Genomic DNA, 54,844 nt, shown 5'->3' on the forward strand with positions numbered 1-54,844 from the left:
CGTGATCGCGGCCGCCTTCCTCGCGCTGATCAAGACGAAGGTGATCTATGTCGATGACAAGATCGCCGCCGCGCGCCGATGGGTGCCGATCCTGATCGGCATCATGTCGGGGGCCTTCGCCGCCTATCTCGCGCTCAAGGGCCTCAAGCACCTGTTCAAGATCACGATTGTCGAAGCGGTCCTGATCGGCCTCGTCGTCGGTGTCATTGGATGGCTCGTCACGATCCCGATGATCCGCCGCCAATCCGAGGGGATGGAGAACCGCAAGAAATCGCTCAAGACGCTGTTCGGCCTGCCGCTCGTCGTCTCTGCCGCGCTGCTGAGCTTCGCCCACGGCGCGAATGACGTCGCCAATGCGGTCGGCCCGCTCGCGGCCATCGTGCACACGGTGGAGCAGGGCGATATCGCCGCAGAGGTCGGCATCCCGTTCTGGGTGATGGCTGTTGGCGCGCTGGGGATTTCCGTCGGCCTGCTGCTGTTCGGGCCCAAGCTGATCCGCCTCGTCGGCAACGAGATCACCAAGCTCAACCCGATGCGCGCCTATTGCGTGGCGCTTTCGGCGGCGATCACGGTGATCGTGGCGTCGTGGCTGGGCCTGCCGGTCTCCTCGACCCATATCGCGGTCGGCGGCATCTTCGGCGTCGGCTTCTACCGCGAATGGCACGCCGAGAAGCGCGCCCGCGAGCTGGGCATCCGCAAGGGCAAGCCCGTCCCGCCGGAAGAGCGCAAGCGCCGCCTTCTGGTGCGCCGCTCGCATATGATGACGGTCGCCACGGCGTGGATCGTCACGGTGCCGGCCTCGGCTGCGCTCTCGGCGGTGGTCTACCTGATCCTGAACGCGATCACCTGACCGCTCAGACCATGACCTTCATCGCCTGCTGCTGGCCGACCTCGAAGACGCGCTTGTAGCGGGCGATCTCGTCCTCCGGGCCCATCGCCTTCGCGGGATTGTCCGACAGCTTCACCGTCGGGCGCCCATCGGCCTCGACCGCTTTGCACACAAGGCTGAACGGCGCGAGCGCGTCATTCGGCACCAGCCCGCGGAAATCGTTCGTCAGCAGCGTGCCCCAGCCGAAGCTGACCTTCACCCGACCGGCGAACTGCGCGTGCAACTCGCGGATCTTGTCGACGGTCAGCCCGTCAGAAAAGATCACCAGCTTCTGGCGCGGGTCCTCGCCGCGGGCTTTCCACCAGTCGATCGCGATCTCGGCCCCCGTCGCCGGATCGCCCGAATCGATGCGGATGCCGGTCCAGCCCGCCAGCCAATCCGGCGCATGGTCGAGGAATCCCTTCGTGCCATAGGTGTCGGGGAGGATGATGCGCAGGTTGCCGTCATGCTCTTCGTGCCAATCGGCCAGCACCTTGTAGGGGGCCTTCGCCAGTTCCGCATCGCTATTGGTCAGCGCCGCATAGACCATCGGCATCTCATGCGCGTTGGTGCCCACCGCTTCGATGTCGCGGCGCATCGCGACCAGACAGTTCGAGGTGCCGGTGAACGCGCCGCCTTCGGAGATGTCACCCAGCCCTTCGAGCATCGCCTGCACGCACCAGTCCTGCCACAGGAAGCTGTGCCGCCGCCGGGTGCCGAAATCCGCGATCCGCAGGTTGTCCAGCTCCCGCAGCGCCTCGATCTTCTCCCAGACCTTCGTCATCGCGCGCGCATAGAGCACCTGCAGCTCGAAACGTCCCATCGTGTTCAGCACCGCCCGGCCGCGCAACTCCATCAGGATCGCGAGCGCCGGAATCTCCCAGAGCATGACCTCGTGCCACTTGCCCTCGAAGGTCAGCTCGTACTGCCCGTCGCGCTTTTCCAGATGGTAGGGCGGCAGTTGATAGTCCTCGAACCACTCCATGAAATCCGAGCGGAACATCTGCCGCTTGCCGTAGAACGTGTTGCCGCGCAGCCAGGTGCTTTCCCCGCGCGACAGTTTCAGCGAGCGCGCATAGTCCAGCTGCTCGCGCAGTTCCGCCTCGTCGATCAGCTCCGCCAGCCGGATCGACTTGCTGCGGTTGATCAGGCTGAACTTGACCCGCGTCTCCGGCTTGTTGCGGAAAATCGACTGACACATCAATAGCTTGTAGAAATCCGTGTCGATCAGAGACCGCACGATCGGGTCGATCTTCCACTTGTGGTTATAGACGCGGCTCGCGATGTCGACCATGGATCAGGCCTCCAGCTTCACACCGGCAGAGCGCATCTCGCTATGCGCCTCCTGCAGCGACCCATCGAGGTCGATCGCCCGGCAGGCGCCTTCGATCACCGTCGCGCGGAAGCCCAGCTTCGCCGCATCCAGCGCCGACCACGCGACGCAGAAATCGGTGGCGAGCCCCACGAAGGTCAGGTCCTCGACGCCCCGGTCACGCAGGTAGCCCGCAAGCCCGGTCGGTGTCTTGTGGTCGTTCTCGAAGAAGGCCGAATAGCTGTCGACGCCGCGCCGGAACCCCTTGCGGATGATCAGCTGCGCCCGGTCCACGGCCAGATCGGGGTGGAACTCCGCCCCCTTGCTGCCTTGGACGCAATGATCGGGCCAAAGCGTCTGCAGCCCATATTCCATATGCACCTGCGTGAAGGGCGCGCCGCCTTCGTGCTGGCTCGCGAAAGAGGAATGGTCCGCCGGGTGCCAATCCTGCGTCAGCACCACGGTGTCGAACTCGGTCATTAGCGTATTCACGCGCGGAAGGATCTCGTCGCCCTCCGACACCGCCAGCGCGCCGCCGGGGCAGAAATCGTTTTGCACGTCGATCACGATCAGGGCTTTGGTCATTTTGTCTCTCCCGCAGGGTCTCTCCATGGGTAGGGCGCGGGCCCCACATGGTCAACGGCTCTTGCCTAACGCCCCCGCACGGCGCTAATGCGGGGCCCATGTTCACCGTTGCCGCCCTTTACCATTTCACCCGGTTCGAGTCCCCCGAGGCCCTGAAGGCCCCGCTGGCGAAGATCGCCTGCGCGCATGGCGTGAAAGGCTCGCTCCTGATCGCGCGCGAAGGGATCAACGGCACCATCGCAGGCACCCGTGAAGGGATCGACGCGGTGCTGGCCCATATCCGCAGCTTGCCGGGCTGTGCCGATCTGGAATGGAAGGAAAGCGCGGCCGAGGAGATGCCCTTCGGCAAGATGAAGGTGCGGCTCAAGCGCGAGATCGTCACGATGGGCGAGCCCGATATCGATCCGAAGGCCCGCGTCGGCCATTACGTCGAGCCGCAGGACTGGAACGCGCTGATCTCCTCGCCCGACACGGTGGTGATCGACACGCGCAACGATTACGAGATCGAGATCGGCACCTTCGAGGGCGCCATCGACCCCGGCACGAAATCCTTCCGCGAATTTCCGCAATGGTGGCGCGACAATGCGCATCGCTTCCACAACAAGCGCGTCGCGATGTTCTGCACCGGCGGCATCCGCTGCGAGAAATCGACGAATTTCCTGCTCTCGGAAGGGGTGCCCGAGGTCTATCACCTCAAGGGCGGCATCCTGAAATATCTCGAAGACATGCCCGAAGACGGCTCGCTCTGGCAGGGCGATTGCTTCGTCTTCGATCAGCGCGTGAGCCTGCGCCACGGGCTGAAACAGGGCGATTACGACAGCTGTCACGCCTGTCGCCGCCCGGTCTCCGCGGAAGACAAACGCCATCCCGATTACGAGGAAGGCGTCTCCTGTCACCGCTGCATCGGCGAATATTCCGATGCCGATCGCGACCGCTTCCGCGAGCGCGAACGTCAGATGCGCCTCGCCGCCGAGCGGGGCGAAGCGCATCTCGGACGCGATTAATTATCCGCGCAGACCTGCGTCAGATCGTTGCAGCCTTGCGTGACGGTCGGAGCCCCGGTGGTCGGGAAGTCCAGACGCGGCAGCGAGAAATCCCCGATGCCAGCCGATGCGGCGGTCGCGCCAAACACAGACAGAACAAGGGCGTAAGCGAGGCGTTTCATAGCGGTTCTCCATAACTGAACTACTTGGTTCGGAATTGAATATGAACCGTTCGGTTCGGAAATCAAGACCAAATGAACTGAACGGTTCGAAAAACTGCCTTGCACTGGGCGCAACTCGGCATATTTTAGAACCGTTCTAAAAAGAGGGCCTCCCATGCTTCCCGGTTTCGCGTCACGCCGCCGTTTCGACGATCTCACTGAACAGGAAGTGCTTGCGCTCGCGATCTCCTCCGAGGAGGACGACGCCCGCATCTATCGCCAATATGCCGAACATCTGCGCGCCGAATTCCCAGCCTCCGCGAAGATCTTCGACGAGATGGCGAAAGAGGAAGACGAGCATCGCCGCCTCCTGATCGCCCGGCACACCGAACGCTTCGGCGATGTGATCCCGCTGATCCGTCGTGAACATGTCGCCGGCTTCTACAACCGCAAACCGATCTGGCTGACGAAGAACCTGTCGCTCGACACGATCCGCGGCGAGGCCGAGGCGATGGAGCGCGAGGCGGGCAAGTTCTACACGCTGGCCGCCCAACGCAGCTCGGATGCCAGCACCCGCGAGTTGCTGGGCGATCTCGCCGCGGCCGAACTCGGTCACGAGCAAAAGGCCGAGGAGCTGACCTCGACCCACCTGCCCGAGAGCGAAAAGGAAGAAGAGGACCGTCAGGCCCACCGCCAGTTCATCCTGACCTGGGTGCAGCCGGGCCTCGCCGGGCTGATGGACGGCTCGGTCTCGACCCTCGCGCCGATCTTCGCCACCGCCTTCGCGACGCAAAACCCCTGGACCACCTTCCTCGTGGGCCTCGCGGCCTCGGTCGGCGCGGGCATCTCGATGGGCTTCACCGAAGCGGCGCATGATGACGGCGTGATCTCGGGCCGCGGCTCGCCGATCAAACGCGGCATCGCCTCGGGCGTGATGACCATGCTGGGCGGCCTTGGCCACGCGCTGCCCTACCTGATCCCCGATTTCTGGACCGCCACCACCATCGCGATCATCGTCGTGTTCATCGAGCTCTGGGCCATCGCCTGGATCCAGAACCGCTTCATGGAAACGCCCTTCCTGCGCGCGGCCTTCCAGGTCGTGCTCGGCGGCGCGCTGGTCTTCGCAGCCGGTGTCTTGATCGGTGGCGGCTGACACAGCCTTACCTCCGACCCGCGCGCCAGCGGCACATGCGGGACGCTCCGCGGGGGATATTTGAGCCAAGGCGAAAACAGGCGCTTTGCCTTCGGCTTGGCAAAAATATCCCCGCCGGAGGCTTCCCGACCCCGCCACGGGCGCGCAGACCTCATTCCATAGCTGGCACTTGCCAAAACCGCATGCTAGCCCTTGGCCATGCTTGAGATCTTTCTGAAGACCTTGCCCTTTTTTGCCCTGATCGGGCTTGGCTGGTTCGCCGGACAGATCCGCTTTTTCACCGCCGAGGCGACCGCGTGGCTGACGAAATTCGTCTTCTACTTCGCGCTCTCGGCGATGCTGTTCAAATTCTCCGCCAATCTCGATCTGGCCGCGCTCGTCGATCCGCAGTTCATCCTCGCCTATCTGACCGGATCGGGCGCGGTCTGGCTGATCACTTTCGCCGTCGCCAAGGCGCGCAAGCTGCCCACCGCGCTTTCCGCGATGGAGGCGCATACCTCGATGACCGGCAATACCGGCTTTCTCGGCGTGCCGATGCTGGTGGTGCTGCTGGGACCGGCGGCGGTCGGGCCGGTGCTGATGGTGTTGAGCTGCGATCTGATCGTGTTTTCCTCGATCATCACGATCTTCATCACCGCCGCGCGACACGGGAAGGTCTCGCTCGCGCCGATCGCGCTGGGGCTGGTGAAGAACCCGATGATCGTCTCGATGGTGGCGGGGCTCGCCTGGGCCGGGCTGAAGCTGCCGATGCCGGGCCCGCTGTCGGAATTCGTGACGCTGTTGGGCGCCGCCGCGACGCCCGGGGCGCTGTTCGCTATCGGCGCCTCGCTTGCGGGCAAATCGGCCGAGAAGCCCGCGCCGGCGGTCTGGCTGTCCTTCGGCAAGCTCTTCCTGCACCCGGCCGCCATCGCGATCACCTCGCTTCTGATCTTCGATGTCGATCCCTTCGCGGCAGGCGTGATGATCGCCGCCGCTGCCCTTCCTGTCGCGGGCAATGTCTATATTCTGGCGCAGCATTTCGGGGTGGCGCCGCAGCGCGTCTCGGCGTCCATCCTCGTCTCGACCGCCGTTTCGATCCTCACGGTTCCGGCGGTCATCCATTGGGTTCACGGCTAAGGAGGCTTTGATGAAAACGATCTCGGAAAACCGCTGTTTCGGAGGCGTCCAAGGCGTCTATTCGCATGCGTCGAAGGTCAATGATTGCGAAATGACCTTCGGGCTGTTCCTGCCGCGAGAGGCCGAGGACGGTCCGGTGCCGGTGCTGTGGTATCTCTCGGGACTGACCTGCACCCATGAGAACGCGATGACCAAGGCGGGCGCGCAGGCTTTCGCGGCCGAGCACGGGATCGCGCTCGTGTTCCCCGACACCTCGCCGCGCGGCGAGGGCGTGGCCAACCACGAGGATTACGATCTGGGCCAAGGCGCGGGCTTCTATGTCAACGCGACGCAGGACCCGTGGGCGCCGCATTTCCGGATGTGGGATTACATCGCCGAGGAATTGCCGAACGCCATCGACGCCGCCTTCGAGATCGACCCCGAGCGGCAGGCGATAACCGGCCATTCGATGGGCGGGCATGGCGCGCTGACTCTGGCGATGCACCAGCCCGAGCGCTTCCGGTCCGTCTCGGCCTTTGCGCCGATCGCGAACCCGACGCAAAGCGACTGGGGCCGCAAGCAGTTCAGCGCCTATCTGGGCGACAACGAGGCCGCATGGGCCGCGCATGACGCGACGCTACTGGTCCGCGAGCGCGGATTTGCGGGCGAAATGCTGATCGACCAAGGCGGCTCGGACCAGTTCCTCGATCTCCTGAAGCCCGAGGCGCTGGCCGAAGCGATGGCCGCGCGCCGTCAGCCCGGCACTTTCCGGATTCAGGAAGGTTACGATCACAGCTACTATTTCGTCTCGACCTTCATTCCCGATCACATCGAGTTCCACGCCGAGGCGCTCTGGGCGTGATCTGGGTCGACGCGGATGCCTGCCCGGTGAAGGCTGAGGCCGAGAAGGTCGCGACCCGTCTCGGCGTCAAGCTGATGCTTGTCTCCAATGGCGGGCTGCGACCCTCGCCCAATCCGCTGGTCGAGATGGTCTATGTCGATCAGGGGCCGGACGTGGCCGATATGTATATCGCCGAGCGGGCGAGGGTCGGCGATGTGGTCATCACCAATGACATTCCGCTGGCGGCGAAATGCGTCGAGGCGGGCGCGCGGGTACTGCGTCCCGATGGCGAGGCGCTGACCCCCGCCAATATCGGTAACGTCCTGGCGACACGGGATTTGATGGCGGATCTGCGCTCCGCCGATCCGTTCCGGCAGGGCGGCGGCAAGCCGTTTTCCAAGGCCGACCGGGCGCGGTTCTCGGATGCGCTCGACCGGGTCGCGCGGGCGGCAGCAAGAGAGGTTAAGAATGGTTAAGGCAGTTATCTTCGACATCGGTAACGTGCTGATCGAATGGCAGCCGGAGCGGCATTACGACCGGATCATGCCGCGCGAGACGCGCGAGCAGATGTTCGCGGAGGTCGATCTGCACGGCATGAATGACGAGATCGACCGCGGCGCGCCGTTCCGCGAGACGATCTACGCATGGGCCGAGAAATACCCGAGCTGGCGCGATGCGATCCGGCGCTGGCACGATGATTGGATCGAGATGGCCGCGCCCGAGATCCCGCATTCCCTGCGTCTGATGAAATCCTTGCAGGCCAAGGGGATGCCGGTTTTCTCCCTGACGAATTTCGGAATTCAAAGCTACGATTTCGCGGCCACGCATTACCCGTTCCTGCGCGATTTCGACCGGGATTTCATCTCGGGACATATGGGCGTCACGAAGCCCGACCCGAAGATCTATCAGATGGTCGAGGACGCGTCGGGGCTGTCCGGCTCGGATCTGATCTTCACCGATGATCGTGCCGACAATATCGCGACCGCGCACACGTTTGGCTGGAAGACGCATCTGTTCGACGGGCCGGAGGGCTGGGCGCGGCGGCTGGTCGAGGAAGGCCTGCTGGAGGAGGCGGAGGCCGCATAAGTTCGACTTATGCAGCCGCCGCGAAAATAAGGATAACTTATCTCAGGCGCGTTTCGCGACCGCGACGCCCAGAAGCTCGAGCACCTTCGCCTCGATCTGCGGCGCATCCATGCCTGCCGAGTGATACATGTCCTCGGGCGAGGCGTGGTCGATGAACGTGTCGGGCAGGACCATCGAGCGGAACTTGAACCCGTGATCGAAGACGCCCTGCTCCGACAGATATTGCGCGACATGGCTGCCGAAGCCGCCGATCGCACCTTCCTCGATACAGATCAGCGCCTCGTGTCCGGCGACCAGACGGTCGATCAGATCGGTGTCGAGCGGTTTGACGAAACGTGCATCGGCGACAGTCGGCGCAAGGCCGCGGGCCTGCAGCGCCTCGCGCGCTTTCAGCACTTCGGCGAGACGGGTGCCATAGGACAAGATTGCGACGCGCGCGCCTTCCGCGATCATCCGGCCCTTGCCGATTTCCAGCGGCACACCTTCTTCGGGCATGTCGACGCCCATGCCTTCACCGCGCGGATAGCGGAAGGCGATCGGGCCGTCATCATATGCTGCGGCGGTGGCAACCATATGAACCAGCTCGGCCTCGTCGGCGGCGGCCATCACGACCATGCCGGGCAGGGACGACATGAAGCCCACATCGAACGAGCCCGCATGGGTCGCACCATCCGCGCCCACCAGACCGGCGCGGTCGATGGCGAAGCGCACGGGCAGGCGCTGGATTGCGACATCGTGGACGATCTGGTCGTAGCCGCGCTGCAGGAAGGTCGAGTAGATCGCGCAGAACGGTTTCATTCCCGAGGCGGCGAGACCGGCGGAGAAGGTGACGGCGTGCTGCTCGGCGATGCCCACGTCGAAGCAGCGGCGCGGATAGACGCCCGCGAATTGCTTCAGCCCCGTGCCATCGGGCATGGCGGCAGTGATGCCGACGATCTTCTCGTCTTTCGCGGCTTCCTTGATCAGGCTTTCGGCAAAGACCTTGGTGTAGCTCGGCGCGTTGGAGGGCGATTTCTTCTGCTCGCCGGTGCTGAGATCGAATTTCGCGGTGGCATGACCGCCATCGGGGCGGTTCTCGGCCGGGCCGTAGCCTTTGCCCTTTTTCGTCACCGCGTGGATCAGGACCGGACCGGTCGCGCGGGCCTTGAGCGTGCGCAGCAGCGGCAGCAACTGGTCGAGATCGTGGCCATCGACCGGGCCGACATAGGAGAAACCCAGCTCCTCGAACAGGGTGCCGCCCATGGCGATGCCCTTGAGCATTTCCTTCGCCCGGCGCGCGCCTTGCTGGAACGGAACGGGCAGCAGACCGACCGCGCCTTTGGCGGCGGATTTCAGGTCCTGCAGCGGGGCCTCGGAATAAAGCCGGGTGAGGTAGGACGACAGCGCGCCGACGGGCGGGGCGATCGACATCTCGTTGTCGTTGAGCACGACGAACATGCGTTTGCCCAAGTGGCCCGCGTGGTTCATCGCCTCGAAGGCCATGCCGCCCGACATCGCGCCGTCACCGATCACGGCGATCGCGTCGCCCGTTTCGGCGCCCAGCTCGCGGCCCATCGTGAAGCCGGTCGCGGCCGAAATCGAAGTGGAGCTATGGCCCGCGCCGAACGGATCGTAGGGCGACTCGGAGCGCTTGGTGAAGCCCGACAGCCCGCCCTTGGTGCGCAGCGTGCGGATGCGGTCGCGGCGCCCGGTCAGGATCTTGTGCGGGTAGCACTGGTGGCCCACGTCCCAGACGATCTTGTCGCGCGGCGCGTCGAACACGGCATGCAGCGCGACCGTCAACTCGACCACGCCCAGGCCCGCACCCAGATGCCCGCCGGTTTGCGACACGGCCGAGATGGTCTCGGCGCGCAATTCGGTGGCGAGCGTTTTCAGCTCGGGATCGGAAAGGCCTTTCAGATCGGACGGCAGTCGCACCTTGTCGAGGAGCGGCGTGGCCGTTTGGTCGTTCGGGTTATCGCTCATTGGCTGCCCCCTAGGCGCGCTACATCTCGCGGGAGATAACGAAACGCGCAGCGGCCCGCAAGTTTTCCGCTTCCTCGCCGTAAGGCGAAAGCGCGTCTATGGCTTGCTCGATCAGCTCGCCCTCCCGGAGCCGCGCGCCGGTGAGGCCGAGCAGCGAGACGAAGGTGGCTTTTCCGGCCTCGGCATCCTTGCCGACCCGTTTCCCGGCGGCCTTTTCGCAACCCGTCACATCTAGGATGTCATCGTGAATTTGAAAGGCCAGACCGACCGCATCGGCGAAATCGCTGAGGGGGCCCTCGTCCTCGCCCGCGAGGATCGCGCCGGTGCGAGACGCGAACGAGATCAGCGCCCCGGTCTTGCCCGCCTGCAGCGCGGTGATCTGGCTGAGCGAGAGCGGATCGGTGGCGCTTTCGGCGGCGATGTCGAGCGCCTGACCGTGGCCCATCCCAGCCGCGCCGGAGGCTTTCGCAAGCGCGAGGCTCAGCGCGATGCGCCGCTCTGCCGGGCCGAGGACGGGGTCGGCGCAAAGCTCAAACGCAAGCGTCTGCAACACGTCGCCGGTCAGCACGGCGGTGGCCTCGTCCCATTTCACGTGAACTGTCGGCTGGCCGCGGCGCAGATCGTCGTCATCCATGCAGGGCAGGTCGTCATGCACGAGGCTATAGGCGTGCAGCGCCTCGACCGCGGCTGCAGCGGGCATCACCTGCGCCTCCGGGATGCCGAAGATCGCGGCGCTTTCGATCGCGAGGAAGGCGCGCAGGCGTTTGCCGCCCTGCAGCGCGTAATGCATCGGGGCGCGCAGCGGCCCCTCGGGCTGGCGCGCCACGGCGGCATCGAGCGCGACCTGAACGGTCGTATGCACCTCTTTCAAACGGGAGGTGAACATTTACAGACCTTCGGCGGGGGTCGTGCCTTTCGGAGCGCCGTCGGCATTGAGCGTGATTTTCTCAACGCGCGCCTCGGCCTCTTTCAGAAGCTTGGCGCAATGCTCTTTCAGCTTGGCGCCGCGCTCATAGAGTTTGATCGACTCGTCCAGGGGCACGTCGCCATGTTCCAGTTTGCCCACGACTTCCTCGAGAGCCTTCATCGCCTCTTCGAAGCTCAACGCGTCAATATCGCTCATCAATCTGCATTCCCGGTGATATGTCGTCCAATAAGGCTCTGACGCCCGGGTTCCTGCAAACCATATCCGGCTCGCGGAGTCGAGATCACCCCGCGAGACCAGTGCTATCGTGAACGTCTTATCGCCTATTTCTGAAGCGACTCAAGATATGTCGCGAGTGAAAGGACGCGCCCGCGCGTGGCCAGAACGTCGGTGTAATACGGCGCACCGTGTCCGCCCTGTTCCATGAAGACATCGCCGAAGACCGGCATCGGCCCGCCATGCGCCCGCACGCCCGTGCGTCCGTCGATGATGTGGATCGCCTTGAGCATCGGGAACTCGCCGTCATTGGCGGCGGCAAGGCCGGTCAGATCGGCGGGTTTCACGTTCAGATATTCTGCCATCGGCCCGGTGCCCGTGCCATCGTCGCCATGACAGCTGGCGCAATATTGGCCGTAGAGAGCTTTGCCGACATCGCCGTCCTGAGCGATAGCCGGGGTCGCGGCGAGACAGGCCGCAGCGATGAGGTAAGTGAAGCGCATAGTGTCCTCCCACACAAGTTGACGCATAGGAAGGTTGGGCGCGAAATGAGGCCGAGTCGATGATCGACGTCAATGACGAAGGGCGCTCCTTTTTGCTAAGGAACGCCCCACGAAAAGGGCCATCTCTGTTCGAGATGGCCCTCCGAGATCTACGGAGATGGTCCGGTTAGGGTCCGAAGGATCCAGCCGTCCCAGTCAGGGTTCTTTGCCCCAGGGTTTGCCCTCAGGCCACGGCCCCCCTCACTGTCCCGACACCTCTCTCCACTATCACTCTAGACACTGGACCACCTCCTTTCATGCGTTGCCGTTATCCACAGCGTGCCACAGATTTTGTGTGTGGCAAGAAAAATTACGCAATCCTTGGAGAAAGTTTCGTAACAAGTGCCTTGAAAGGCAGCAGTGCGATCAAAGTCAGGGCAAGTTTGACAAGCCAGTCTGCGGTGGCCAGCGACACCCAGAGCGGCACCGTTGGCCCGAAGCCCAACAGGGGCAGGGTTTCATTGGCCCAGGACACGTCATTCGACGGCTCGAGGAAGATGAGCGCGCTCGAGAAGGCGACCGAGAAGAAGATCAGCGTGTCGAGCGACGCGCCGATCAGGGTCGAGATCGCAGGCGCGCGCCACCAGACACCATTGCGCAGCTTGTCGAAGACGAAGATGTCGGTCATCTGCGCCACGAGGAAGGCCGCGCCGGAGCCGAGCGCGATGCGCAGCGTGACGGCGGGATAGGTGTAGCCGTCGCCCTGCAGCATGATCTGGCTGCCGATGAGCGAGCAGATCACGCCCACGACGAAACCGGCGGCCACGACGCGGCGCGCGGCGCCCGGGCCGTAGACGCGGTTCATCACGTCATTGACGAGGAAGGCGAAGGGGTAGGTGAAGGCGCCCCAGGTCAGCCAGTCGCCGACGAGGAATTGCACCAGGATGTTCGAGGCCACGACGATAATGGCCATGGCAATGATGCCAGGAATATAGCGGGTCATGATGTTCAACCGTTTTTACATGGTAGCGGAGACATGGCCCGGAACCCTCCGGGCAAGGGCGCGCGATACGCGCTCGAACGCGTTGCGTCAATCCTTTTTGGCGGTGCGGCGCGTCTCAGGCAGGACGTATTCCACGATCTCGGTGCGCTGCAGGAACCGGAAATTATCGTCGGAAATCATCGTCAGACGGATCGCGCCACTGTCGTCGCGCCAGACCGCGAGGCCTTCGAGATTGTCGTGACGCCCGGCGCCGGTTTCCAGAAGAACCTCGCCGCCCGAGATCGAGTCGCCGTTGATGTCGAATACCTGAACGCGCGTCCGAAAGCCCAGTAGCCCCCAGAAGTCGCGCTCCAGCAGGTAGAAGCGGCCATCGGGGCCGAAATCCGCACCGACGGGTAGCCAGTTCTCGGAGCGCGGGATGGCGAAGGGTTGATCCCATTTGCCGTCGCGATAGCGCCAGACCGGGTAGGGCCTGTCTTTCGCGCCCGAGCGTTCGGGCATCGTGTAGAGAGTGCCCTGATCGTCGATCGCCAGCGCCTCGAGCGAGGAGTTGTTCTGCATCTTCGCAAAGGCATCCGGGCGCGGCAGCAATTCGGCCGGGCCGCCATCGGTCGGGAAATGCGACACCCGCGCCAGACCCTCGAAGGAGATATAGACCGAACCGTCCGGCGCCAGCGCCAAGCCTTCGCTGTCACCCAGATGACGGGTCAACGCCTCTCCCTTGGAGCTGTGCAGCCAGTTCGGCCCTTGGGTGACCCTCACGTCCTTGATCTGGCCAGCGGCGTCGCGATCGAGATGCCCGCGCCAGATCGTCGTGCGATCCGACTGGGTGACGAAATCGCCTCCGTCCGGTCCCAGCTCAAGCCCTGAAAACCCGCCGAAGACGAACACGCCCGGCATGGTCCAGTGATAGCTTTGCAGGAATTGCGCGCGGGGATGCGGCCCGGCGGGCGCGAGCCCTCCGAGAATGGCCAGCCCCGCACCTGCAATCAGCGCGAGGTAAGAACGGCGCGGCATTGGTTGGGCAGGTCCGACATGACGTAGGTTTTGGCGTTTTTCTTCGGCGGCCCTTTCGGCTTGGGCTTGGCCGCAGTCTTCGGCGGGTTGAGATAATCGGTCACCCACCAGTTCAGCGTGTCGTCACAGCCATCGCCTCCCTTCGACAGCTGCGCCACGGTCGGCTTCTGCGTCTCGCAATAGCGCGCACCGGGCGGGCATTTCAGGCGGACGTGGAAATGGGTGTTGTGGCCATACATCGGACGAATCTTCTGCAGCCATGCGCGATCGTTGCGCGGCACCGTGTTGCACATCGCGATCTTCACGGCTGCGGCGACGAAGATACGGTCGACGCGCGGATCGGCAGCGGCGTGGCGCATCAGCGCGAGGTGCTGCGGCGTCCAGTTGGAATTGGTGTGGCGCTGATCGGCGGTGCGCACCGAGATCGAGGAGATTTTCTCCCGCTGGGCTCGGCTGAGATTCAGGTTCGTCGCGGGCAGCATCCAGATATCGGCATCCAGTCCGATCTGGTGGCTCGCATGGCCGCCGGTCATCGGGCCGCCGCGCGGCTGGGAAATGTCACCGATATAGAGACCGTTCCAGCCCGGCAGCGACGCGGCGTAGCGCGACAGATCCTGCAGGTAGGTCAGCATCGCGGGCTGGCCCCAGTTACGGTTGCGCGACAGGCGCATCGCCTGCCATGTCGGGCCGCTCTCGGGCATGCGCTGGAGGCCTGCGGCGCAGCCACGCGAGTAAAACCCGATGGCCGAAGGCGCCTGCGCCGAAGCGCTCGCCTTGGAGCCGAAAAGTTGGCGGGCGAGCGGTTCGGCGAATGTGGGCGCAGAAATAAGGCTGAAAGAAAGAGCGGCGACGAGAAATTTCGCGATCATGATGAGGGGGGTCCTTCGGGCGCAGGGTCTCCGTGACTTCTCACGAATCCTAGCAGGACCAGCCCCAAAAGCAAAAGAACGATGATCGGTGTGATGCCCGTCGACTGATTTCCGCTTATCTGCGTCGTGATCCCGATGGCGAGCGGCGCGATGAAGGCCGTGGCCTTGCCCGAAAGCGCGTAGAGGCCGAAATGCTCGGTGATCTTTTCCGGGTCGGCCTGACGGACCATCATCGTGCGCGAGGCCGATTGCAGGGCGCCGCCGCAGGCTCCGATCATCCCGCCCAGCACCATGAAGGCGATGTCTGGCAGTTTGCTGTCGGGGGTGACGGCCATTCCGAAGACGCTTTCGCGCGAGATCATCACGATGCCGATCACGACCAGCGTCAGGATCACCAGCGAGGTGATGATGACCATGCGCGGCCCCCAGCGGTCATCGGCCTTGCCGCCGAGCCATGCGAAGGTCGCCCCGGTGATCGTGCCGAGGATGCCGAAGATGCCGATCAGCGTGATCGACCAGTTCAGCACGCCCGCCGCATAGAGCCCGCCGAAGGTGTAGATGCCGTTGAGCGCGTCGCGGTAGAACATCGAGCTGAGCAGGAAAGAGGTCAGCGAGCGCCGGCGCGGCAGCGCCTTCAGCGTCGCGCGCAGTTCCGGCCATGCGCCGCGCAGCGCCGTGCCGATGGGCAGCGCGTCGGGTTTGCGCGGCTCGCGCACCCAGAAGAAGAAGGGGATCATGAAGACCGCATACCAGATCGCGGTGAGCGGCCCGACCGCACGGGTATCCTCTCGCGTGGCGACGTCGAGACCGAAGAGCGGGTCGATCCCCAGCATCGTCTTCCCGGTCGTCGGGCTCGCCTGCAGCAGCAGAAGCATGATGAACAGCGTGATCATCCCACCGATATAGCCGAACGCCCAGCCCGAGCCGGAGATGCGCCCGATCTCTTCGCGGGGCCCGAGGTCAGGCAGGATCGCATTGGTGAAGGTGGTCGCGAATTCCATGCCGATCATGCCGATGGCGAAGCTGATCATGATCGCCATCAGCTTGAAATCGCCCGGCACCGCATACCACAGGCCCCATGCGCCCAGCACATACATCACCGAGAAGACCCAGATGAACGGCATCCGCCGTCCCGAGCGGTCCGCGACCGCACCGAGGAAGGGCGAGCCGAGCGCGATCAGGATCCCGGCGATGCCGACGCCATAGCCCCAGACGGTCTGCGCCGCCGTGCCCGAGCCCATCAGGTCTTTCACGAAGGGGGCGAAGATGAAGGTGACCAGCAGCGTGTTATAGGGTTGGCTCGCCCAGTCGAAGAACCACCAGCCCCAGATGCGTTTCTTCGCCGTGATCATGTCGCCCTCTCCCCGCCGCGCCAGTAATTGCGGCGATCAAGCCCGAAAAGGGACGATCTGGCAAGGGTTTCGACGGGTTAGGCAGGCCGCGCTGGCGGCAGTGTTACATCTGCGGCGGCCAGGGGCGCATGTGGTCGGCCTCGGCCCAGGCGGTCACGAATTCGGGAAGCGGCGGCGAGGTCGCGTCCTGCCCCATCTCGGCCAGAACCTGCGCGGGCGGGATCATACCTTTCTTGGAGGTCACCGCCCCGCGGATCAGCACATGCGAGGTGCAATCTCCGTCCTTCGTGAACATCGCATGTTCGAGCCAGATCCAGCGATCGTCCCAGCCGAGGCAGCGCGAGCGCATCTCGAATTTCTGGAAGGCCTGCACGCGGCGGCGATACCGCGTGGTGTTCCCGGCGACCACGATGCCCCATTTGTTGCGCTTGAGCGCGTCCCAGAGCCCGGTGCGGATCGCGAGCGGAATCCGCCCCAGATCGAAAAGCGTCAGCGTGCGCCCGTTGTTGAGCTCCATCCACAGGTCGATGTCCCACGGCCAGCAGATATGCTGGCTGACATGGGTGCCCGTGATCGGCAACGCCGGGGCGTTGCGGAACTTCACGATCTCTTTGGCCATGCGGATAACGGGATACATGCGCCAAGAGGTGCTGCGCCGCAGCGGGGCGGTCAAGAGAGACGTTACGGAAAATGCGCGCCAGCCTGCGGTTGCAATGGGGCTACGCCTCGCTTACCTGTCTTTGCGATCCAAAGCGGAGGTTTCGATGGTCACGCTCTTTCAGGCCCTGGTGCTGATCCTGAACGTCATCTGGTTCGTCATGATCGCCCATATCATCATGAGCTGGCTTATCAATTTTCAGGTGCTGAACCTGCGCCAACCCTTGGTGGCGCAAATCTGGTTCGGGCTGAATAACCTGCTGGAGCCGATCTACGGGCGCATCCGGCGCTTCCTGCCCGATACGGGCGGGCTCGATCTGGCGCCGCTGGTGGCCTTCATCATCCTGATCATCATCCGTCAGGCGCTGTTCAACAACGCGGCCTTCTTCTACGGCAACAGCTTCTGATGCCAGCGGCTGCGGCAGCCGAGGCACCCGCAGAGCTACTGGCGCGGGTCTGGGGGTTCGACGCCTTCCGGCCCGGTCAGGAAGAGATCGTGCGCGCGGTGATCGACGGTCGGAACGTGCTGGCGATCATGCCGACGGGTGGCGGGAAATCCTTATGTTATCAATTGCCTGCGCTGGCGCGCGAGGGCGTGACGGTGGTGATCTCGCCGCTGATCGCCCTGATGCGCGATCAGGTCCGCGCGCTACGGCAGGCAGGTGTCGAGGCGGGCGCGCTGACCTCGGGCAATACCGAGGAGGAGACCGAAGAGGTCTTCACCGCGATCGACGAGGGTCGGCTGAAGCTTCTCTACATGGCGCCCGAACGTCTGGCCTCGGGCGGGGCGCAGCACTTGCTGAAGCGGGCGGGCGTCAGTCTGATCGCGGTGGACGAGGCGCATTGCGTTAGCCAATGGGGCCATGATTTCCGCCCCGATTACCTGCGCATCGGCGAGCTGCGCCGCAGCCTCGGCGTGCCGCTCGCGGCCTTCACCGCGACCGCCGACGAAGAAACCCGCACCGAGATCGTCACGCGCCTGTTCGACGGGCAGCCCCCCGAGAGCTTCCTGCGCGGCTTCGACCGTCCGAATATTCATCTGGCGTTCTCACCCAAGGATCAGCCGCGCCAACAGATTTTGCGTTTCGCCTCGGCGCGCAAAGGGCAGTCGGGCATCGTCTATTGCGGCACGAGGGCGAAGACCGAGGCTCTGGCCAAGGCGCTGAGCGAGGCCGGGCATCTGGCCTGTCACTATCACGGCGGGATGGAGGCCGATGACCGCCGCGCTGTGGAGACCCGTTTCCAGCAGGAAGACGGGCTGATCGTGGTCGCGACGGTGGCCTTCGGGATGGGCGTCGACAAGCCCGATATCCGCTGGGTCGCCCATGCCGATCTGCCCAAAAGCATCGAGGCTTACTATCAGGAGATCGGCCGCGCCGGTCGCGATGGCGCTGCCGCCGAGACGCTAACGCTTTACGGGCCCGACGACATCAAGCTGCGGCGGTCCCAGATCGACGAGGGGCTCGCCCCGCCCGAGCGCAAGGAGGCCGATCACGGACGTCTCAATGCGCTTCTGGGTCTGGCCGAGGCGACCGAATGCCGCCGGGTGAAGCTGCTGCGCTATTTCGGCGAAGAGGCCGCGCCCTGCGGCCATTGCGATCTGTGCGATACGCCGCCCGAGCTGTTCGACGGGACCGAGGCCGTGCGCAAGGCGCTGTCGGCTGCGCTGCGCTCGGAAGAACGCTTCGGCGCGGGACATCTGATCGAGATCCTGCTGGGCTCGCAGACCGACAAGATCAAGCAATGGGGCCATGACAAGCTGCCGACCTACGGGGTCGGGCGCGATCTGAGCCGTCCGCAATGGCAGGCGGTGTTCCGGCAGATGATGGGGCATGACCTGATCCGGCCCGACGCTGCGCGGCACGGCGCGCTGGTGATGACCCAGACCGCCCATCCGATCCTGCGCGGCGAGCAGTCGATCACCCTGCGCCGCGATCTGGTGGCGAAGGCGAAGACCAAACATGTGGTGCGGACGCTGGTGAGCGACGACGACGCGCCGCTCCTGTCGGCGCTGAAGGCGAAGCGGCGCGCGCTGGCCGAGGCGCAGGGCGTGCCCGCCTATGTCGTTTTCACCGACCGAACCCTGATCGAGATGGCCGAGAAACGCCCCGGAACGCTCGACGAGATGGCCGGGATCAGCGGTGTCGGTGCCAAGAAGCTGGAAAGCTATGGCGCGGAGTTTCTGGAGGTGATCGCGGGCGCGGTGGAAGAGATGCACCCGCTGCGCCGCAAGCTGGCAGGTTCGACCGAGGGGGAGATATACGACCGTCTGGCCGATGCGCAGCGAAATCTCGAACGCGGCGCGGATGGCTATGATCGCCCGCTCTCCTGTTCGGCCTCGACGATCCGCAAGATCGCCGAGACGAAGCCGCGCTCGCGCGATGACCTCGCCCGGATTTCGAACCTGCCCGAGGCGAAGCTCGACCGCTTTGCGGAGGCGTTTCTGGCGGTGTTGGCCGACTACCGCTAAGCGGGTTGGTCGATAGCGGGCGGGCGCGAATCTGCGGGGCGGTCCGACAGGATGCGTTCGGTAATCTCACGCTTTTTCAGCGGCTTGGTCAGGTAATGATCAATCCCGGCGGCGAGGATGCCCTCGCTGTCGCCCTCCATCGCATGGGCGGTAAGCGCGCAGATCGGCACGTGGTCGGCCCCTTCCGCGGCCCGGATTTTGCGCGCCGCCTCGCGCCCGTCCATGCCGGGCATCGAGATGTCCATGAAGATCAGATCGGGCTGGAAGCTGCGCCACAGCGCGACCGCCTCATGGCCGTTATTGGCGAAGCGCAGATCGATATCGAGATCTTTCACCATCTTGGAAAAGACCAGCTGATTGGTGCGGTTATCCTCGGCGGCGAGGACGCGCATCGCGCGCCGCTCGGTCAGGTCTGGCGGCGGGCAAGGGGGCGGTGGATCAGGCGTGGCATCGGCGGCCCGCGACAGGTCCTGCAATGCGCGGAACAGCTCCGAGCGCAGCACCGGTTTTTGCAGGCAGCCGGTGATACCCTCGGCCATCGCGGCCTTCGCAGCCTCCGGGTCGGAGCTGAGCAGCAGGATCGGCACGTCACCACCATCCGCCCGCAGCCTCTGCGCCAGTGCTACCCCGTCGAGCGCGGGCATTTGGTGATCGGTCAGTATCACGTCGAAGGCGCTGCCATCCTCGATCACCTGCAACGCCTCCTCGCCGGAGCGGCACAGCGTCACCTCCAGCCCGTAGGTCTGCAACTGCCGTTCCAGAATGACGCGATTGACCAGAAGGTCGTCGACCACCAGCGCCGCGCGCAGCGTGATCGGCGGGGAGGGGGCGTCGATCGGCTCGATCGGTTCGGCGCGGGGCAGCACGATCTTCAGGCCAAAGCACGAGCCTTCGCCAAGCGCGCTGTCCACCCAGACCTCGCCGCCCATCAGCTCCACCAGTTGGCGGGTGATCGCGAGACCGAGGCCTGTGCCTTCGAATTTGCGATTGGTCTCGGCCTCGACCTGATTGAACTCGCCGAAGACGTGATCAAGCAGCTCGGGCGCGATGCCGATGCCGGTGTCTTCGACGGTGATATGCAGCTCGTAGTGACCGGGCTCGCGTTCGACCCCCACGACGCGGGCGAGGACGTGACCGGCATCGGTGAATTTCACCGCATTGCCCAGAAGGTTGGTCAGGATCTGTCGCATCCGCCCGGGATCGGCCTCGAACCGGGTGGGCAGGAACAGGTCGTAATCCACCAGCAGCTTCACCTCGCGGTCCTTGGCGGAGGGCTGCAACAGCACCATGACCTCGTGCAGGCACCGCTCCAGATCGAAGGGCTCGGGGTAAAGCCGCATCCGCTCCGCCTCGATCTTCGAGTAATCCAGCACGTCGTTGATGATGGTCAGAAGCGCCTCGCCCGACGACCGGATGGTCTCAGCGAACAGGCGCTGTTCCTCGGTCAGATCGGTCTCGGCCAGCAGGTCTGCCATGCCCACGACGCCGTTCATCGGGGTGCGGATCTCGTGGCTCATATTGGCGAGGAAGGCGGATTTCGCGCGGTTCGCCGCCTCCGCCCGGTCGCGGGCCTCGCGCAGTTCGACCTCGCGCGCAACGGCGCCGGTGATGTCCTGCGCAAAGGTGACCAGATCGCCCTGCGCGCCCCATGTGTCGTTGAGCCGGAACCAGCGGCCATCCTGCGTGCGCAGCTCCATCGGGGGGATGTCGGTGCGGCGGATGCGTTCGCACATCTCGAAATGCCAATCGAGCGGGTCGCGCCCCTGCAGGTCGAAGAAGCCGCTTTCTGCCGCGATGCGCGTCACCTCGTCATAGGAGACGCCGGGGCCGATCGCGATTTCCCCTTCGAAGAAGGCCAGAAACAGTTCGTTGGCGGCGACGAGGCGCAGGTCGCTGTCGAACACCGCGAAGCCGTCCGAGATCGAATTGACCGCATGCCAGAGCCGCGCCTGCGCGATCTGGGCGAGCGAATTGGCCCGCTCGAGATCGTCGCGCACGCGGCTGTTTTCGCCCAGCAGGGTTTCGCGTTCGCTGAGCGCACGGGCAAGACCTTCGCGCTGCTCCACCACCTGATCGGAGAGCATGCGCGCGTGCTGGGCCAGCTTCTGGTTGGCGGCGAAGAGCTCCTGGCGCTTCTGCTCCAACAGCTTTTCCGCCGCGAGCCGTCCGCGGCGTTCCTGTGCCAGTTTCTCTGCGATCGCCTTGTGCATGGACGCGGCAAAGCCCCCCTTATGGTCCGGGAGGCAGAGTTGCAGTGCTGCGTGAAATGCGGGTTAACCGCGATGAGGGGCGGGCGAGAAAATCCTTAAATTGTTATGGATTGCCCGCTCGCTTGACCCTCAAAGATCGGGTCTCAGAGACGCTCGATCGAGAGCGCGATGCCTTGGCCGCCGCCGATGCACATGGTGACGAGGCCGTGCTTGCCGCCGGTGCGCTCCAGCGCGTGCAGCGCCTTCACGATCAGGATCGCGCCGGTGGCGCCGACCGGGTGACCCAGCGCGATCGCGCCGCCGTCGGGGTTCACCTTCGACGCATCCAGACCCAGCTCGCGCGAGACGGCCAGCGCCTGCGAGGCGAAGGCTTCGTTGCTTTCGATCCAGTCGAAATCCGAGGCTTGCATGCCGGTCTTTTCCAGCAGCGCGCGCACGGCGGGGATCGGCCCGAGGCCCATCACCTCGGGGCGCACGCCCGCGATGGCGTAGCCGGTGATCTTGGCGCGCGGGGTCAGGCCCGCCTCTTTCGCGGCCTCTTCGCGGGCCAGAACCAGTGCCGCCGCACCGTCATTGATGCCCGAGGCGTTGCCCGCGGTGACCGAGCCGTCCTTCTGGAAAACCGGCTTGAGCGAGCCGAGCTTTTCGAGGCTCGTCTGCTTCGGGTGCTCGTCGGTGTCGAAGACGGTCGTGCCCTTGCGCGTGGTGATCTCGACGGGGGCGATCTCTTCCTTGAAGTGACCCTCGGAGATCGCTTTCGCCGCGCGCTCCTGGCTTTCCATCGCGAAGGCGTCCTGCTCTTCGCGCGAAATCGAACACTCGGCGGCCACGTTCTCGGCGGTCACGCCCATATGGCCGGTGCCGAAGGGGCACGAGAGCGCGCCGGTCATCATGTCGAGCATCTTCGCGTCGCCCATCTTCTGACCGAAGCGGGCGGCGGGCAGGATATAGGGCGATTTACTCATCACCTCGGCGCCGCCGGCCAGTGCGAAATCGGCATCGCCCATCATCAGCATCTGCGCCGCCGAGATGACCGCCTGCACGCCGGAGCCGCAAAGGCGGTTCACGTTCATCGCGGGCGTGCCGACCGGGACGCCTGCATTCACCGCCGCCACGCGGCTGAGATACATGTCGCGCGGTTCGGTGTTGATGATATGGCCGAAGACCACCTGACCGATCTTGTCCGCCGACACGCCCGCCCGCGAGATCGCCTCTTTCGAGACATGGGTGGCGAGGTCGATCGGCGCGAAGCCGGACAGCGTGCCGCCGAACGTGCCGATAGGCGTGCGGGTGCCGGAGAGAATGACGATACCGGTCATGGGTAGCCTCCAATGTTTGGGTCGGCGCGAGGGTAGCGAATGGGCTGAACCCGCGCCAGCAGGGCCACGCGGTTATGACGAGACGTCATTTGGCCGGGCGGTGGGTTGAAACTCTCGGCCAAGAGGACACATTCTAGAAAGCGAATATGACTAGGAGGCCGACATGACTGCCAACCCGATCGTCAAAGGGTTCTGGGATAAACCCACCGGAAGCTGGCAATACGTCTTTCACGACCCCGATACGATGAAGGGGGCCGTGGTCGATCCGGTCTGGGATTACGACCATCAGGCGGGTGCCACGACGCTGGGCAACGCCGAGAAAATTCTCGATTACGTCAAGGCCGAGGGGATCGACGTGGAGTGGGTGCTCGATACGCATCCCCATGCCGACCACTTTTCTTCCGCCGTCTGGCTGGCCGAGAAGCTGGGTGCGAAGCGCGGCATCGGCGAGCGCGTGCGCAAGGTGCAAAGCCTCTGGGCCGAGATCTACAACACGCCCGAGCTGCCGCAGGACGGGCGGCAATGGGATCACCTGTTCGCCGAGGGCGAGACGTTCAGGATCGGCAATCTCGATGTGAAGGTGATGTTGTCGACCGGGCATACGCTGGCCTCGATCACCTATGTCGTGGGCGATGCGGCCTTCGTGCATGATACGCTGATGCAGCCCGAAAGCGGCACGAGCCGGGCGGATTTCCCGGGCGGCTCTGCGGCCGAGCTGTGGGATTCGATCCGGGCGATCCTCGATCTGCCCGCCGAGACGCGGCTGTTCATCGGGCACGACTATCCCGGCGAGGGCAAGGAGCCGCAGACCGGCGCGACCGTGGCTGATCACCGCAAGCGCAACAAGCACGTCAAGGACGGCATCACCCGCGAGGAGTACATCAAGACGCGTGAAGAGCGTGATGCGACCCTGCCGCTGCCGAAACTGATGCTGGCTGCGTTGCAGGTGAATATCCGCGGCGGGCGCAAGCCCGAGGCCGAGGGGGACGGGCGGTCTTACCTGAAAATCCCGCTCGACTATTTCGAGCCGCGGTAACGCTCAGCCGCGCGGCAGTTCGGCCCGGCCCTCGGGCGTGAGTAACCACGCGTCGCGGCCTTCGATGACTGCTGTCGAGAGCGGGTGGCCATAGCCCGCGCCGGAATCGAGATTGAGGCGGTTACCGTAATGGGTGGCCGCCTTGATGTTTGTATGGCCGTGCACGATCAGCGCCCCGTGGTCGCGGCTGTCGGTCAGGAAGGGTTTGCGGATCCACAGAAGGTCATCCTCCACCTGATCCTCCATCGCCACGCCGGGGCGAATGCCCGCATGAACGAAGATCGCCTCGCCGCGAGGGAAATAGGCGGGCTGTCCCGCGAGCCAGTCGCGATGGGCCTGCGGGATGGCGGATAGCTCCTTTGCGACCTCGTCGAGGGGGCGGGTGAACGCGTCGGAGATGCCGTAGCTTTCCAGCGTCGCCTCGCCGCCGACGCGCGGATTGAGATAGGAGACCTCCGCGCTCAGGATCGGATCTTCGGTATAGGGATCGTCGAGGAAACCGAGGAACATCCGGTCGTGATTGCCGCGCAGCACGATCCAGTTCTCGCCGTTTTGCTGACCTTTCATCAGGTAGTCGATCACCCCGGCAGAATCCGGCCCGCGATCGACCAGATCGCCGACATGCACGATCGGGGCCTCTGTCTCGCCGCAGGCCGCGCGATCCGCTGCGATCAGCTCATGCGCGTGCTTGAGCTTGTCGAGATGTCCGTGAATGTCGCCGATCGCATAGGTGCGCATGCCTGTCCCTTCCAATGAAAAGGCCCCCCGCGCGCGGCGGAGGGCCCGGATTCAACCGTTCAGCTAGATCAGCCGAGGACGAATTCCAGCGGTTTGACCTGCTTGAAGCCACCCGAGGTTTTCAGCGCGTCGACCACGTCCTGGCCGACGGCCTCGTCGACATAGGCGATCGCGATCGCTTCGCCGCCCTGCTTGGAGCGACCGAGGGTGAAGTTCGCGAGGTTCACGCCCTTCTCGCCGAGGATCGTGCCGAGTTTGCCGATGATGCCGGGCACGTCGTCGTTGGTGGTGTAGAGCATGTGCTCGCCCACTTCGGCGTCGATGTTGATGCCCTTGATCTGGATGAAGCGCGGCTTGCCATCCGAGAACACGGTGCCCGCGATCGAGCGTTCCTTGCTTTCCGAGACGACGGTGACCTTGATGTAGCCCTCGAAGATACCGGTCTGGTCCTGAGAGGTGGTCGAGATCTGGATGCCGCGCTCTTTCGCGATGACCGGGGCGGAGACCATGTTCACGTCCGGCTGGCTGGCTTTCAGGATGCCCGAAACCACGGCGGCGTCGAGCGCCTTGAGGTTCATCTCGGACGCCACACCGTCGAAGGTGATGTTGATCGCCTTGATCGCATCCTCGGTCATCTGACCGATGAAGCCGCCGAGGTGCTGCGCGAGTTTCACCCACGGGCCCATGACTTTCGCCTCTTCGGCGGTCATCGAGGGCATGTTGAGCGCATTCTCGACCGCACCGTCCAGCAGGTAGTTCGACATCTGCTCTGCGACTTGCAGGGCGACGTTTTCCTGCGCTTCGGTGGTCGAGGCGCCGAGGTGCGGCGTGCAGACCACGTTCGGCAGGCCGAACAGGACGTTGTCGGTCGCCGGTTCCTCGGCGAAGACGTCGAAGGCCGCGCCCGCGACATGGCCCGACTTGATGAGATCGGCCAGCGCCTGCTCGTCCACCAGACCGCCACGCGCACAGTTGATGATGCGCACACCGGGCTTGGTCTTCTGCAGGTTCTCTTTCGAGAGGATGTTGCGGGTCGAATCCGTCAGCGGCACGTGCAGCGTGATGAAATCGGCGCGACGCAGCAGCTCGTCCAGCTCGACCTTCTCGACGCCCATGTTGGCCGCCTTCTCTTCGCTCAGGAAGGGGTCATAGGCCACGACCTTCATCTTCAGGCCGCGCGCACGGTCGCAGACGATGCCACCGATATTGCCCGCACCGATCACGCCGAGGGTCTTGGCGGTCAGCTCGACCCCCATGAATTTCGACTTCTCCCATTTGCCAGCCTGCGTCGAGGCATCGGCTTCGGGGATCTGGCGCGCGACCGCGAACATCATCGCGATGGCGTGCTCGGCGGTGGTGATCATGTTGCCGAAGGGCGTGTTCATCACGATCACGCCTTTCTTGCTCGAGGCTTCCTTGTCGACATTGTCGGTGCCGATACCGGCGCGGCCGACGACTTTCAGGTTGGTCGCGTTTTCGAGCAGTTTCGCCGTGACCTTGGTGGCCGAGCGGATGGCGAGACCGTCATACTTGCCGATCACCTCGGCGAGCTTTTCCTTGTCCTTGCCGAGCGAGGGCTCGAAATCGACCTCGATGCCACGGTCGCGGAAGATCTGGACGGCGGTTTCCGAGAGTTTATCGGAGACGAGAACCTTGGGGGCCATTTTCTGGGCTCCTTGAATTTTCAGAATATCGGGAAAGGACGGGCCCGGAGGCCCGCCAATCTGTCACGGATCACGCTTGCGCGGCGATCTCGGCCTCGAAGGCGTATTCGACCCAAGGCATCAGTGCCTCGACATCCGCCGTCTCGACGGTCGAGCCGCACCAGATGCGCAGACCGGCCGGGGCGTCGCGATAGGCGCCGAGATCGAGGCCCACGCCTTCGGCTTCGAGCCGCTTGGCGACGGCCTTGGCGAAGGCTGCGCCATCCTTGATGCGATCGTCGGTGAACTTCACGCAGACCGAGGTGGTCGACGCGGTCGCCGGATCATTGGCGAGGTTCGCGATCCACGGCTTTTCAGCGCAGAAATCCCACACGACTTTCGCGTTGGCATCGGCGCGGTCGATCAGGCCTTTCAGCCCGCCCACCGATTTCGCCCAGTTCAGCGACACGAGGTAATCTTCGACGCAGAGCATCGAGGGGGTGTTGATCGTCTCACCCTTGAAGATACCCTCATTCAGCTTGCCGCCCTTGGTCATGCGGAAGATCTTCGGCAGCGGCCAAGCGGGGGAGTAGTTTTCCAGACGCTCGACAGCGCGGGGCGACAGGATCAGCACGCCGTGACCGCCTTCGCCGCCCAGCACTTTCTGCCAGGAGAAGGTGGTGACATCGAGCTTGTCCCACGGCAGGTCCATCGCGAAAGCGGCCGAGGTGGCGTCGCAGATGGTCAGGCCTTCACGGTCCGCCGGGATCGCATCGCCATTGGGGACGCGCACGCCCGAGGTGGTGCCGTTCCACGTGAAAACCACGTCGGTGTTGAAGTCGATGGTGGAGAAATCGACGATGTCGCCATAGTCGGCGGTTTTCGTCTCGGCCTCGATCTTGAGCTGCTTGACCACGTCGGTCACCCAGCCCGCGCCGAAGCTTTCCCAAGCGACCATCGTCGCCTTGCGCTCGCCCAACAGCGACCACATCGCCATTTCGACGGCGCCGGTGTCGGAGGCGGGCACGATACCGATGCGGTAATCGGCGGGCACGCCCAGAATTTCGCGGGTGGTGTCGATCGCCTCTTTCAGCTTCGCCTTGCCGATAGCGGCACGGTGCGAACGGCCCAGCGGCGCGTCATTGAGCATTTCGAGGGAGAAACCGGGAATCTTCGTGCAGGGGCCCGAAGAAAAACGCGGGTTTGCCGGCCGCGTAGCCGGAGCTTGAATAGCCATTGCTGGTATCCTTCCAGATATATGCCCTTCGTTGGGGAAGGGTGTCCCGCCGCCGCAGATACGCTCGCGCCCGCTCTGGTGCAAGGAGAATTTTTGGTCTAATGCGCCGCATCAGGTCACGGATACGACATTTGAACCGACATTCCCCAAGGAGCGCGCATGTTTACCGCCACGCTGATCGCTGACCCGAAAGAGGCCAATCTGGATCAAGGCACGCTGGATGCGCTTTGCGGTGCATGGGGCGGCGGCGCGGCGCGTTGGCTCAACCCCAATGTCGCGGCGGAGTTCATGGTGGACCGCGTGCCGTCGAATCGTTGGGAGGCTTGGGAGGGTCTGCAGGGGCTGGGCGTCGATCTGGTCGTGCAGCCCACCGAGGGGCGGCGCAAGCAGATGCTGCTGGCCGATATGGACTCGACGATGATCCAGCAGGAATGCATCGACGAGCTGGCCGATGTGGCGGGCGTGGGCGAGCGGGTGAAAGAGATCACCGCGCGGGCGATGAATGGCGAGCTGGATTTCGAAGGCGCGCTGACAGAGCGGGTGGGGCTGCTGAAAGGTCTGCCCGAGAGCGTGATTTCCGAGGTGATCGAAAAGCGCATCAGCTTCATGCCGGGCGGGCACGATCTGGTCGCGACGATGAAGGCCAACGGCGCCTATTGCGCGCTGGTCTCGGGCGGGTTCACGGCGTTCACCGGCTATGTCGCAAAGACGCTTGGGTTTGACGAGAACCGCGCGAACCTGCTGCTGGTCGAGGATGGCAAGCTGACGGGCGTGCCCTCGCAGCCGATCCTCGGGCGTGAAGCCAAAGTTCAGGCTTTACTGGAAATTTCGGAAAAGCTGAAACTAGATCACGCGCAGGTTATGGCGGTGGGCGATGGGGCGAACGATCTGGGGATGCTGAAGCTCGCCGGTGCGGGCGTGGCGCTGCATGCTAAACCCTCGGTCGCGGCGGAATGCGACATCCGGATCAACTTCGGCGATCTAAGCGCGCTGCTCTACATTCAGGGCTACGCGGTCGAGGATTTCGCCTGACCGCCCTGCCAGACTTCCGTTAGGCGCCAGTCGCCATCGAAATGCACCAGATCCCCGGCGAAGCCCGGCGCGATCCGACCCACCGGCGCGCCGATCGCCTCTGCCGGGATGCGGCTTGCCATTGCGAGCGCCTGTTCCGGTGACACACCCACCGTCTCGATCATGAAACGCACCGCCTGCGGTAGAGACAGATCGGCCCCGGCAAGCGTGCCATCCTCCAGCCGCAGCGCCCCGTCACTGCGCAGGATGCGGCGACCGGCGAGCTCGAATTCCATCAGATCGGACCCGGCGCAGGCCATCGCGTCGGAGACAAGGAAGACCTCGCCCTGCCGTTTCGCCGCCAGCGCCAGCCGGATCGTCTCGGGATGCACATGGATGCCATCCGCGATCAGCCCGACGGAGACCCGCTGCGACAGCGCCGCGCCGACGAGGCCCGGCTCGCGCGAACCCAGCTGACTCATCGCGTTGAAGAGATGCGTGACCATCCGCGCGCCCGCCGCGATGGCCTCCTGAGCCTCGGCAAAACTGCACTCGGAATGGCCGAGGCTGACGACGATCCCGGCCTCGGACAGGCGCGCGATCTGCTCGGGCGTCGCATTGGCGGGCGAGAGCGTCATGATCAGCGCAGGCAACCCGGTCTTCGCCTCCAGCAGCGTCTCGATGTCTTCCTCGTCCAGCGGGCGAATGCAGCCGGGCGGATGGCAGCCGGGGCGCTTGGGGTCGAGATGCGGGCCTTCCAGATGAAGCCCGCCGAATCCCGGAACGCGGGTCACGGCGGCGATGCCTGCCGCCAGCACCGTCTGGGTCGCGGCGCGGGTATCGGTGATCAGCGTCGGCAGGATCGTGGTCTCGCCGAGATGGGCATGCGCGGCGCAGATGGTGGAGATCGTCTCGAGCGTCGCGTGCCCGTCGAGCATCACGCCGCCGCCGCCATTCACCTGCAGATCGACGAGGCCGGGCGCGAGCGTGCCGCCCGGAAACTCGACCACCTCGCCCTCGGGCATCTCCGCGATCGGACACAGCGCCGAAATTCGACCCTGTTCCAGCACAATCGCATGGTTTTCATGGAAGGCGGTGCCGTCGAAAACGCGCGCGCCCGTCAGGATCAGCTTGTCCAAAACGTATCCTCCATCGCCAATGCCAAGGCGCCGTCCAGCGCGTTGCCTTTCGCAGCCCGTTGCGGCCAGTCACCCAGCGCAAGACCTTGCCCAAGCCCGCCGAGCCACGTCACCGGAAGCGGTTCCTCGGGTTGCAGCAGCGCAATCGCTTCGCGGATTTCGGCCTGCGCCGCCTCGCGCACCGCCACGGCTGCAGGGTCGGTCGATTGCAGAATGCGCGGCGCAAACCGCGCCCAATCGGCGGGGGTCGCGTCGAGGCTGAAAGCAATCAGCCCGTTGCGGCCATCCATCTCCTCGAGCAGTTCGCGCAGGAGCGGCGTCACCGGGCAGAACCCGTCGAGCGCACGTCCGGCCCGCATCCCGAGCGCCCGGCCGATCCACGCGCCCGAGCCTTCATCGCCCAGCCGCAAGCCCCAGCCGCCGATGGCATGCTGCTCCCCGTCCAGCTGCCGCGCGAAGAACGAGCCGGTGCCTATGGCCGCGACGATCCCGTCCTCGGGCCCCAGCGCACCGCGCACCGAGGTCGTCACGTCCTGCACGACGCGGGCGGGAAACGGCAGATCTACAGCCAGCGCCTCGGCGGCGGGCGCATGGTTCGCCCCCGCCAGCCCGAGCACCGCGCGGATCTCGCGCGCGTCGATAGTGCCCATCGCGGTTTCGATGGCGGTGAAGATGTGATGGCGCGCCTCGTCATAGTCCGAGGCGATATTCGCAGGGCCGGAGTCGCCACGCCCGATGACGCGGCCAGAACCGTCGGCGAACACCGCCCGGCACCCGCTGCCTCCGCCATCGACTGCAATGAAATGCATCCCCGCCTCCGTTTTCTGCGTAACAGTGCCAAATAGCGGCTCCGAGAGAAAGCGCGTAACGAAATCCGCGCGCGAAACGTCTTGGGGAAAGATCGCATCGCCTCTATCACTGGGGCGTGACCCACGGGAGGACCATGCGCAAACCTCTGATATTCCTTGGCCTGATCGCTTTGGCGGTGATCGCGGCCTTTTTGGTGGCCGATCCCGACCCCGAGCGGCTGCGCGCTTTGCGCGACAGCCTTGCCGCGTGGCGCGAGGCGCATCCGCTGGCGCTGCCCATCGGGTTCTTCGTCACTTACGTCGTGGTGACGGCGCTGTCGCTGCCCTTCGCGGTCTGGTTGACGCTGCTGGGTGCGGCGCTTTTGGGGTTCTGGCAGGGGTTGGTGCTGATCTCTTTCGCGTCTTCGATCGGGGCGCTGCTGGCCTTTCTGGTCGCGCGCTATCTGATGCGCGACTGGGTGCGCGGACGGCTTGGCCCGAGGTTGGCGAAGATCGAGAAGGGTGCGGCGCGCGACGGGGAATTCTACCTGTTCTCGCTGCGCCTGATCCCGGTCGTGCCGTTCTTCGTCATTAACCTCGCCTTCGGGCTGACCCGGATGAAGGGGTGGAAATTCTATGCGGTGTCGCAGCTCGGCATGCTGCCCGGCACCGCGGTATATGTCGCGGCGGGCGCGCAACTGGGTGACCTGAACAGCCTGTCGGGGATCGTCTCGCCGGGGCTGCTGGGTGCCTTCGCGGCGCTGGCGGTGTTTCCCTGGGTGGCGCGCGCGGCGCTGCGGTTCTGGGCACGCAAGCGGGCCTATCGCGGCTATGAGCGCCCGGCGAAGTTCGACCGCAACCTGATCGTCATCGGCGCGGGCGCGGCGGGGCTGGTGGCCTCTTATGTCGCAGCTCAAGCCAAGGCGAAGGTGACGCTGGTGCAGGAAGGCCCGATGGGCGGCGACTGCCTGAATTACGGCTGCGTGCCGTCAAAGGCGCTGATTGCCTCGGCACGGGCGGCAGGCGTGGCGCGCGGCTCCGAGGCGCTGGGCGTACGCGCGGATGTCTCGGTCGATTGGCCGGTGGTGACGCGGCGGATATCCGAGGTGATCGCGCAGATCGAGCCGAATGATTCCGTGGAGCGCTATGAAGGTCTCGGCGTCGAGGTGATCGAAGGTCATGCGCGGCTAGAAGACCCTTGGACCGTGCGCGTGGGCGATGAGCGCCTGACCGCGCGCGGGGTGGTGCTCGCGACCGGCGCGGCCCCGGTGATCCCGCCGATCGAGGGGATCGGATCGGTCGAGCCGCTGACCTCGGACACGCTGTGGGAGTCGCTCGCCGCGATGCCCGCGCCGCCCGAGAGAATGGTGATCCTCGGCGGTGGTCCGATTGGCTGCGAGATCGCGCAGGCGCTGGCGCGGCTGGGCGCGGGCGTCACCGTGGTCGAGGCGGCGGAACGGTTGTTGATCCGTGAAGATACGGAGGCCTCGGATGCCATCGCGGCGGCCTTGCGCGCCGATGGGGTCGACCTGAAGCTCGGCGCGAAGGCGATCCGCTTCGGGCACGATGACAGCAAATGGCTGGAACTGGAGGACGGCTCCAAACTCGGCTTCGACACGCTTCTGGTCGCGGTCGGGCGAAAGGCGCGGCTCGAAGGCTTCGGGCTTGAGGAGCTGGGCATTCCGGCGAACAAGGTGATCGAGACGAACGACTACCTCGAGACGCTGATGCCCAATATCTACGCTGCGGGCGATGCGGCAGGGCCGTTGCAGCTGACCAATGCCGCCGGCCATCAGGGCTGGATCGCGGCGGCGAATTCGCTGGCCTCGCCGTTCTGGCGCTTCAAGGCCCATGCCGCGCCGATCCCGCATGCGGTCTTCACCTCGCCCGAACTGGCACGGGTGGGAATGACGGCGGCGGAAGCCGAGGCCGAGGGCGTGCATCACGAGGTCACGACCTATCCGCTGGGCGATCTCGACCGTGCGCTTGCCGAAGGGGCGGGGCAGGGCTTCGTGCGGATCGTCACCGCGAAAGGCTCCGACAAGATCCTCGGCGCGACGGTTTGCGGGGCGCACGCGGCCGAGGTGCTGGCGGAATTCGCGCTGGCGATGCGGCACGGGCTGGGCTTGGGCAAGATTCTCTCGACGCCGCATATCTATCCCAGCTGGTCCGAGGCCGCGAAGAACGCCGCCGGGCGCTGGCGGCAGGCCCATGTGAACCCGCGCACGCTGCGGATCGCCGAGCGCTTCATGGCGTGGAGGCGCGGATGATCGACGCTGCTCTCCTGCCGCTGCAACGTGCGATGATGCAGCCCCCCGCCGAGGCGTTGGCCGCGCGCGGTATCCGCGCCGATCAGGTGACGGTGGCGGGCTTCGCGCTGGGCCTTCTGGCGATCCCGGCGCTGGCGTTTCACGCCTATTGGCTGGCGCTGGCGCTGATCCTCATCAACCGGATCGCGGACGGGCTCGACGGGGCCATCGCGCGGATCAAGGGGCCGACTGATCGCGGGGCGTTCCTCGATATCGCGCTGGATTTCCTGTTCTACGCGCTGATCCCGGTGGGCTTCGCGCTGGCCGATCCTGCGCGCAACGCGCTGGCCGCGACCATCCTGATCGCGGCCTTCGTCGGCACCGGATCGAGCTTCCTCGCCTTCGCCTCCATCGCCGCCAAGCGCGGGATGAGCACCGATGCCTATCCGACCAAGGGCATCTACTACCTCGGCGGGCTCACTGAAGGGGCCGAGACGATCCTGTTTTTCGCAGCGATCTGCCTGTTTCCGCAAGCCTTCCCGATCCTCGCGGGCCTCTTCGCCGCCGCCTGTTTCGTGACCACCGTGACCCGCTGGCTGATGGGCTGGCGGGCGTTTTCCTGAACGGAGAGAGTATGAGAAACCTTCTTGCCGCCCCGGTTCTTGCCGCGAGTCTCGCGCTGCCGCTCGCATCCCCCGCCTTCGCCGATTGGGCGCAGACGAAGGCCGAGGCGAAGGGCCAGACGGTCTATTTCAATGCCTGGGGCGGCGATCCGCGCACCAATGCGTTCATCGATTGGGTGTCCGACCAGATGCAGGAGAAATACGGCGTCACGGTCGAGCAGGTGAAGCTGTCCGACACCGCCGAGGCCGTCTCGCGCGTGCAGGCCGAGAAGGCGGCAGGTAAGAATGACGGCGGTGCGGTGGACCTCATCTGGATCAACGGGCCGAACTTCCTCGCGATGAAAGAGGCAGGGTTGCTGCATGGACCGTTCGTTTCCGATCTGCCCAATGCGAAATATCTCGACCTGTCGGAGGGCTCGGCGGCCACGACCGATTTCACCGTTCCGACCGAAGGCTATGAGAGCCCGTGGCGGCTCGCGAAATTCGCCTTCGCCTATGATGCGGAGCGGGTGAGCGATCCGCCGAAGGATATGGCGGGGCTTCTGGACTGGGCAAAGGCGCATCCGGGCCGCTTCACCCACCCCAACCCGTCGAATTTCATGGGGGCGAGCTTCCTCAAGCAGGCTTTGGTCGAGCTGGCGCCCGACCCGGCGGCGCTGTCGCAGCCCGTGACGGATGAGGCTTATGCCAAGGAAACCGCGCCGCTCTGGGCGTGGTATGACGCGCTGCGCCCGCTGATGTGGCGCGAGGGCAAAGCCTTCCCCGAGAATGAGAGCGCGCAGGCGCAATTGCTGGCCGATGGCGAGGTCGATTTCGCGATGTTCTTCGATCCGGCCGCGCCCGCCGCGATGATCGAGCAGGGCGTTCTGCCGCCTTCGGTCCGCGTCTGGGTGCCCGAAGGCGGCACGATCGGGAATATCTCCTACGTCGCGATTCCCTATAACGCCGCGCATCAGGCCGGGGCGGAGCTGGTCGCGAATTTCCTGCTCGATCCGGCCACGCAGGCGCATATGCAGGACATCCGCGTGCTGGGCAGTTTCTCGGTGCTCGATCCGGGCAAGCTGGATGCCGACGCGAAACAGGCTTTCGCGGACCTGCCCACCGCGCCCGCGCTGCCGACGCTGGACGATCTCGGGCCGACGCTCCCCGAGCCGCATCCGAGCTGGATGACGAAGCTCACCGAGGACTGGGCGCAGCGCTACACGAAGTGAGGGTTTGATGCGGCTCGCCGGGGCGATCCTGACGCTGGTGATCGGCGCGCCGGTACTGCTCGGCGCGGCGCTGACGCTGGCGACCGGTTTCGGCTGGCAGCCGGGGCTGGGGCGCGTCGCGCTGGGCTGGGAGGGCTTCGCCGAGGCCCTGGCCGCGCCCGGAATCTTCACCTCGCTGCGGCTGACATTGGTGACCGGCCTGGGGGCTGCGCTGCTGTCGCTCGCGGCCTCGATCCCGCTGGCGCGCTGGCTGGTGACGCGACAATCGGCGTCGCGCTGGCTGACGCCGCTGCTGGCGGTGCCCCATGCGGCGCTGGCGATCGGGCTGGCATTTCTCATCGCGCCCTCGGGTTGGGCCGCGCGGTTGATCTCGCCCTGGGCGACCGGCTGGGATCTGCCGCCGCAGATCGTGACGCTGGGCGATCCGTGGGGGCTGTCGCTGATCCTCGGGCTGATGCTGAAAGAGGTGCCGTTCCTAACGTTGATGACGCTGGTGGCCGCGGCGCAGCGCCCGGTTGCCGAGCAGATGGCGGCGGGCCGGGCGCTTGGCTATGCGCCGGGCCGCGTCTGGGCGCGGATCGTCTGGCCGCAGCTTTACCCGGCGCTGCGGCTGCCGGTGCTGATCGTGCTGGCCTTCTCGCTGTCGGTCGTCGACATGGCGCTGATCCTCGGGCCGTCGAACCCGCCGACGCTGGCGGTGCGCATCCTGCGGCTCTACGGCGCGCCCGACCCGGCGCAGGCGGTGCCCGCCTCGGCGCTGGCGGTGATCTTGCTGGCCGTGATGGGGGCGAGTGCGGCGCTGTGGATGGTCGGCGAACGCGCGGTGGCGCGACTCGGCAAGGCGTTGATCCGCAACGGGCATCGCGGCGCTTCGCGGCGGAACTGGAGCGGTGCTGGTTTGATCGGGGCGGGAGGGCTGTTGGCGATCGGATCGCTCGGCGCGCTGATCCTGTGGAGCCTTGCGAGCTTCTGGCGTTTTCCCGATTCCATGCCAGCCGATCTGACACTCAAACGCTGGGCCAGCGCCGATTGGACGGGGCCTGCGCTGACCAGCCTGACCCTTGCGCTGATCTCGACCGCTTTGGCGCTGATCCTCGCGATGCTCTGGCTGGAAAGCGAGGATCGCTCCGGCAAGCGCCTGCCGCTCGGCGCGCTGATCGTCCTGCCGCTTCTGCTGCCGCAGATCGGGTTTCTGCAAGGTCTGACCACCGGGTTTCTCTGGCTTGGCCTGCCGCCGGGGCCGGTCGCGGTGACATGGGCCGAACTGCTCTTCGTCTTTCCCTATGTGATGATCGCACTGGCCGGGCCGTGGCGCGCGCTCGACCCGGTGCATCTTGCCAGTGCGGCGAGCCTCGGGGCCGGGCCGACGCGCCGGCTACTGCGGATCAAGCTGCCGATGCTGCTTGGCCCGATATGTGCGGCGGCGGCGATCGGGGTCGCGGTGTCGGTCGCGCAATATCTCGCAGTTCTGCTGCCCGGGGCGGGACGCGTGCAGGCGCTGGCCACGGAGGCCGTGGCACTGGCCTCGGGGGCGGACCGGCGGCTGGCCGCGATCCTTGCGCTGATGCAGGCGGCGCTGCCATGGGTAGGTTTCGCGCTGGCGCTCGCGGTCCCGGCATGGTGGCATCGCAACCGGCGTGGCTTGCGCGGAGGAGTGGCATGAGCCTGGAACTGATCGATCTGAGCCTGACCGCGCCCGGCGCCTCCGCCCCGCTTTTCGCGCCGCTCTCGCTGGTCGTGTCGCCCGGAGAGACCGTCTGCCTGATGGGGCCCTCCGGGATTGGCAAGTCGAGCCTGCTCGCCCATATCGGGGGCCATCTGCCGCGGGGCTTCACGGCTTCGGGCGATGTCCGGCTCGATGGCGAAAGCGTTACGCATCTGCCCGCCGAGAAACGCGGCATCGGGATGCTGTTCCAGCAGGCGCAGCTGTTCCCACATCTCTCGGTCGGCGACAATCTGGCCTTTGGGTTGTCGGCGCAGGTGAAGGGCAAGGTCGCCCGGCGCGCGGCGGTGGAGGCCGCGCTGGAACAGGCCGGGCTTGCAGGCATGGCGGATCGCGACCCGGCGACGCTATCGGGCGGGCAGCGCACCCGCGCCGCGCTAATGCGTACGCTACTTGCGCGGCCCCGTGCGGTGCTGATCGACGAACCCTTCGCCGCGCTCGATGCGGAGTTGCGGGCCGAGATCCGCAGCTTCACGCTGCAGCATCTCCAAGCCGAGCGTATCCCCTGCCTCATGGTCAGCCACGATCCGGATGACGGCGCGGCTGCGGCGCGCCGGATCGCGTTGGGCTGAACCCCGCGCAGCCGCAATGCGGCGAAACCCGGCAGACTTGCGCGATGAGGGCGCTGAGGCTATTTCCAAGCGCATGATTTTTGCTGTCGGACACCGCTCGTCACGTCTTTTGAAGCCCCTCGCCCTCGCGCTGGGGATGACCGGTTTGCTGGCCGCCTGCCAGCCGACGGCCTTCGGCACGGCGCAGGTCGCGAAGGCCCGCACCACGCTGGCCAGTGGCGCGTTGACGGTGGCGGCGCCGAAAGGCTGGTGCATCGATCCGAAAAGCCTGCGCAATTCCGGCGCGGGGGGCTTCGCGCTCTTCGGCAATTGCGCGGCGATCTCGGGCAATGCCGAGGATGCCCATGCACCCGAACCCGCGCTGCTGAGCGTCACGGTCGGGCCGCCGGCCTTGGAGGATGGCTCCGGCAAGCTGTCGCAGGACCGTCTCAAGAAGATCGGCGATTTCTTCCATTCCGAAATCGGGCGCGCGGCGCTGTCGCGCTCGGGCGAAGCCGCTGACGTCACGATCAAGGGCACCGATATCTCGAATGGTACATTACTGCTTCGGGTCGAGGACCGCTCCGGCACGGGCGGGCCGCCGATTGCGAAGACCTATCTGCGGGGCGTCACGGCCCTTGGCGGGCGGATCACAGCGCTGTCGGTGATGCCGCTGAAGGAAGGCGAAATGAGCTATGCCCAGCAGCGGCAATTGCTGGAGACATTCATCGCCGCGATCCGCGCCGCGAATTGACCGCCCAAGCCGACGCGCAGTCACCTTCCCGGTCAAAACCCGGAACGTGATGAGTTCGTGCGGAAATTCCCCCTTTCTCGCAACCCGATGATAAGGAATAACTGCTGTGATGCCGCAGATGGCACCGGCAGGCGGGAAAGAAGGGCAGCACATGGCAGGACGGAACGGCGGATCGCTGTTGCAACGGATTGCCGAGCGACGCAGCTTGCGGCGCTGGCGCGATGCGGCGTCCAAGGTCCCTGCATTGGATCCGGAGGGGCTTCGCGGTTTGCGCGCACGGGCGCGTGCCCTGCGCAACGAAGTCGACACGGTGCTGCGCGCGACCGAGCAGCGGCTGACGGCCTTTCCCGGCGATAGCTCTGTGCGCAAACCATCGGGCAGCGATTGGGCGTGGCGTCCGCCGCTATGGCGCGTGAAGGCGCATCCGCATGGCATCGCGGGGGCGCAAAGCCGCGACAAGCTTGGCGATGACCTCACCCTGTTCCATGACTGCCCGCGCTCCGAGATCACGCTGCGCCAGATCCGCAATACGAAGGGCGAGACGCTCGCGCCGTTCGGGCTGCGGCTCGATGTGCTGCGGTTCGAAGGGTCGTTCCTGTCGCTGGTGCTCGATCTGCCCGACGCGGCGCTTGGCGGGCTGCAGCTCAACCATCTCATCCGGCTGGAGATGCAGCTGGACTGCGAGCGGGAGCTGGAAGTGTTCTGCCGCCTCAACATCAAGCACGGCCCCAATTCGGAGCAGCTGGTGCGCGAACTGCCGCATGGCGAGGGCGCGCGCTCTGTCGAATTCGATCTAGCCTATACGCGGATGAACGAGCGGCGATTGGAAAAGGCGTGGGTCGATCTGATTTTCGAGAACCCACGGATGAATGAGGTGGTGATCCGCGATCTCACCTTCGCGCGCTACCCGCGCGCCGAACTGTGACGGAGGCGAGGATGCTGGACAGCACGCGGATCAAGGCAGGGCGCTGGGAAGCGGTGAGCCATGAGAAAGAGGCGCCCGATCTGGAGGTGCGCCATCAGGGCGAGGTGCTCGAAGGGCTGTCGGTCAGCGGCGCGCCCGGCGACTGGCGCATCGCGCAGCCGATCCCGGCGGAGTTGCTGAGCGAGGGGGTGCTGACCTTCCTCGTCTGCCGCAAGGCGGATGGCGAGGTGATCGACCGCTTCTCGCTGGTCGCAGGCGCGCCGCTGGCGGGCGATCTGCGCGCTGAGATCGACCTGCTGCGCGCCGAGCTGGACATGCTGTCGCGCGCCTTCCGCCAGCATTGCGCCGAGAGCGAAAGCTGAGCACTTCACGCGCGCCCCTCGCGCGCGGGCGCGCGCACGCGTAGAAAGTAGCCCTAATCGTCGAGCAGTTTGGCGACCGCTCGCAGCTCGAATTTCTGGATCTTTCCGGTCGAGGTTTTCGGCAGTTCCGAGAAGATCACGCGCTTGGGCGTCTTGAAGCCCGCAAGCCGCGCGCGGCAGAACTTGATCAGTTCTTCTTCGGTCGCCTCCTTGCCCTCCTTCAGCTCGACAAAGGCGCAGGGCACCTCGCCCCAGGTCTCGTCGGGCTTGGCCACGACCGAGGCGAGCGACACCGCCGGATGGGCGCAGATCACGCCCTCCACCTCGACCGAGGAGACGTTCTCGCCGCCCGAGATGATGATGTCCTTCGCGCGGTCGGTGATCTTGATGTAGCCGTCGGGATGCATGAAGGCGATGTCGCCCGAATGGAACACGCCGCCCTCGAAGGCCTCGCGCGTGGCCTGCGGGTTCTTGAAATAGCCCTTCATCACCATGTTGCCGCGGAAGACGATTTCGCCCAGGTGCTGGGCGTCGCGCGCGACCTCGCGGCCCTGATCGTAGACGGTGACTTTCTCGAGCATCGGCATCGAGACCCCGGTGCGCGCCTTCAGATCGGCGCGCGCCTCGCCCTCGGTTCCCTCCCAGGAGGGTTTCCAGGTACATTCCACCGCAGGGCCATAGGTTTCGGTCAGCCCGTAGACCTGCGTGACGTTGAAGCCCAGCGGCTCGATCGCGGCCAGCGTCGAGGCGGGCGGGGGCGCACCGGCGGTGAAGACCTCCACCACATGATCGAAGGCGCGGCGATGTTCGTCCTTGGCGTTGATGATGGTGTTCAGCACGATCGGCGCGCCGCCGAAATGCGTCACGCCATGATCGGCAATCGCGTCGTAGATCGCCTTCGCAGTCACGTCCCGGCAGCCGACGACCGTGCCGCCCATCATCGGCACCATCCAGCTATGGGTCCACGAGTTGCAATGGAACAGCGGCACGATGGTCAGCAGAACCGGATAAAGCTGCATCCGCCACGAGATCGCATTCGCCTGAGTCGAGAGATAAGCGCCCCGGTGATGATAGACGACGCCCTTGGGCCGCCCCGTCGTGCCGGAGGTGTAGTTGAGCGCGATGCTCTCCCATTCGTCCTCGGGCATGATCCAGGCGAACATCGGATCGCCTTCGGCGACCAGCGCCTCGTATTCGAGGTAATGCCCGGTCGGCTCGAAGCCGTGCTCGGGGTCGGCCACTTCGATGATCTGGGGCGCGGGGCCCTTCATCTTCTTCACGGCCTCTTCGGCCACCGGCAGGAAGGCCACGTCGCAAAGCACGATTTTCGCACCGCCATGTTCGAAGATATAGGCGACGGTATCGACATCGAGCCGCGTATTGATCGCGTTGAGCACCGCGCCACAGGCGGGCACGCCGAAATGCGCCTCGATCTGGGGCAGGGTGTTGGGCAGGATCGTCGCCACCACGTCGCCGGGGGTCACGCCGCGCGCCTTGAGGGCGGAGGCCAGCTGACTCACGCGCGCGTGGTAATCAACGTAATTATAGGAGCGGCTGCCGTAGATCACCGCCGGTCGCTCGGGGAAAACCTCCAGCGCGCGGTTGAGATGCGACAAAGGTGTAAGCGGTGCGTAATTCGCCGCGCATTTCTCCAGACCCGTCTCGTCGGCAAGCCAGCCCATGAAATCCTCCACGTAAATTGTCCGGGCATCTTCAGGCGGCATCGCGCGAAATGAAAGAGGGTTTGCGTCATCTTTCGTCACAGCTAGTGTCGCGCGCATGATCGTTTCGCATGGCCGTCGCTACATCTTCGTTCATATCCCGAAGACGGGGGGCACGGCGCTGACGCTCGCGCTGGAGAACCGCGCGATGGCGGATGACCTGCTGATCGGCGATACGCCCAAGGCGCGGCGGCGCAAACGCAGGCTGGAAGGGCGCGAGACCCGGGGGCGGCTTTGGAAGCATTCCACGCTGAGCGACGGGCTGGGGCTCTATAGCGAAGATGAGGCGCGCGCCTATTTCACCTTCACGCTGGTGCGGAACCCGTGGGACCGGGTGGTCAGCTACTACCATTGGTTGCGCGAGCAGCGGATGGCGCATCCCGCCGTGGCGTTAGCAAAGTCGCTCAGCTTTTCGGACTTCCTTAACCATCCGCACACGCAGGCATCGCTCGCGGCGGCCCCCTATGGCAGCTACATGCGGCTGCCGGACGGGGAGGAGATTTGCGGCCTTTATATTCGCCTCGAAGATGTAGAGGCCGATGCCGCCCCCCTCGCGTCACATCTCGGTTTTTCCGTGACACCCCTCGCGAGATGCAACATCTCCGAGCGGAAGCGCAACTGGCGCGGGTATTTTTCAGATTTCGATGCTGAAGTGGTTTCGAAACTCTGTGCCGAGGACATCGCGCGGTTCGGTTACCGATTCTAAATTTTCGCGCAATTGCAATTTGCGACGCAATTTGGGCGATTCTCACGGGTCTGTGAGCGCCCCCCTATCCAAAAAGATAGGTCAAACGCGCGAACCCCTATCCAAAAAGATAGGTCAATCACGGGTCCGTGAGCAACTTACTGTCCGAAAGTATAGGTTTGCCACATTTCGGTCACCTTTCGGCCCCGGAAACTCCCCAGGAATCAATTGATCTAGGTAGGACGAAGAAATGGCCTCGCCGACTTTCAGAAGGAAGACCGACATGACCCGCAGTGCAACGACGACTTGGAACGACGATTGCGCCTTTGATTCCGCTCTGGCGGGCGCAACCTCCGGGCGAGTGCTCGATAACGGGGCTGCTTCGGGGATCGTTGCCGGAACGCGAATCGCGACCGCTATGGGCTGGCGCCCGGTGGAAGCAATTGCGGTTGGCGACATGGTCATGACCTTCGACAGTGGCCTGCGTCCCGTCGTGGACGTCAAGCGAACTCAACTCTGGCTCGGTCACGGGCGTTGCCCGGACCATCGCAAGCCGCTCGCCGTGCCGGTCGGCGCGTTGGGCAACAAAACCCCGATGCTGCTTTTGCCTGAACAGAACATGATGGTGGAAAGCGACATGGCTGAGGCAATTTACGGTGACCCCTTCGCCGTAATCCCTGCCTCTGCTCTTGAAGGCTATCGTGGGATCGATCGGATTACACCCCACCGTCCGATCGACGTGATCGTGCTGGAGTTTGAGGAGGAGGAGATCGTCTACGCAAATGGTTCTGGCATGGTCCATTGCGGTTCGGTCAACAGCCACCGGCTCGAAGCACTCTTCGACGATGATGCAGGCCCGAACTACGAGACGCTGTCGCTTGAAATGGCACGCTCGATCGTTGCAGGGCTCATCGACGAAGATCTGACCGCGCACGCTTACGCGGCAGAGTGATAGCCCGGCCTGATTCCCTCCTGATCAACTGACAGGCCGAACGCCGCACCCGTGACCAGGGTGCGGCGTTTTCCTTTGTCCTGGAGGTAGATGAGCGTCTCGGTGTTGAAGTGCGTTTTGGGCACAGAAAAACGCCGGGGCCTTTCGGTCCCGGCGTTCTGGTTTCTCTGGCGCTGTCGGATCAGGCGGCTTTCGCGGCCTGACCGTCGCCGTAGCGACCGTAGAAGGTCTCGCCCTTGGCCGCGATGTCGCGCAGCAGGGCCGGGGCCTCGAAGCGCGGGCCGTATTGCGCGGTGAGCGCCTCGCAGATCGTGACGGCCTTGCCGGCACCGAGGATGTCGAGCCAGCTGAACGGGCCACCCGACCACGGGGCGAAGCCCCAGCCGAGGATCGCGCCCACGTCACCCTCGCGGATGTCTTCCAGCACGCCCTGCTCGAAGGCACGGACCGCTTCCAGCACCTGCGCCATCAGCAGGCGATGCTGCACGTGATGCACGTCGGGCTGCTCGTCGGCGCGCGGGAACTTGGCGTCGAGGCCTTCCCAGAGGCCCTGACGCTTGCCCTTCTCGTCATAGTCGTAGAAGCCCGCGTTCGACTTGCGGCCCATCCGGCCTTCGTCGGCCATCCAGAACAGCACGTCATCGACCGCCTCATCGGGATAGGCATCGCCCATCGCCGCCTTGGTGGCCTTGGCGATCTTCACGCCGAGGTCGATCGAGGTCTCGTCCACCAGCTGCAGCGGACCAAGCGGCATACCGACCATTGTGGCCGCATGTTCCACAAGCGTCGGGTTAACGCCTTCGGCCACCATGCGAATCCCCTCGTTGATGTAAGGGATGATGCAGCGGTTGGCGTAGAAGAAGCGCGCGTCGTTGACCACGATAGGCGTCTTGCGGATCTGGCGCACGAAATCGAGCGCTTTCGCCACGGCCACCGGGCCGGTCCCGGCACCCTTGATGATCTCCACCAGCATCATCTTGTCGACGGGCGAGAAGAAGTGGATGCCGATGAACTGCTCGGGGCGCGCGCTGGCCTTGGCCAGTTCGGTGATCGGCAGGGTCGAGGTGTTGGTCGCGAAGATCGCGTCCTGCGGGATCACGGCTTCGGCCTTCTTGGTGACCTCGGCTTTGACGCCCGGATCTTCGAACACCGCTTCCACGATCAGGTCGCAGCCTTCCAGCGCGGCGTAATCCGTGGTCGCATTGATCAGGCCGAGCGTCTTCGCCTTGCCCTCTTCGGTGACCTTCTTGCGCGAGATGCCCTTGTCGAGGATGCCCTCGGAATAGGATTTCCCGCGATCGGCGGCCTCCTGGCTGTTGTCGATCAGCACGACCTCGATACCGGCCTTGGCCGAGACATAGGCGATACCTGCGCCCATCATGCCCGCGCCGAGGATGCCGACCTTCTTCACCTTCTGGTCCGACACGTCGGGACGGTTCGCGCCCTTCTCCAGCGCGCCCTTGTTGATGAAGAGCGAGCGGATCATCGAGGTCGACGACGGGTTCAGCAGCACATTGGTGAACCAGCGCGCCTCGATCTTGATCGCCTGATCGAAGGGCACGAGCGCGCCTTCATAGACCGCCGACAGAAGCGCCTTGGCCGCCGGATAGACGCCTGCGGTCTTGCCATGCACCATCGCGGAGGCACCCACGAAGGTCATGAAGCCCGCCGGGTGATAGGGCGCGCCGCCGGGCATCTTGAAGCCCTTCGCGTCCCACGGTTTCACCAGATCGGCGTCTTTGGCGTTCAGCACCCATTCCTTCGCGGCGGCCAGCGGATCCTCGACGACCTCGTCGATCAGGCCTGCGGCTTTCGCCTTCTTGGGGTCCGAGAGCTTGCCTTCCAGCAGGAAGGGCGCCGCCGCCATCGCACCGAGCTTGCGCGAGACACGGGTGGTGCCGCCGCCGCCGGGGAAGATGCCGACCATGATCTCGGGCAGGCCGATCTTGGCCTTCGGATTGTCCGCGACAAAGGTGCGGTGCGTCGACAGCGGAAGTTCCAGACCGATGCCGAGCGCGGTGCCGGGGATCGCGGTTGCGATCGGCTTGCCGCCCTTGTTGGTCTTCGGGTCCATGCCCGCGCGCTCGATCTTGCGCAGGACATGGTGCATCTGCATCACGCCGTCGAAGATCGCCTGAGCGCCGCCTTCGCGCATCTGCGCGATGACGTTGAGGTCCATGCCGCCCGCGAAATCGGGCTTGCCGGAGGTGATCACGACACCCTTCACGGCGTCATCCGCCAGCGCCTTGTCGATGAAGCTGTCGAGGAGCGCGAAGCCCTCCATGCTCATCACGTTCATCGACTTCTCGGGCACGTCCCAAGTGATGACGGCAACGCCGTCGCTGCCAAGTTCGTATTTGAAATCAGCCATTTGGGAACTCCTTGATGATTAGACGGTCGGGTGAAACGATATCCGGAGCGCCTTTTGTTTCGATATTCATCATTCGGGGATGATACCCTTCGTCGATCAGCTTTATCGCTTCGTCGAGGGTTGCGACCTGAACCGAGTTCTTCTTAAGTTTACGCTCTGTAGCCGGGACATCGCCGCGGTGGAGCTGATACTTGCCGGTGGACTTCATCGGATACAATCTGTGAAGCGCCTTTGAGCGCCTCGGCACGCCAATAACGATCTTCATTTTACACCCTTTCGATGATAGTCGCGGCGCCCATGCCGGACGCGACGCAAAGCGTGGCCAGACCGGTGTTCAGGTCGCGGCGTTCCAGCTCGTCCAGCAGCGTGCCGATGATGATCGCGCCGGTGGCGCCGAGCGGGTGGCCAAGCGCGATCGCGCCGCCATTGACGTTGACCTTGTCGGCATCGACCTGGAAGGCCTGCATGAAGCGCAGCACGACCGCGGCGAATGCCTCGTTCACTTCGAACAGGTCAATGTCGGAGATCGACATGCCCGAATCCGCGAGGATCTTCTCGGTCACCGGAACCGGGCCGGTCAGCATGATCGTCGGATCGGTGCCGATCTTCGCGGTGGCACGGATGCGCGCGCGGGGCTTGAGGCCATGCGCCTCACCGAATTCCTTGTTGCCGATCAGCACGGCGGCGGCACCGTCCACGATACCCGAGGAGTTGCCCGCGTGGTGCACGTGGTTGATGTGATCGAGATGCGGGTATTTCAGCATCGCGACCTTGTCGAAGCCCGGCATCACCTCGCCCATCTCCTTGAAGGAGGGCTTGAGGCCGCCGAGGCTTTCCATCGTGGTGCCCGCCCGCGGGAATTCGTCGTGGTCGAGGATGGTCAGACCGTTCTGGTCCTTCACCGGCACGATGGATTTCGCGAAACGGTTTTCCTTGATCGCCTCGGCTGCACGGCGCTGCGATTCCACGCCGAGCGCGTCGACGTCTTCGCGGCTAAAGCCGTATTCGGTGGCGATGATATCGGCCGAGATGCCCTGCGGGACGAAGTAGGTCTTCATCGCGAGCGACGGGTCCACGGCGATTGCCGCGCCGTCCGAGCCCATCGCGACGCGGCCCATCATTTCGACGCCGCCAGCGATATAGCCCATGCCCGCGCCGCCGCGTACCTGGTTCGCGGCGAGGTTCACCGCTTCCATGCCGGATGCGCAGAAGCGGTTGATCGACAGGCCGGGGATGCGCTCGTCGAGATCCGACAGAAGCACTGCCGAGCGTGCAAGGCAGCCGCCCTGCTCCATCACCTGGGTCGCGTTGCCCCAGATCACGTCCTCGACCGCGTGGCCTTCGAGGTTGTTGCGCTCGGCCACCGCGTTCAGCAGCCGCGCCGACAGCGCGACCGAGCTGACCTCGTGCAACGAGCCGTCCTTGCGGCCCTTGCCCCGCGGGGTGCGGGCTGCGTCATAGATATAGGCTTCCGTCATGGTTCCTCCTCACGCCCGGTCGGAAGGATTGCCGGGCATCAAATCATAGGGGTGTTTCCAACCGGGCAGGGCGGCGATGCCGTCCAGCCAGCGGTCGATATTGGGGAATTCCTTGCGGTCGAACCCGAAGGGCTCGGGGTAGTAGAGGTAGCCGCAGCAGGCGAAATCGGCCAAGCTGGGCTGGTCGCCGACGACCCAGTCGCGGCCGTCCATATGCTTCTCCAGCGTCTTGATCGCGGTGAGCACGCGGCCCTTGAGCCAGCCGATCGCCTCTTGCGGGCGCTTCTCTTCGGGCAGGAAGTTCATCAGGAAGCGCAGGCCGCCTTGCTGGCCCGAGCCCTTTTGCGCGTCCCAGAACATCCAGCGCAGCATCTCGTTGCGATCCTCGGCGAGGAATTTGCCGGTCTGCTCCGCGATGTGAAGCTGGATGACGCAGGATTGCGACAGGGTCAGATCGCCCTCTTTGAAGACGGGTGCTTCGGCCATTTCGTTCAGCGCGTGATATTCGGCGCTGCGCGCCTCGCCGTTGAAGAAATCGACATAGACAGGCTCCCAGTCGTAGCCCGCCAGTTCCATCGTCAGCGCCGCCTTGTAGGCGTTGCCAGACTCTCCGAAGCAATAAAGTTGTGCCGCCATTCGCTGCGGTCCTCCCTGATCACGGGGCCAATCTGACCCCTAAGTGACGCGAACGTAAGCCCCTCATGGGCGTTTCGCCGCAACGTCATTCCAGCACGACGTCGCGTCCAACGCGAGGGAGAGGGCGACGTTCCGTCGCGAGAGGTGAACGGACGTGAACGGAAAGCGCGGACAAAGCGAGCGGCGCGGCGCGGTTAGCGCACCGCTTCCATCGTGCCTTTGGGAAACTCGATCCCTTCGAAATCGGGATAGACCTTGCGCAGAACCGCGATCTGCGCCGGGCTGTCGATCCGCACCAGATACCACTCCTCGCCGTCTTGCAGCGCCAGCGTGGTGTTGGTCGAGCGCACCTTGCCCATATCGGGCACCTCCATCACCGTCGAGGTCGGGATCTGCGCATAGGCCCGGCCCGAAGACGTTTCTCCGGCCTTCATCGCGGCGATGTTCATCTCGAAATCGTCGATCGTCACCGAGGCCATCGCGTCGTTGATCTGCTTTCGCATGATGTCTTCGAGCTGCTCTTTCGGGACGCCCGTCTGATCCGCAATCGCCTGCATCATCTTCGGCGGCACCGTGTCGAAGAAGACCGAGTAATCCTTCTCGTCCACCGCCTTGGTGAAACCCGCGACTTCCTGCGTCACCGCGTTGCGGTCGGCGGCGTCGAACGCGAGCGCAGGCAGGGCCGAGAGGGCAAGGGACGCGACAGCGAAAGCGAGAGACAGGCGGGTCATGGATGTCCTTTCGAAATCAGGCTTTGCGCTCGCCAAGCTCGGCCTTGAACAGCCGCAGGCGGTGGTTGAGATTTTCCTCGTGGGTGACGGAGTTGAAATGCTCGAACAGGAAGGTCAGCGCCTCGTCGGGCGTGATTTCCGCCTCCTGCGCAAAGCGGTTGAGTCTGCGATAGGCGTCATTGGTCATGGCGACGGGAAAGCGACGGGTCAGGCGCAGGCGTTTGGGCATTCAGGCTCCGGGGCAATGTGGCGCAGGAAGGCGCGTCAGGTTGCGCGCAGCTTAGGAAGAAACCTGCGCGCTGGCCAGACCGCCGGTGCTTCGGCTCCGAGCCTCAAGGCCGCCCCTAGAGGTCGTCCCAATCGCTCAGCCCGAGCTTGTTCTTCCGGTGGATCTGCCACAGCGCCATCAGTGCGCCGAACGCGAGCGCCGAGATCACCAGCGTCACCAGATGCGGCGCGAAGGACATGCCCTCGGTCGCGCTCAGCAGGTGGTCCACCAGAAGCTGCGCGACCGCGAATCCGGCTGCGAAGATCAGCAGGTTCTGCTTCCAGTCGAGATAGGGAATCGGGCGCGGCTCGAAGCCCAGCCAATGCAGCACCCGCGCGCCCATTGGCGGCCGGGTCGAGCGGAACACGCCCCGCGCCCGCAGCTCTGCGAGAGCGGCGTCGTAACGGCGGTTGGTTTCTGCATTATCGAGATACATGACGGCGGGACTCGGTGGGAATCGTCTCTGGTTGGAGATTCCGAGGGTAGACCCGCGCGGCCGCAAAACAATCGTCCGGCGCTACACTTCGCCTGACATGGCGGTGATTGAAAATTGAAACGGCGGGCCGAGGCCCGCCGTTCATTTTTTCGTTGGATCCGGTCGCCTTAGAACTGGTCGTCGGCGAGCGCCATGACTGGGTCCGCGCCGGTCTCGATCCGCGCGAGGTGCATCGCGCAGGCCGGAAGCTGACGCGCCATGTAGTAGCGACCCGTGGCGATCTTGCCTTCGTAGAAGGCGGTGTCCGACGCCCCGTTGTCGAGCGCGGTGAAGGCGGCTTTCGCCATCCGCGTCCACATCAGGCCAAGGCAGACGTGACCCATCAGATGCATGAAGTCATAGCTGCCCGAGAGCGCCGCATTCGGGTTCTTCATGCCGTTTTGCATGAAGAACATGCCCGCCGTCTGAAGCTGCTTGGAGGCGTTCTTCAGCGCGTCGGTGAAGGGCTTCATCCGCTCGTCATCGTCATGCGATTTGCACTCGGCTTTGACCATCTCGAAGAAGGCCATGACGTGCTTGCCGCCGTCCTGAGCGAGCTTGCGGCCCACCAGGTCGAGCGCCTGAATGCCGTTCGCGCCCTCGTAGATCATCGCGATGCGCGCGTCGCGCACATGCTGCGACATCGGCCAGTCCTCGGTATAGCCGTGGCCACCGAAGACCTGCTGCGCGGAGACGGCGGTCTCGAAGCCTTTGTCGGTCAGGAAGCCCTTGATGACCGGGGTCATCAGCGAGATCAGACCTTCGGCCTCGGCGTCGTTGAGCGCATGGGAGCGGTCGATCAGATGCGCACCCCAGAAGGTGAAGGCGCGCGCGCCCTCGACGAAGCTCTTCTGATCCATCAGCATCCGGCGCACGTCCGGGTGCACGATGATCGGATCGGCGGCTTTCTCGGGCGCTTTCACGCCGGTCACGTCGCGACCCTGCGTGCGGTCCTTCGCGTAAGCCACGGCTTCCTGATAGGCAGCCTCGGCCACGGCATAGCCTTGCAGGCCCACGCCGAGACGCGCTTCGTTCATCATCGTGAACATCGCGCGCATCCCTTTGTGGAGATCGCCCAGCAGCCAGCCCTTCGCGCCGTCATAGTTCATGACGCAGGTCGCGTTGCCGTGGATGCCCATCTTCTCTTCGAGCTTGCCGACCGAGAGCGAGTTGCGCTCGCCCAGCGAACCATCCTCGTTGACGAGGAATTTCGGCACGATGAAGAGCGACACGCCCTTGGTGCCTTCGCCACCGCCCGGCGCTTTCGCCAGCACGAGGTGAATCACGTTATCCGACAGGTCGTGATCGCCCGCCGAAATGAAGATTTTCGTGCCGGTGATCGCGTAGGAGCCATCGTCCTGCGGCTCGGCCTTGGTGCGCATCAGACCCAGATCGGTGCCGCAATGGGGCTCCGTCAGGTTCATCGTGCCGGTCCAGTCGCAGGTGACCATCTTCGGCAGATAGGTCTGCTTCTGCTCATCCGTGCCATGCGTGTGGATCGCCGAATAGGCGCCGTGGGTCAGGCCCTGATACATGTTGAAGGCCATGTTGGCCGAGACGAACATCTCGCCCACCGCGCAGTTGAGCAGATAGGGCATGCCCTGACCGCCGAACTCGGGATCGCAATCGAGTGCGGTCCAGCCGCCCTCTTTCATCGCTTCGAACGCCTTGTCGAACCCTTTGGGCGTGCGGACCACGCCGTTTTCGAGCACGCAGCCTTCCTTGTCGCCCACCTCGTTCAGCGGGGCCAGCACCTCGGACGAGACCTTCCCGGCCGCATCCAGAACGGCCTCGGTGAAGTCGCGGTCCATTTCCTCGTAACCCGGCACATCCGAATTCGAGACTTTGAGCAGCTCATGCAGCACAAACTGCATGTCCTTGGTGTTGGCGATAAAGCTCGACATGGTTCGCTCCCTTTAGTCGTCTTCGCGGATCAGGCCGCGTCGTCGTGGCGCGCCTTCTCCAGTTCCTTCTCCGCCCACTCGATCTGACCGGCCAGTTCGTCGATCGCCTGACCCAGTTCCTCGCGTTGGCGCGTCATTTCCTCCAGACGTTGCTGTGCGAGCTTGATCGTCTCGTTCAGCTGCGTCTTCTGCTTGTCGCCCATCTCGTAGAGGTCCAGCAGCTGGCGGATATCCTCCAGCGAAAACCCGAAACGTTTGCCGCGCAGGATCAGTTTCAGCCGGGCGCGATCGCGTCGCGTAAACAGCCGCTTCTGTCCCTCGCGAATGGGAAACAGCAACTCCTTGCTTTCGTAGAACCGCAGGGTGCGCGGGGTCACCTCGAAGGCGTCGCACATCTCGCGGATCGTCATTACTGTGTCGGTCATACTCTCTGCCTCGCGTTTCCTTTGCGTAATGCGACGCGGCAAATCGTCTGCCTGCGGCCACATTACAAGACTTCTTTACGTTCGCGTCACCGTAACGTGGCGTCACGAATCCAATGACGTAATGTCAGGGAATTTTTACCGTACGGTAAAGCAAGTTTCTTTCCTCGAAACTCGCCATAATCGTCAAGCTCACAAGGCGCTCTCACGACCTCGCTGACGTTAAGGAATGCATTTCAGGGTCAAGAATCAAGTGTGTCCCGAACCTGATCACGCAATTGTCGGAGGTCGTCGATAGCCGCGTCCAATTCTTCACGCTGCTGCGTCAATACGTCAAGCTGCCGATCGGCAAGTTCGACCCAGACGCGGTTCTGCTCTTCCGTGCCTTGCTGATCGTAGATCATCAGCCACTGGCGCAGTTCCTCGAGCGAGAAGCCAAATCGGCGACCGCGCAGGATCAACGTCATCCGCGCGACCTCGCGCGGGCCGTAATAGCGTGAGCGGCCTTCCTTCTGGGGATTGAGAAGCTCGATATACTCGTAATAGCGCAGCGTGCGCGGGGTCACGTCGAACCGCTCGCACATCTCCTTGAAGGACAATAAGTCTGACATCTATTCGGCCTCCCGATCCGGGCGAGAAGCTAGCGCGCCGGGCTGCAAGCTGCAAGCAATGCCGCCCGCGACCCGGCGCGCTTCAGCTTAGAGCTCGATCGCTTTGAGTATCTCGGGTTCGATGACATCCACCCCCGGCAAGCCGTCGATGAGCGGCTGGGCCGATTGCTCCAGCGCATCGAAAGTCTTGTAGTGGCAGGGGATGACGGTCTTGAAGTTGAAATACTTCTTCGACGCCCAGGCCGCGCGCTTCATGTCCATCGTGAAATGGCCGCCCGCTGCGAGGATGCCGATATCGGGATTGTGCAGCTCGCCCATCCATTCCATGTCGGCCATGATGTCGGTGTCGCCGGTGACGTAGATCGTGTGGCCTTCGGCTTCGATCATGAAGCCCGCGGGCTGGCCTGCATAGACCGGGTCGCCGCCCTTGTAGTCGATCGAAGCCGAATGAGTCGCATTGACCATCGTGACCTTCGCGCCGCCGACATCGACCGTGCCGCCTTTGCCGAAGCCGACGGTTTCGGCCCCCTCGGCGCCAAGGATGATCGACAATTCGTGAATGCAATAGATCGGAATGCCCAGTTCCTTCGCGATCGGCACCGCATCGGAGGCGTGATCGCCGTGGCCATGGGTCAGCAGCAAATGCGTCGCGCCTTCGATCGCTTCGCTGCGCTTGTCGTCCGGAAAGACCGGCGAGCCGGTCAGGAACGGGTCGAGCAGGATCACCGCATCGCCGGTTTCGATGCGGAAGCCGGAATGGCCGAGCCAAATGACTTTCATATGGGTTTCCTCCGTTAGGCACTTCGATTGTGACAGGGTGACGTATCAGCACTGTGCAGGTTCCAAGATTAGCGCGCAAATTCGCGTGTGACAGGGCAGGGGCCCGCTGATGCGGGGCGCGGCGCTTGAAAGCCCCAGTGGCTCGGGCTAAACCGCCTTCCAAGACAAGCGGAGAAGCACATGTCCATTGATATCGACACCGCCCGCAAAGTGGCGCATCTGGCCCGGATCCGGGTGCCCGAAGACCATCTGCCCGAGCTCGCGCAGGAGCTGTCCAGCATCCTGACCTTCATGGAGCAGCTCAACGAGGTCGACGTCGAGGGCGTCGAGCCGATGACCTCCGTGACGCCGATGCGCCTCAAGCGCCGCGTCGACGAGGTGACCGATGGCGGTTATCCCGAGAAAATCCTCAAGAACGCCCCCGATGCCCGTGAGGGCTTCTTTGCCGTGCCGAAGGTGGTCGAATGAGCCTGAACAAACTGACGATTGCCGACGCGCGCGACGCGTTGAAAAAGGGCGATGTGACCGCGGTCGAACTGACCGAGTCCTGCCTGAGCGAGATCGAGGGCGCAGGCGCGCTGAACGCTTACGTGCACAAGACCCCCGAGATTGCGCTGGAGCAGGCCAAGGCCGCTGATGCCCGCATCAAGTCGGGCGACGCGCCCGCGATGTGCGGTATCCCGCTGGGCATCAAGGATCTTTTCGCGACCAAGGGCGTGGCGACGCAGGCCGCGTCGAACATCCTCGACGGGTTCAAGCCGGAATACGAATCCACCGTCACGCAGAACCTGTGGGATGCGGGCGCGGTGATGCTCGGCAAACTGTCGATGGACGAATTCGCGATGGGCTCGTCGAACGAGACCGCGTGCTACGGCCCTGCGGTTAACCCGTGGAAGATCGACGACCGGAAACTGACGCCGGGCGGCTCCTCGGGCGGTTCGGCTGCCGCTGTCGCCGCCGACCTGTGCCTTGCCGCGACCGGCACCGATACCGGCGGCTCGATCCGCCAGCCCGCCGCCTTCACCGGCATCGTCGGCATCAAGCCGACCTATGGCCGGGTCTCGCGCTGGGGCGTGGTGGCCTTTGCCTCCTCGCTCGATCAGGCGGGCCCGATGACCAAATCGGTGCGCGACGCGGCGATCATGCTGGGCACGATGTGCTCGCACGACCCGAAGGATTCGACCTCCGCCGATATTCCGGTGCCGGATTTCGAGGCGGCGCTGACCGGCGACATTCGCGGCAAGAAGATCGGTATCCCGAAGGAATACCGCATCGAGGGCATGCCCGCCGAGATCCAGAAGCTCTGGGACGACGGCATCGCGATGATGAAAGATGCGGGCGCCGAGATCGTCGATATCTCGCTTCCGCATACGAAATACGCACTGCCCGCCTATTACGTCGTGGCCCCGGCGGAAGCCTCGTCGAACCTCGCGCGCTATGATGGCGTGCGCTACGGTCACCGCGCCAAGCTCGCGGCGGGCGAAGGCATCGTCGACATGTACGAGAAGACCCGCGCCGAAGGCTTCGGCCCCGAGGTGCAGCGTCGCGTGATGATCGGCACCTATGTGCTGTCGGCAGGCTTCTACGACGCCTATTACAACCGCGCCCGCAAGGTCCGCGCGTTGATCAAGCGCGACTTCGAGCAGGTCTTCGCACAGGGCATCGACTCGATCCTGACGCCCGCCACCCCGTCGGCCGCTTTCGGGCTGGGCGAGATGGACGGCGCCGATCCGGTCGAGATGTATATGCAGGACGTGTTCACCGTGACGGTGAACCTTGCGGGTCTTCCCGGCGTTTCGGTGCCGTGCGGGCTGGACAGCAAGGGTCTTCCGCTGGGGCTGCAACTCATCGGGCGGCCCTGGGAAGAGGGCGATCTGCTGAACCACGCCCATGTCCTCGAACAGGCGGCGGGCTTCGCGGCCAAACCGGAGAAATGGTGGTAACATGAAACAGGCACTCGCGATCCTCGGCAGCGTTCTGGCCCTCTCGGGCTGTATCTCTTCGACCCCCGACAGTGGCCCCGAGGCCCGTCGCGAGGCCGAACTGCGCGGCCAGCCCATCGTGCCGCCTTCGGCGCAGAGCGTTCTGCCGACCGACAATGGCACGACGAACCCCGACGCGCCCGGCGCTCCGCTGAACGCGACCGGCACCGCGATGCCCGGCACGACCAATGCGCTCTCTGCGCCGACGATCGACGCTGGCGGCACCATTGGCGACGACCCGTCGACCTCGGCCTCCAGCTCGAATGGCGGCGACAATAGCGGCGCTGCGATCGGGGCCGATGCGATGGCCGCGCTGCAGCAGACCGACGCGTCGAACAGCACCGCCGGGTCGAGCGCCACGGCCAGCTCGCCGGGTTTCGACACCACCGCGTCGAGCAGCCTCGCCACCGCGCCCGTCGCGCAGAACACGATCAGCAATCAGGACAGCTCGGGCCCGAACCTCGCCGCCTATGCGCTGTCGGTGTCGAACCGGCCGGGTGATTCCGTCTACAAGCGGTCGGGCATCAAGCTGACCTCCGCGAGCAAGGCTTGCGCAAAATACACGTCCGCCGATCAGGCGCAGCGCGCCTTCCTTTCGGCAGGTGGCCCGCAGAAAGACCGGCTGAATCTCGATCCCGATGGCGACGGGTTCGCCTGCGGTTGGGATCCGACGCCGTTCCAGCAAGCGCGTCAGTGAGCGCCGACTGGCCCTCGCCCAATTACGGCCCGCGCCGCGATGGGGCGGTGCCGGAGCTTATCATCATCCATTACACCGCGATGCGGTCCTGCGACTCCGCACGCACGCGCCTATGCCTCCCCGAGGCGGAGGTCTCCGCGCATTGGCTGATCGGTCGCGATGGCTCGGTCGAGCAGCTCGTTCCGGAGGAGATGCGCGCCTGGCATGCGGGTTTGGGAAGCTGGCAGGGGCTGGGCGATGTGAATTCGCGCTCCATCGGGATCGAGTTGGACAATGAAGGCGACCGTCCGTTTCCCGAGCCGCTGATGGCCGCGCTGGAAGAGCTGCTGCCGCAGATCATGCGCCGCTGGGCAATCGCGCCGGAAAACGTCATCGGCCATTCGGATTTCGCACCCGAGCGCAAGATCGACCCGGGGCCGCGTTTCGATTGGCAGCGCCTCGCGCGGCAGGGCCTGGCGATCTGGCCTGAGCGTGGCACTGCTGCACCCGTGGTGGACGCCGAGAGCTTCCTCGCGCTGGCCTCGAGCCTTGGCTACCCGGAAGCGCCGCTCGCGACGATCCTGCCCGCTTTC

At 64.7% G+C, this 54,844-nt stretch carries 56 protein-coding genes (2 of these 56 running past the window's edge); 25 read left to right on the forward strand and 31 right to left on the reverse strand.

Annotation, left to right across the window (positions count from 1 at the left end; translation table 11 throughout):
- On the forward strand, positions 1-850 hold the 3' portion of the coding sequence (locus tag BMI91_RS16975) for an inorganic phosphate transporter (protein WP_244176671.1). Its footprint begins 632 nt before the window's first position; the window shows 850 of its 1,482 coding nt (coding positions 633-1,482); the start codon falls outside the window, past its left edge; it ends in the stop codon at positions 848-850.
- 4 nt (positions 851-854) lie between these two features.
- On the opposite strand, the gene pncB is transcribed toward BMI91_RS16975, so the two are convergent.
- The gene (gene pncB / locus BMI91_RS16980) at positions 855-2,162 is read right to left on the reverse strand and encodes a nicotinate phosphoribosyltransferase (RefSeq protein WP_078605998.1); all 1,308 of its coding nucleotides are present in this window, start codon (positions 2,160-2,162) and stop codon (positions 855-857) included.
- Positions 2,163-2,165: 3 nt separating this feature from the next.
- Entirely contained in the window at positions 2,166-2,765 is a 600-nt protein-coding gene (pncA, locus tag BMI91_RS16985) for a bifunctional nicotinamidase/pyrazinamidase (protein WP_078605999.1), read from the reverse strand.
- A 98-nt stretch (positions 2,766-2,863) separates the two neighbouring features.
- Between pncA and trhO the strand changes: the two genes are divergently transcribed.
- A complete protein-coding gene (gene trhO, locus BMI91_RS16990; RefSeq protein ID WP_078606000.1) occupies positions 2,864-3,769 on the forward strand; it encodes an oxygen-dependent tRNA uridine(34) hydroxylase TrhO in 906 nt (301 codons plus the stop codon).
- On the opposite strand, the gene BMI91_RS20085 is transcribed toward trhO, so the two are convergent.
- Positions 3,766-3,930 (reverse strand): hypothetical protein, encoded by a 165-nt coding sequence (locus BMI91_RS20085; RefSeq protein ID WP_158522192.1) that lies wholly within the window; start codon positions 3,928-3,930, stop codon positions 3,766-3,768. The genes trhO and BMI91_RS20085 overlap by 4 nt on opposite strands.
- Before the next feature lie 154 nt (positions 3,931-4,084).
- Here BMI91_RS20085 and mbfA point away from each other — a divergent pair, with 154 nt between their 5' ends.
- From mbfA to BMI91_RS17015, 5 genes are all read left to right on the forward strand, one after another.
- The gene (gene mbfA / locus BMI91_RS16995) at positions 4,085-5,062 is read left to right on the forward strand and encodes an iron exporter MbfA (protein ID WP_078606001.1); all 978 of its coding nucleotides are present in this window, start codon (positions 4,085-4,087) and stop codon (positions 5,060-5,062) included.
- A 198-nt stretch (positions 5,063-5,260) separates the two neighbouring features.
- Positions 5,261-6,178 carry an AEC family transporter gene (locus BMI91_RS17000; RefSeq protein ID WP_078606002.1) on the forward strand — a complete coding sequence of 306 codons (918 nt, stop codon included), beginning with the start codon at positions 5,261-5,263 and terminating at the stop codon, positions 6,176-6,178.
- 10 nt (positions 6,179-6,188) lie between these two features.
- Positions 6,189-7,019, forward strand: a complete 831-nt coding sequence (gene fghA, locus BMI91_RS17005) for an S-formylglutathione hydrolase (protein WP_078606003.1) — start codon at positions 6,189-6,191, stop codon at positions 7,017-7,019.
- Positions 7,016-7,474 (forward strand): YaiI/YqxD family protein, encoded by a 459-nt coding sequence (locus BMI91_RS17010; protein ID WP_078606004.1) that lies wholly within the window; start codon positions 7,016-7,018, stop codon positions 7,472-7,474. Before fghA ends, BMI91_RS17010 begins: the two co-directional genes overlap by 4 nt.
- Positions 7,467-8,084 (forward strand): HAD family hydrolase, encoded by a 618-nt coding sequence (locus tag BMI91_RS17015; protein WP_078606005.1) that lies wholly within the window; start codon positions 7,467-7,469, stop codon positions 8,082-8,084. Before BMI91_RS17010 ends, BMI91_RS17015 begins: the two co-directional genes overlap by 8 nt.
- A 42-nt stretch (positions 8,085-8,126) precedes the next feature.
- On the opposite strand, the gene dxs is transcribed toward BMI91_RS17015, so the two are convergent.
- From dxs to BMI91_RS17060, 9 genes are all read right to left on the reverse strand, one after another.
- On the reverse strand, positions 8,127-10,049 hold the full coding sequence (dxs, locus tag BMI91_RS17020) for a 1-deoxy-D-xylulose-5-phosphate synthase (RefSeq protein ID WP_078606006.1): 1,923 nt from the start codon (positions 10,047-10,049) through the stop codon (positions 8,127-8,129).
- 19 nt (positions 10,050-10,068) lie between these two features.
- Positions 10,069-10,935: a polyprenyl synthetase family protein gene (locus BMI91_RS17025; protein ID WP_078606007.1), complete on the reverse strand. Its 867-nt coding sequence runs from the start codon at positions 10,933-10,935 to the stop codon at positions 10,069-10,071.
- Positions 10,936-11,172 carry an exodeoxyribonuclease VII small subunit gene (locus BMI91_RS17030; protein WP_078522293.1) on the reverse strand — a complete coding sequence of 79 codons (237 nt, stop codon included), beginning with the start codon at positions 11,170-11,172 and terminating at the stop codon, positions 10,936-10,938.
- Between the two features lie 125 nt (positions 11,173-11,297).
- Positions 11,298-11,693, reverse strand: a complete 396-nt coding sequence (locus tag BMI91_RS17035; protein ID WP_078522294.1) for a c-type cytochrome — start codon at positions 11,691-11,693, stop codon at positions 11,298-11,300.
- A 349-nt stretch (positions 11,694-12,042) separates the two neighbouring features.
- Entirely contained in the window at positions 12,043-12,675 is a 633-nt protein-coding gene (locus BMI91_RS17040; RefSeq protein WP_078551120.1) for a queuosine precursor transporter, read from the reverse strand.
- Between the two features lie 87 nt (positions 12,676-12,762).
- Complete coding sequence (locus BMI91_RS17045; protein WP_078606008.1) at positions 12,763-13,692, reverse strand: esterase-like activity of phytase family protein; 930 nt, start codon at positions 13,690-13,692, stop codon at positions 12,763-12,765.
- Entirely contained in the window at positions 13,665-14,561 is an 897-nt protein-coding gene (gene mepA, locus BMI91_RS17050) for a penicillin-insensitive murein endopeptidase (RefSeq protein WP_078541653.1), read from the reverse strand. The genes BMI91_RS17045 and mepA overlap by 28 nt, the downstream gene beginning before the upstream one ends.
- Positions 14,558-15,913 (reverse strand): MFS transporter, encoded by a 1,356-nt coding sequence (locus BMI91_RS17055; RefSeq protein WP_078606009.1) that lies wholly within the window; start codon positions 15,911-15,913, stop codon positions 14,558-14,560. Before BMI91_RS17055 ends, mepA begins: the two co-directional genes overlap by 4 nt.
- Positions 15,914-16,016: 103 nt before the next feature.
- Positions 16,017-16,550: an acyl-CoA thioesterase gene (locus BMI91_RS17060; protein WP_078606010.1), complete on the reverse strand. Its 534-nt coding sequence runs from the start codon at positions 16,548-16,550 to the stop codon at positions 16,017-16,019.
- A 127-nt stretch (positions 16,551-16,677) separates the two neighbouring features.
- Here BMI91_RS17060 and BMI91_RS17065 point away from each other — a divergent pair, with 127 nt between their 5' ends.
- Both BMI91_RS17065 and recQ read left to right on the forward strand, forming a co-directional pair.
- Positions 16,678-16,977, forward strand: coding sequence for a YggT family protein (locus tag BMI91_RS17065; RefSeq protein WP_075775346.1), 300 nt, complete (start codon positions 16,678-16,680; stop codon positions 16,975-16,977).
- Positions 16,977-19,040: a DNA helicase RecQ gene (recQ, locus tag BMI91_RS17070; protein ID WP_078606011.1), complete on the forward strand. Its 2,064-nt coding sequence runs from the start codon at positions 16,977-16,979 to the stop codon at positions 19,038-19,040. The genes BMI91_RS17065 and recQ overlap by 1 nt, the downstream gene beginning before the upstream one ends.
- Here the strand turns inward: recQ and BMI91_RS17075 are convergent.
- The gene (locus BMI91_RS17075) at positions 19,037-21,250 is read right to left on the reverse strand and encodes a response regulator (RefSeq protein ID WP_078606012.1); all 2,214 of its coding nucleotides are present in this window, start codon (positions 21,248-21,250) and stop codon (positions 19,037-19,039) included. The genes recQ and BMI91_RS17075 overlap by 4 nt on opposite strands.
- 143 nt (positions 21,251-21,393) lie before the next feature.
- A complete protein-coding gene (locus BMI91_RS17080; RefSeq protein ID WP_078550877.1) occupies positions 21,394-22,569 on the reverse strand; it encodes an acetyl-CoA C-acyltransferase family protein in 1,176 nt (391 codons plus the stop codon).
- 163 nt (positions 22,570-22,732) lie between these two features.
- Between BMI91_RS17080 and BMI91_RS17085 the strand changes: the two genes are divergently transcribed.
- A complete protein-coding gene (locus BMI91_RS17085) occupies positions 22,733-23,605 on the forward strand; it encodes an MBL fold metallo-hydrolase (RefSeq protein ID WP_078550876.1) in 873 nt (290 codons plus the stop codon).
- Positions 23,606-23,608: 3 nt separating this feature from the next.
- On the opposite strand, the gene BMI91_RS17090 is transcribed toward BMI91_RS17085, so the two are convergent.
- The 3 genes from BMI91_RS17090 to BMI91_RS17100 form a co-directional block, all read right to left on the reverse strand.
- The gene (locus tag BMI91_RS17090; protein WP_078606013.1) at positions 23,609-24,343 is read right to left on the reverse strand and encodes a metallophosphoesterase family protein; all 735 of its coding nucleotides are present in this window, start codon (positions 24,341-24,343) and stop codon (positions 23,609-23,611) included.
- 68 nt (positions 24,344-24,411) lie between these two features.
- Positions 24,412-26,007 carry a phosphoglycerate dehydrogenase gene (gene serA / locus BMI91_RS17095; RefSeq protein ID WP_078550874.1) on the reverse strand — a complete coding sequence of 532 codons (1,596 nt, stop codon included), beginning with the start codon at positions 26,005-26,007 and terminating at the stop codon, positions 24,412-24,414.
- 70 nt (positions 26,008-26,077) lie between these two features.
- Positions 26,078-27,223: a phosphoserine transaminase gene (locus BMI91_RS17100; RefSeq protein ID WP_078606014.1), complete on the reverse strand. Its 1,146-nt coding sequence runs from the start codon at positions 27,221-27,223 to the stop codon at positions 26,078-26,080.
- A 159-nt stretch (positions 27,224-27,382) separates the two neighbouring features.
- On the opposite strand from BMI91_RS17100, the gene serB reads away from it, so the two are divergent.
- Positions 27,383-28,255: a phosphoserine phosphatase SerB gene (serB, locus tag BMI91_RS17105; protein ID WP_078550872.1), complete on the forward strand. Its 873-nt coding sequence runs from the start codon at positions 27,383-27,385 to the stop codon at positions 28,253-28,255.
- Here the strand turns inward: serB and nagA are convergent.
- On the reverse strand, positions 28,231-29,373 hold the full coding sequence (gene nagA, locus BMI91_RS17110) for an N-acetylglucosamine-6-phosphate deacetylase (RefSeq protein ID WP_078606015.1): 1,143 nt from the start codon (positions 29,371-29,373) through the stop codon (positions 28,231-28,233). The genes serB and nagA overlap by 25 nt on opposite strands.
- Complete coding sequence (locus tag BMI91_RS17115; RefSeq protein ID WP_078606016.1) at positions 29,361-30,182, reverse strand: glucosamine kinase nucleotide-binding domain-containing protein; 822 nt, start codon at positions 30,180-30,182, stop codon at positions 29,361-29,363. The genes nagA and BMI91_RS17115 overlap by 13 nt, the downstream gene beginning before the upstream one ends.
- 134 nt (positions 30,183-30,316) lie before the next feature.
- On the opposite strand from BMI91_RS17115, the gene BMI91_RS17120 reads away from it, so the two are divergent.
- From BMI91_RS17120 to BMI91_RS17155, 8 genes are all read left to right on the forward strand, one after another.
- Complete coding sequence (locus BMI91_RS17120) at positions 30,317-32,431, forward strand: FAD-dependent oxidoreductase (RefSeq protein WP_078606017.1); 2,115 nt, start codon at positions 30,317-30,319, stop codon at positions 32,429-32,431.
- The gene (locus BMI91_RS17125) at positions 32,428-33,033 is read left to right on the forward strand and encodes a CDP-alcohol phosphatidyltransferase family protein (protein WP_078606018.1); all 606 of its coding nucleotides are present in this window, start codon (positions 32,428-32,430) and stop codon (positions 33,031-33,033) included. Before BMI91_RS17120 ends, BMI91_RS17125 begins: the two co-directional genes overlap by 4 nt.
- A gap of 11 nt (positions 33,034-33,044) precedes the next feature.
- Positions 33,045-34,244, forward strand: coding sequence for an ABC transporter substrate-binding protein (locus tag BMI91_RS17130; protein WP_078606019.1), 1,200 nt, complete (start codon positions 33,045-33,047; stop codon positions 34,242-34,244).
- Between the two features lie 7 nt (positions 34,245-34,251).
- The gene (locus BMI91_RS17135; protein WP_078606020.1) at positions 34,252-35,907 is read left to right on the forward strand and encodes an ABC transporter permease; all 1,656 of its coding nucleotides are present in this window, start codon (positions 34,252-34,254) and stop codon (positions 35,905-35,907) included.
- The gene (locus BMI91_RS17140; RefSeq protein WP_078606021.1) at positions 35,904-36,539 is read left to right on the forward strand and encodes an ATP-binding cassette domain-containing protein; all 636 of its coding nucleotides are present in this window, start codon (positions 35,904-35,906) and stop codon (positions 36,537-36,539) included. Before BMI91_RS17135 ends, BMI91_RS17140 begins: the two co-directional genes overlap by 4 nt.
- 136 nt (positions 36,540-36,675) lie before the next feature.
- Positions 36,676-37,272, forward strand: a complete 597-nt coding sequence (locus tag BMI91_RS17145; RefSeq protein ID WP_146684147.1) for a hypothetical protein — start codon at positions 36,676-36,678, stop codon at positions 37,270-37,272.
- Between the two features lie 151 nt (positions 37,273-37,423).
- Positions 37,424-38,197: a DUF6478 family protein gene (locus tag BMI91_RS17150; protein WP_078606084.1), complete on the forward strand. Its 774-nt coding sequence runs from the start codon at positions 37,424-37,426 to the stop codon at positions 38,195-38,197.
- Between the two features lie 11 nt (positions 38,198-38,208).
- Positions 38,209-38,559 carry a hypothetical protein gene (locus tag BMI91_RS17155; protein WP_078606023.1) on the forward strand — a complete coding sequence of 117 codons (351 nt, stop codon included), beginning with the start codon at positions 38,209-38,211 and terminating at the stop codon, positions 38,557-38,559.
- Between the two features lie 53 nt (positions 38,560-38,612).
- Here BMI91_RS17155 and BMI91_RS17160 read toward each other — a convergent pair whose 3' ends face one another.
- Positions 38,613-40,241, reverse strand: coding sequence for an AMP-binding protein (locus BMI91_RS17160; RefSeq protein WP_078606024.1), 1,629 nt, complete (start codon positions 40,239-40,241; stop codon positions 38,613-38,615).
- A 97-nt stretch (positions 40,242-40,338) separates the two neighbouring features.
- Between BMI91_RS17160 and BMI91_RS17165 the strand changes: the two genes are divergently transcribed.
- Positions 40,339-40,986 (forward strand): sulfotransferase family 2 domain-containing protein, encoded by a 648-nt coding sequence (locus BMI91_RS17165; protein WP_078541673.1) that lies wholly within the window; start codon positions 40,339-40,341, stop codon positions 40,984-40,986.
- A gap of 262 nt (positions 40,987-41,248) precedes the next feature.
- Positions 41,249-41,917, forward strand: coding sequence for a Hint domain-containing protein (locus BMI91_RS17170; RefSeq protein ID WP_158522193.1), 669 nt, complete (start codon positions 41,249-41,251; stop codon positions 41,915-41,917).
- A 181-nt stretch (positions 41,918-42,098) separates the two neighbouring features.
- Here the strand turns inward: BMI91_RS17170 and BMI91_RS17175 are convergent, their stop codons facing one another.
- The 11 genes from BMI91_RS17175 to BMI91_RS17225 all read right to left on the reverse strand — a co-directional run bounded on the left by BMI91_RS17175 (position 42,099) and on the right by BMI91_RS17225 (position 51,593).
- The gene (locus BMI91_RS17175) at positions 42,099-44,288 is read right to left on the reverse strand and encodes a 3-hydroxyacyl-CoA dehydrogenase NAD-binding domain-containing protein (RefSeq protein ID WP_078606025.1); all 2,190 of its coding nucleotides are present in this window, start codon (positions 44,286-44,288) and stop codon (positions 42,099-42,101) included.
- Positions 44,281-44,553, reverse strand: a complete 273-nt coding sequence (locus tag BMI91_RS17180) for a hypothetical protein (protein ID WP_078606026.1) — start codon at positions 44,551-44,553, stop codon at positions 44,281-44,283. Before BMI91_RS17180 ends, BMI91_RS17175 begins: the two co-directional genes overlap by 8 nt.
- A 1-nt stretch (position 44,554) precedes the next feature.
- Positions 44,555-45,766: an acetyl-CoA C-acetyltransferase gene (locus tag BMI91_RS17185; RefSeq protein ID WP_078522322.1), complete on the reverse strand. Its 1,212-nt coding sequence runs from the start codon at positions 45,764-45,766 to the stop codon at positions 44,555-44,557.
- A 9-nt stretch (positions 45,767-45,775) separates the two neighbouring features.
- Entirely contained in the window at positions 45,776-46,402 is a 627-nt protein-coding gene (locus tag BMI91_RS17190; RefSeq protein WP_078602270.1) for a glutathione S-transferase family protein, read from the reverse strand.
- 194 nt (positions 46,403-46,596) lie between these two features.
- A complete protein-coding gene (locus BMI91_RS17195) occupies positions 46,597-47,133 on the reverse strand; it encodes a hypothetical protein (RefSeq protein WP_078606027.1) in 537 nt (178 codons plus the stop codon).
- Positions 47,134-47,149: 16 nt separating this feature from the next.
- Positions 47,150-47,362 carry a hypothetical protein gene (locus tag BMI91_RS17200; RefSeq protein ID WP_078522325.1) on the reverse strand — a complete coding sequence of 71 codons (213 nt, stop codon included), beginning with the start codon at positions 47,360-47,362 and terminating at the stop codon, positions 47,150-47,152.
- A 115-nt stretch (positions 47,363-47,477) separates the two neighbouring features.
- Entirely contained in the window at positions 47,478-47,837 is a 360-nt protein-coding gene (locus BMI91_RS17205; protein WP_078522326.1) for a DUF6404 family protein, read from the reverse strand.
- Positions 47,838-48,004: 167 nt separating this feature from the next.
- The gene (locus tag BMI91_RS17210; protein ID WP_078550854.1) at positions 48,005-49,780 is read right to left on the reverse strand and encodes an acyl-CoA dehydrogenase C-terminal domain-containing protein; all 1,776 of its coding nucleotides are present in this window, start codon (positions 49,778-49,780) and stop codon (positions 48,005-48,007) included.
- 29 nt (positions 49,781-49,809) lie between these two features.
- Positions 49,810-50,205 (reverse strand): MerR family transcriptional regulator, encoded by a 396-nt coding sequence (locus tag BMI91_RS17215; RefSeq protein ID WP_078522328.1) that lies wholly within the window; start codon positions 50,203-50,205, stop codon positions 49,810-49,812.
- Between the two features lie 239 nt (positions 50,206-50,444).
- Positions 50,445-50,813, reverse strand: a complete 369-nt coding sequence (locus tag BMI91_RS17220; protein ID WP_078522329.1) for a MerR family transcriptional regulator — start codon at positions 50,811-50,813, stop codon at positions 50,445-50,447.
- 87 nt (positions 50,814-50,900) lie between these two features.
- Complete coding sequence (locus BMI91_RS17225; RefSeq protein WP_078606028.1) at positions 50,901-51,593, reverse strand: metal-dependent hydrolase; 693 nt, start codon at positions 51,591-51,593, stop codon at positions 50,901-50,903.
- A gap of 180 nt (positions 51,594-51,773) precedes the next feature.
- On the opposite strand from BMI91_RS17225, the gene gatC reads away from it, so the two are divergent.
- The 4 genes in view from gatC to BMI91_RS17245 are tightly spaced (at most 1 nt apart) and all read left to right on the forward strand, a layout consistent with a single transcriptional unit that may run on beyond the window.
- Positions 51,774-52,061, forward strand: coding sequence for an Asp-tRNA(Asn)/Glu-tRNA(Gln) amidotransferase subunit GatC (gene gatC, locus BMI91_RS17230; protein WP_075775378.1), 288 nt, complete (start codon positions 51,774-51,776; stop codon positions 52,059-52,061).
- Complete coding sequence (gene gatA / locus BMI91_RS17235) at positions 52,058-53,536, forward strand: Asp-tRNA(Asn)/Glu-tRNA(Gln) amidotransferase subunit GatA (protein WP_078606029.1); 1,479 nt, start codon at positions 52,058-52,060, stop codon at positions 53,534-53,536. Before gatC ends, gatA begins: the two co-directional genes overlap by 4 nt.
- Before the next feature lies 1 nt (position 53,537).
- Entirely contained in the window at positions 53,538-54,272 is a 735-nt protein-coding gene (locus BMI91_RS17240; RefSeq protein WP_078606030.1) for a hypothetical protein, read from the forward strand.
- Positions 54,269-54,844, forward strand: partial view of an N-acetylmuramoyl-L-alanine amidase gene (locus BMI91_RS17245; protein WP_244176672.1) — the 5' portion only. It continues 114 nt past the right edge of the window; only the first 576 of its 690 coding nucleotides appear in the window; it begins with the start codon at positions 54,269-54,271; the stop codon falls past the right edge of the window. The genes BMI91_RS17240 and BMI91_RS17245 overlap by 4 nt, the downstream gene beginning before the upstream one ends.

Source organism: Thioclava sediminum, from assembly GCF_002020355.1.
Lineage (GTDB): Bacteria > Pseudomonadota > Alphaproteobacteria > Rhodobacterales > Rhodobacteraceae > Thioclava > Thioclava sediminum.

What these genes read in the sequence shown, in the direction of transcription:
- BMI91_RS17060 (WP_078606010.1), bottom strand. Translation starts at nt 16,550, where the DNA reads ATGTATCCCGTTATCCGCATGGCCAAAGAGATCGTGAAGTTCCGCAAC.
- pncA (WP_078605999.1), bottom strand. Translation starts at nt 2,765, where the DNA reads ATGACCAAAGCCCTGATCGTGATCGACGTGCAAAACGATTTCTGCCCC.
- BMI91_RS17040 (WP_078551120.1), bottom strand. Translation starts at nt 12,675, where the DNA reads ATGACCCGCTATATTCCTGGCATCATTGCCATGGCCATTATCGTCGTG.
- BMI91_RS17120 (WP_078606017.1), top strand. Translation starts at nt 30,317, where the DNA reads ATGCGCAAACCTCTGATATTCCTTGGCCTGATCGCTTTGGCGGTGATC.
- BMI91_RS17150 (WP_078606084.1), top strand. Translation starts at nt 37,424, where the DNA reads ATGGCAGGACGGAACGGCGGATCGCTGTTGCAACGGATTGCCGAGCGA.
- BMI91_RS17145 (WP_146684147.1), top strand. Translation starts at nt 36,676, where the DNA reads ATGACCGGTTTGCTGGCCGCCTGCCAGCCGACGGCCTTCGGCACGGCG.
- BMI91_RS17130 (WP_078606019.1), top strand. Translation starts at nt 33,045, where the DNA reads ATGAGAAACCTTCTTGCCGCCCCGGTTCTTGCCGCGAGTCTCGCGCTG.
- BMI91_RS17155 (WP_078606023.1), top strand. Translation starts at nt 38,209, where the DNA reads ATGCTGGACAGCACGCGGATCAAGGCAGGGCGCTGGGAAGCGGTGAGC.
- BMI91_RS17055 (WP_078606009.1), bottom strand. Translation starts at nt 15,913, where the DNA reads ATGATCACGGCGAAGAAACGCATCTGGGGCTGGTGGTTCTTCGACTGG.
- BMI91_RS17205 (WP_078522326.1), bottom strand. Translation starts at nt 47,837, where the DNA reads ATGTATCTCGATAATGCAGAAACCAACCGCCGTTACGACGCCGCTCTC.
- BMI91_RS17220 (WP_078522329.1), bottom strand. Translation starts at nt 50,813, where the DNA reads ATGTCAGACTTATTGTCCTTCAAGGAGATGTGCGAGCGGTTCGACGTG.
- BMI91_RS17025 (WP_078606007.1), bottom strand. Translation starts at nt 10,935, where the DNA reads ATGTTCACCTCCCGTTTGAAAGAGGTGCATACGACCGTTCAGGTCGCG.
- BMI91_RS17185 (WP_078522322.1), bottom strand. Translation starts at nt 45,766, where the DNA reads ATGACGGAAGCCTATATCTATGACGCAGCCCGCACCCCGCGGGGCAAG.
- serA (WP_078550874.1), bottom strand. Translation starts at nt 26,007, where the DNA reads ATGGCCCCCAAGGTTCTCGTCTCCGATAAACTCTCGGAAACCGCCGTC.
- BMI91_RS17160 (WP_078606024.1), bottom strand. Translation starts at nt 40,241, where the DNA reads ATGGGCTGGCTTGCCGACGAGACGGGTCTGGAGAAATGCGCGGCGAAT.
- BMI91_RS17065 (WP_075775346.1), top strand. Translation starts at nt 16,678, where the DNA reads ATGGTCACGCTCTTTCAGGCCCTGGTGCTGATCCTGAACGTCATCTGG.
- BMI91_RS17170 (WP_158522193.1), top strand. Translation starts at nt 41,249, where the DNA reads ATGACCCGCAGTGCAACGACGACTTGGAACGACGATTGCGCCTTTGAT.
- dxs (WP_078606006.1), bottom strand. Translation starts at nt 10,049, where the DNA reads ATGAGCGATAACCCGAACGACCAAACGGCCACGCCGCTCCTCGACAAG.
- BMI91_RS17200 (WP_078522325.1), bottom strand. Translation starts at nt 47,362, where the DNA reads ATGCCCAAACGCCTGCGCCTGACCCGTCGCTTTCCCGTCGCCATGACC.
- BMI91_RS20085 (WP_158522192.1), bottom strand. Translation starts at nt 3,930, where the DNA reads ATGAAACGCCTCGCTTACGCCCTTGTTCTGTCTGTGTTTGGCGCGACC.
- BMI91_RS17080 (WP_078550877.1), bottom strand. Translation starts at nt 22,569, where the DNA reads ATGACCGGTATCGTCATTCTCTCCGGCACCCGCACGCCTATCGGCACG.
- gatC (WP_075775378.1), top strand. Translation starts at nt 51,774, where the DNA reads ATGTCCATTGATATCGACACCGCCCGCAAAGTGGCGCATCTGGCCCGG.
- BMI91_RS17210 (WP_078550854.1), bottom strand. Translation starts at nt 49,780, where the DNA reads ATGTCGAGCTTTATCGCCAACACCAAGGACATGCAGTTTGTGCTGCAT.
- BMI91_RS17180 (WP_078606026.1), bottom strand. Translation starts at nt 44,553, where the DNA reads ATGAAGATCGTTATTGGCGTGCCGAGGCGCTCAAAGGCGCTTCACAGA.
- BMI91_RS17225 (WP_078606028.1), bottom strand. Translation starts at nt 51,593, where the DNA reads ATGAAAGTCATTTGGCTCGGCCATTCCGGCTTCCGCATCGAAACCGGC.
- trhO (WP_078606000.1), top strand. Translation starts at nt 2,864, where the DNA reads ATGTTCACCGTTGCCGCCCTTTACCATTTCACCCGGTTCGAGTCCCCC.
- BMI91_RS17140 (WP_078606021.1), top strand. Translation starts at nt 35,904, where the DNA reads ATGAGCCTGGAACTGATCGATCTGAGCCTGACCGCGCCCGGCGCCTCC.
- BMI91_RS17240 (WP_078606030.1), top strand. Translation starts at nt 53,538, where the DNA reads ATGAAACAGGCACTCGCGATCCTCGGCAGCGTTCTGGCCCTCTCGGGC.
- mbfA (WP_078606001.1), top strand. Translation starts at nt 4,085, where the DNA reads ATGCTTCCCGGTTTCGCGTCACGCCGCCGTTTCGACGATCTCACTGAA.
- fghA (WP_078606003.1), top strand. Translation starts at nt 6,189, where the DNA reads ATGAAAACGATCTCGGAAAACCGCTGTTTCGGAGGCGTCCAAGGCGTC.
- BMI91_RS17075 (WP_078606012.1), bottom strand. Translation starts at nt 21,250, where the DNA reads ATGCACAAGGCGATCGCAGAGAAACTGGCACAGGAACGCCGCGGACGG.
- serB (WP_078550872.1), top strand. Translation starts at nt 27,383, where the DNA reads ATGTTTACCGCCACGCTGATCGCTGACCCGAAAGAGGCCAATCTGGAT.
- BMI91_RS17000 (WP_078606002.1), top strand. Translation starts at nt 5,261, where the DNA reads ATGCTTGAGATCTTTCTGAAGACCTTGCCCTTTTTTGCCCTGATCGGG.
- BMI91_RS17090 (WP_078606013.1), bottom strand. Translation starts at nt 24,343, where the DNA reads ATGCGCACCTATGCGATCGGCGACATTCACGGACATCTCGACAAGCTC.
- BMI91_RS17045 (WP_078606008.1), bottom strand. Translation starts at nt 13,692, where the DNA reads ATGCCGCGCCGTTCTTACCTCGCGCTGATTGCAGGTGCGGGGCTGGCC.
- BMI91_RS17125 (WP_078606018.1), top strand. Translation starts at nt 32,428, where the DNA reads ATGATCGACGCTGCTCTCCTGCCGCTGCAACGTGCGATGATGCAGCCC.
- BMI91_RS17030 (WP_078522293.1), bottom strand. Translation starts at nt 11,172, where the DNA reads ATGAGCGATATTGACGCGTTGAGCTTCGAAGAGGCGATGAAGGCTCTC.
- BMI91_RS17035 (WP_078522294.1), bottom strand. Translation starts at nt 11,693, where the DNA reads ATGCGCTTCACTTACCTCATCGCTGCGGCCTGTCTCGCCGCGACCCCG.
- mepA (WP_078541653.1), bottom strand. Translation starts at nt 14,561, where the DNA reads ATGATCGCGAAATTTCTCGTCGCCGCTCTTTCTTTCAGCCTTATTTCT.
- BMI91_RS17195 (WP_078606027.1), bottom strand. Translation starts at nt 47,133, where the DNA reads ATGACCCGCCTGTCTCTCGCTTTCGCTGTCGCGTCCCTTGCCCTCTCG.
- gatA (WP_078606029.1), top strand. Translation starts at nt 52,058, where the DNA reads ATGAGCCTGAACAAACTGACGATTGCCGACGCGCGCGACGCGTTGAAA.
- BMI91_RS17175 (WP_078606025.1), bottom strand. Translation starts at nt 44,288, where the DNA reads ATGGCTGATTTCAAATACGAACTTGGCAGCGACGGCGTTGCCGTCATC.
- BMI91_RS17165 (WP_078541673.1), top strand. Translation starts at nt 40,339, where the DNA reads ATGATCGTTTCGCATGGCCGTCGCTACATCTTCGTTCATATCCCGAAG.
- BMI91_RS17100 (WP_078606014.1), bottom strand. Translation starts at nt 27,223, where the DNA reads ATGGCTATTCAAGCTCCGGCTACGCGGCCGGCAAACCCGCGTTTTTCT.
- BMI91_RS17085 (WP_078550876.1), top strand. Translation starts at nt 22,733, where the DNA reads ATGACTGCCAACCCGATCGTCAAAGGGTTCTGGGATAAACCCACCGGA.
- recQ (WP_078606011.1), top strand. Translation starts at nt 16,977, where the DNA reads ATGCCAGCGGCTGCGGCAGCCGAGGCACCCGCAGAGCTACTGGCGCGG.
- BMI91_RS17135 (WP_078606020.1), top strand. Translation starts at nt 34,252, where the DNA reads ATGCGGCTCGCCGGGGCGATCCTGACGCTGGTGATCGGCGCGCCGGTA.
- pncB (WP_078605998.1), bottom strand. Translation starts at nt 2,162, where the DNA reads ATGGTCGACATCGCGAGCCGCGTCTATAACCACAAGTGGAAGATCGAC.
- BMI91_RS17115 (WP_078606016.1), bottom strand. Translation starts at nt 30,182, where the DNA reads ATGCATTTCATTGCAGTCGATGGCGGAGGCAGCGGGTGCCGGGCGGTG.
- BMI91_RS17215 (WP_078522328.1), bottom strand. Translation starts at nt 50,205, where the DNA reads ATGACCGACACAGTAATGACGATCCGCGAGATGTGCGACGCCTTCGAG.
- BMI91_RS17015 (WP_078606005.1), top strand. Translation starts at nt 7,467, where the DNA reads ATGGTTAAGGCAGTTATCTTCGACATCGGTAACGTGCTGATCGAATGG.
- BMI91_RS17190 (WP_078602270.1), bottom strand. Translation starts at nt 46,402, where the DNA reads ATGGCGGCACAACTTTATTGCTTCGGAGAGTCTGGCAACGCCTACAAG.